Source organism: Pararhodospirillum oryzae, from assembly GCF_007992075.1.
GTDB lineage: Bacteria > Pseudomonadota > Alphaproteobacteria > Rhodospirillales > Rhodospirillaceae > Pararhodospirillum > Pararhodospirillum oryzae.
Window position 1 is genome coordinate 1 of sequence record NZ_BJZO01000022.1, and the last position, 51,459, is coordinate 51,459.

Genomic DNA, 51,459 nt, shown 5'->3' on the forward strand with positions numbered 1-51,459 from the left:
AACCCCCTGGGGGAAAACAGGGAAAAGCACGGCTCGCCATGTCCGGGAAGCCCGGTTGTGGTTGGGTCTCCAATCCCATGGCGGGAAAGTCGCGTTTGGGTGGGGCAGGGCAGGGGAGGCGCCCGCTGGTTCTTGCCGGAGTCGCGCCATCGTCCCGGGTCCGGGGAACGCCGCACGGAAAGAAAGCCGCCCCGGTGCGGGAGCGGCTTTCCTTTGACAACCGTTCAGATCAAGGGCCGCCACGTCTTGTGGCGCCCCACGGGAGCCATGCCGCCCGGGCGTTCCGCGTCCGGCATCCCCGTCCGTGATTTCGTCGGTCGTGTCTTACTTGTCGCTGGTCAGGCGGGCGCAGCACGAAAGGGTGCGTTCGGTGTACTTCAGCGCCTGGGGGGTGCCGACGTGGAACCATTCGCCATCGTGGGCGATGGCGCCCAGCCGGCCCTCGGACAGGGCGCGGTCGTAGAGCAGGTTCAAGGAGAACGGCCCCTCGGGGGTGCCTTCGAACAGGCGCGGGTGCAAGATCTGCACGCCCGTGAAGATGAAAGGCGCCATCAGGCCGGGCTGGCGGCGCTCCAGCCGGCCCACGGGGTCCATCAGGAAATCCCCCTTGCCGTCGTAGCCATAGGCCGACGCCAGGGGATGGAGCAACAGCAGGGCGTCCATGGTTTCCGGATCCCAGGCCTCGGCCATGCGGGCCAGGGCGAGCCGGGCGCCGTTCAGCCAGATGACATCCGTGTTGACCACGAAAAAGGGATCGTCGCCCAGCAAGGGGAGCGCGTGGCGCACGCCGCCCCCGGTTTCCAGGCGCGCGTGCGTTTCGTCGGAGAACACCAGGCGGGGCGGGGTGGTCCGCTGGGCCAGGTGGCAGCGCAGCATCTGCGGCAGGTGGTGCAGGTTGACCACGGCCTCGCTCACGCCGGCTTCTTCCAGCCGGTCCAGGGCCCAGTCGATCAGGGGCTTGCCCTGCACGCGCACCAGGGGCTTGGGCACGCTGTCGGTCAGCGGACGCATGCGGGTGCCCAGCCCGGCGGCCAGCACCATGGCCCGCGATGGCACGGGAACGGTGGAGAGCATCGAGATCGGGGCGGGGGTCGGAGAAACCAGGACGGTGGCCATGCGGGGTTCCTTGAAGGGCAAGAACGGCAAGACTCTCAGGCCACGCGGGGGGAGGCGGCGGCTGGGACGAGGGGGGCGGGCAGGCGGGCGGCCGGATCGGGCGCGTGGCGTTCCAGCCAGCGGGCGAGGGGGGCCAGAACGGGATGGGTCAGGCTGGCGTCGAGCAGGCGCAGCAGGCGGGGCAGGTGGGCAAGATAGGCGGGCTTGCCGTCGCGCCGGTCGAGGCGGGTGAAAATGCCAATGACCTTGAGATGGCGCTGGGCCGCCAGCACCGCCCAACTGGCCGAGAAAGCCTCCGGGTCCAGGTCGGGGCGCGTGGCCAGGGCCCGGGCGCGCAGTCGTGCGATCCGGTCGGGGTCGATGTCGCGCCGCGCGTCCTCCAGCAGGCTCAGCAGGTCGTAGGTGGGCGGGCCGGCCAGGGCGTCCTGGAAATCCAGAAGGCCGCACGCTTTTATCCCCGGACGCTCGGGCAGGTAGAGCAGGTTGTCCACGTGGAAGTCACGCAAAACCAAGGTGGGAGGCAGGGCGTTGGCGACGACGGCCAGCGGTTCCCAAAGCGCATCGAAGGCCTTCAGGGCCTCGGGCGAAACCTTCACCCCGCACGCGGGCAGGTACCAGTCGGGGAACAGCCGGGCCTCGGCGCGCAGGCGGGGTTCGTCATAGGGGGCAAGGCCGGCCGGAATGGCGCGGGCCGCCGGCAGGGCCTGCAAGGCGCAAAGGGTATCCACGGCCAGGGTGTAAAGGACTTCCTCGTCGGCGCCCCGGGCCAGCAGGCGGGTATAGGTATCGTTGCCCAGGTCTTCGAGCAGCAGGAAACCGGCCTCGGGCTCGGCCGCCCACACGGCGGGCGCGGAAAAACCGAGCGCGTTCAGGTGATCGGCCAGCGCGTGAAAGGGACGGGTGTCCTCGTGGGGGGGCGGCGCGTCCATCAAGATGGCGCTGGCGCCGTCGGGACGGCGCAGGCGCTCGTAATGGCGAAAGCTGGCATCGCCGGCGAGGGGGTGGGCCGAGGCCTCGCCCCAGCCGGCCCGTTCCAGAAGGCTTCGGCGCCGCGCGGCCCGTTCGGCCGGATCCAGGGCGCTCAAGGGGGGAAGGCACGCCCCGGTCATCGCAGCAAATCCAAGGGGTCAAGGGGAAGGCGCTGGTCCCAGTCGCCGCCCTGGGGCACCAGGCGGGCCTCGCGCCCCGTCTCCCCGGAAGGGCGCGGGCGCAAGGCAACGTCAAGGCGGCTGTCGGGCAAATAAACCCCCAGGCGCTCGGGCCATTCGATCAGGCTCAGCGCCTCGGCGAAGGCGTCGTCGAGATCCAGGGCCAGGGCTTCCTCGGGGTCGTCCAGCCGGTACAAGTCGAAGTGCCACACGGGCGGACGCCCGGGCTCGGTGGGGTCGTAGGTTTGAACCAGGGTGAAGGTGGGGCTGGGCACGTCCTCGCCGGGGGTGGTCAGGGCCCGCACCGCGCCCCGGGCCAAGGTGGACTTGCCCGCTCCCAGGTCGCCCCACAGGGCGATCACGTCGCCCGCGCGCGCCAGACGCGCGAGCCCCGCGCCCAGGCGGGTCGTGGCGTCGTCGTCGGGCAAAATCAGGTCGCGGGGCCGGGGTGCATCGTTCATGGCTGGGGTTTTAGCCCTGCCCGCCGCCGGCCGCAAGCGGGGGAAAATGCCCCCCAGGGGGAAGCCGCCTGGGGCGCTCTCCCCCGAACAAGGAAACGGGGGAAGCCCGCCGTGGGCTTCCCCCGTTCAAGATCAGGCCCCGATCACGTCCTTGACCTTGGCGGCCACGGCCTCGGGAGTGAAGCCAAAGTGCTTGAACAGCACCGGAGCCGGCGCCGATTCGCCAAAGGTGGTCATGCCGATCACGGCACCGTCCAGCCCGACCAGCTTCCACCAGGGGTCGGGATGCCCGGCCTCGACCGCGACCCGGGGCAGGCCCGCAGGCAGGACGGCGTCGCGCGTCGCCTTGTCCTGGGCCATGAACAAGCCGAGGTTGGGCACCGAGACCACCGACACCGCCACGCCGTCCTTTTCCAAAAGCGCCTGGGCCGACAGGGCCAGCCCCACTTCCGAGCCACTGGCCAGGATCACGGCCCTGGCATTGGCGCGGCCCGACAGGACATAGCCGCCCTGGGCCACGGCCGCCTTCTGCTCCGGGGTGCGGGGCTGGGCGGGCAGGTTCTGGCGCGACAGCAGCAAGGCGGCCGGACCGTCGGCGTTCCTGAGGGCCGAGATCCAGGCCACGGCGGTTTCATAGCCATCGCACGGGCGCCACACGGCCAGATTGTGGATCAGGCGCAAGGCAGCGGCGTGCTCGACCGGCTGGTGCGTGGGCCCGTCCTCGCCCAGGCCGATGGAATCGTGGGTCAAAACGTGGATGACCCGGCGTTTCATCAAGGCCGCCATGCGGATGGCGTTGCGCTCATAGTCCGAGAACACCAGGAAGGTCCCGGCGAACGGAATGAAGCCGCCATGCAAGGCCATGCCGTTGAAAATCGCGGCCAGCCCGAACTCGCGCACGCCCGCCGACAGGTAACGCCCGGCCGGGGCATCGTTGATGCGGGTCACGCCCTTCCAGTCGGTGAGGTTGGACCCGGTGAGGTCGGCCGAGCCGCCGACCATTTCCGGCACGGCCGGCGCCAGGTGGCCGATGACCATCTGGCTGGCCTTGCGGGTGGCGACATCGCCGGCCTTGTCGAGGGCATCCAGGGTTTCGGCGGCCAGGGCGTCGAAGGTGTCGGGCAGGCGCCCCGCCAGGCGGCGCTCCAGCTCGGCGGCCAGATCGGGGAAGGCGGCGCGGTAGGCGGCCAGGCGGTTGGTCCAGTCGGCTTCGGCCTCGGCGCCCCTGGCGCGGGCGTCGAACACGGCGCGGACCTCGTCGGGGACCACGAACGGCGCGTGCGGCCAGTCCAGGGACGCGCGCATGGCGGCGATCTCGGCGTCGCCCAGGGGGGCGCCGTGCACGTCGTGGGTGCCGGCCTTGCCCGGGCTGCCCTTGCCGATCACCGTCTTGCAGCAGATCAAGGTGGGGTGGGTAGTGTCGGCCCGGGCCTCGGCCACGGCGCTGGCCACGGCGGCGACGTCGTGACCATCCACGTCTTCGATCACCTGCCAGCCGTAGGCGCGGAAGCGGGCCGGGGTGTCGTCGCTGAACCAGCCCTCGACATGGCCATCGATCGAAATGCCGTTGTCGTCATAAAGGCAGATCAGCTTGCCCAGGCCCAGGCGTCCGGCCAGCGAGCAGGCTTCATGGCTGATGCCTTCCATCAGGCAGCCGTCGCCCAGCAAGACCCATGTGTGATGGTCGATGATCGCGTGCCCGGGGCGGTTGAACGTTTCGGCCAGCAGGCGCTCGGCCAGGGCCATGCCCACGGCGTTGGCCAGCCCCTGGCCCAGCGGGCCGGTGGTGGTCTCGACGCCCGGGGTCACGTCCACCTCGGGGTGGCCCGGGGTGCGGCTGTGCAACTGGCGAAACGAGGCCAGATCCTCGGCGGTGAGCGCGTAGCCGGTCAGGTGCAAGACGGCGTACAGCAGCATCGAGCCGTGCCCGTTCGACACCACCACGCGGTCGCGGTCGGGCCAGGCCGGGTTGGCGGGGTTGTGGCGCACGGCGCCACCCTCGGCCCGCCACAGGGCGAGCGCGATTTCCGCCATGCCCATGGGCATCCCGGGGTGCCCCGACTTGGCCTTTTGCACCGCGTCGGCGGCGAGCATGCGGATGGCGGTCGCGGCCTGGGAAAGGGCGGCGGGCGAAACCAGGGTCATGGAGTCATCTCCTGCGCGGATCAAGGGAGAAGAAACAGGCCGGACCCGCTAGCGGGTGCGCCGGTCCATCAGGCGCCAGATGAAAGGCGTGAAGATCAGCTGCATGGCCAGCTCCATCTTGCCGCCGGGGACGACAATGGTGTTGGGCCGGGACATGAAGCTGTCGTGGAGCATGTTCAGCAGATACGGGAAGTCGATTCCCTTGGGGTTGCGAAAGCGGATGACCACGAAGCTCTCGTCGGGCGAGGGCACGTGTCGGGAAATGAAGGGATTGGAGGTGTCCACCGTCGGCACCCGCTGGAAATTAACGTCCGTCCGGGTATATTGAGGGCAGATATAATGCACATAATCGTGCATGCGCCGCAAGATGGTGTCGGTGACCGCTTCCGTTGAATAGCCCCTCGACGCCTTGTCGCGATGTAATTTCTGGATCCATTCCAGGTTTATCACGGGCACCACCCCGATTTTCAAGTCGGCGTGCTGGGCGACATCGACGGTTTCGGTGACCACGGCGCCGTGCAGGCCTTCGTAGAACAGCACGTCGCTTTCGGGCAGGTCTTCCCAGGGCGTGAAGGTGCCGGGCTCCTGGCCGTAAGGCGCGGCTTCCTCTTCGTTGTGAAGGTACAAGCGCCGCCGGCCGGTGCCCGTTTCCCCATAGGTGCGAAACAGGGCTTCCAGGTCCTCGAACAGGTTGGCGTCGGGGCCGAAGTGGCTGAAGTTGGGGTTGCCGGCGTCCAGGGCTTCCTTCATCGCCGCCTTCATGGGCTTGCGTTCGTAGCGGTGGAAGCTGTCGCCTTCAACAATAACGGCGTTGACACCTTCGCGCCGGAAAATCTGGTCGAAGGTCCGGGTCACCGAGCTGGTGCCGGAGCCCGACGACCCGGTGATGGCAATGATCGGATGCTTGGCGGACATGGCGTTTCCCCTGGACGGTCGGATGGAGCGATCGGGTAAGCTGGCAAAACGGGGCGCGGGAACAAAGCCCGGGGCGGGAGCCCCGGCTTTCAACGCGACTGGCCTGAAGACAGGGCGTGCAGGGCGCCATGGTCGAAGGGCACGGCGCCCCGGAAGCGAGGAAGCCGGTCAGTCGCGAAACAGGCCGCGCTGGCCGAACAAGGGCGTGATGCTTTCAACGGTATCGGGGTGGCGGTGGAGCGCCTCGACCCGGTCAACCTCGTCGGACGAGCCAAAGATCAGGGGCACGCGCTGGTGCAAGGCGGTGGGCTGGATATCCAGCACCTCGTCCAGGCCGGTGATGCACCGTCCGCCCGCCTGTTGCATGAGCATGGCGATCGGCGCGCCTTCGTAGAGCAGGCGCAGACGGCCGGCCTTGACCGGGGGCTTGGTGTCGCGCGGGTACAGGTAGATGCCGCCACGCAGCAAGATGCGGTGGCAGTCGGCGACCAGGGCCGCGATCCAGCGCATGTTGTAATCCTTGCCGCGCACGCCCGTGGCCCCGGCCAGCAGCTCGTTCACGTAGAGGTGAATGGGCGGCTCCCAGAAGCGGCGGTTGGACGCGTTGATGGCAAACTCGGCGGTGGCGGGCGCCACGGTCATGCCGGGGTGGGTGAGCACGAAATCGCCCAGCAGGGGGTCGAGCGTGAACCCGTGCACGCCGGCCCCGATGGTCAGCACGAACATGGTCGAGGGCCCGTACAAGGCATAGCCGGCCGCCACCTGATCGCGCCCCGGGCGCAGGAAGTCTTGGGTTTCGGGCTCGCGCTCGCCGCCTTCGAAGGGCAGTATGGAAAAGATGCTGCCCACCGTGCCGTTGGTGTCGATGTTCGACGACCCGTCGAGGGGATCGAAGGTCAGCAGCAGGTTTCCCCGGCCGTGCGGACGGGTCAGGTTGTAGATCTCCTCCATTTCCTCGCTGGCGAGGCCGGCCACGTGGCCGGTGCGCTCGGTCGCGCGGATGAAGGCCTGGTTCGACAGCAAATCCAGCCGGGCCTGGGTCTCCCCTTGCACGTTTGTTTCGCCGTTGTAGCCGTGCACGCCGGCCAGCTGGCCCATGGCGATCAGCTTGGCGATGATCTTGCAAGCCTGGGCCACGTCCAGGAGCAGTCCGACCAGGGTCGAGGGATCACCGGGACGGGACTGGGTTTCCTCGACCAGGAACTGGGCCAGGGTCGTGCGGTCGGTCGCGAGCATGAAAGGGGTTCCTTCCGGTTGAAGCGGGCGGTCCCGCGGCCGCGACGCCGCCACGGACCTTCAGGGGGGGGGCTGGAAAGGAAACGGCGGCGTTCAGGCCAGGTGCTGGGCGCGTCCTTGCTGGGCGCGCTCGCGGATGGCGGCAATGGCCTGGGCCCGGTCGCGGGCGCCGAACACCGCCGATCCCGCCACCAGGATGTCGGCCCCGGCCGCGCCCAGCTCGAACGCGTTGTCGGCCTTGACCCCGCCATCGACCTCGATGGCCACGTTCAGCCCGGCCTCGTCGATCATCCGGCGCAGGGCCCGGATCTTGGGCAGCGCCGAGGGAATGAACGCCTGGCCGCCAAAGCCCGGGTTCACCGACATGACCAAGACCAGATCCAGATCCCCCAGCACGTGATCAAGCACGGTGAGCGGCGTCGCCGGATTGAGGACCAGGCCGGCCTTGCATCCCTTGCCCTTGATCAGTTGAAGGGAGCGGTGCACGTGGTCGCTGGCCTCGGGGTGGAAGGTGATCAGGTCGGCCCCGACGGCGGCGAAGGAGTCGATCAGGGCATCGACCGGGCGGGTCATCAGGTGGACATCGATGGGCACGCTGGAATGCGGCTTGAGTGCCGCGCACACCAGGGGCCCGACGGTGAGATTGGGCACATAATGGTTGTCCATGACGTCGAAGTGCAGCAGGTCGGCCCCCCCTTCGATCACCACGCGGGCTTCCTGGGCCAGGAAGGCGAAATCCGCCGACAGCAGGCTGGGGGCGATGCGCACGCTCGGGCTCATGATCAACACTCCAAACGGATCGGGATCCAACGGATCGGGACGATAACACTCGGGGTGCTCGCAGCGCGGGAGTGCCCCGAGGAATGACAAGGGCATGGTCGCCGCCACCGGCCATAAACGCAACAAAGTTATGGTTGCGACGGTCATAAGTTCGGCTTATGTTTTTTGCGGGCTTTGGAGGGAGACGCGCCGATGCGCCACGCCACCTTGCGCCAGATGCAGATCTTCGAGGCGGTGGCCCGTCATCTCAGCTTTTCCGACGCGGCGCGCACCATGGGCCTGACCCAGCCGGCGGTGTCGCTTCAGATCAAGCAGCTGGAAGGCATGGCCGGCCTCAAGCTGTTCGAGCAGATCGGGCGCACCTTGTCGCTGACCCCCGCCGGCCAGACCCTTCTGGGGCACGTGCGGATCATCCTGGGCGCGGTGCAGGACACCGAGGAGGCCATGGAGGCCCTGCGCGGCAGTCGCGCCGGCGTCTTGCGCATCGGGGTGGTGAGCACGGCCAAGTATTTCGCGCCCGGCCTGCTGTCGGCGTTCACGGCCCGTCACCCGGGGGTGGAACTCAGCCTGACGGTGGCCAACCGCGAGCGCATCCTGGCCCTGATCGCCGACAACGCGCTGGATGTTTTCGTGATGGGGCGTCCGCCCACCGACCCGCCGGTGCTGGCCCAGCCCTTCGCCGCCAACCCCATGGTCATGGTGGCGCCTCCGGATCACCCGCTGATCGGGCGCAAGGTGCGCCTGATTGATCTGGAGGGCGAGACCTTCTTGTTGCGCGAGCCGGGGTCGGGCACCCGGATCTTGATGGAAACCCTGCTGGCCGAGGGCGGCGTCACCCCCCGGCGGGTGATCGAGATGTCGAGCAACGAGACCATCAAGCAAGCGGTGATGGCCGGCATGGGCGTGAGCCTGCTCTCGCGCCTGACCATGACCCTGGAGCTTACCGTGGGCCGGCTGCATGAACTGGACGTGGAGGGGTTGCCGGTGCGCCGGCAGTGGTACGTGGTCATCCGCCAGGGCAAGCACCTGCTGCCGGTGGCCGAGGCCCTGGTGGCCTTCCTCAAGGACGAGGGCGCGGGCCTGATTGGCCAGGCCGTCCGGCAACTGGAACACGCCTCCTGTCCGGAGTGTGTCGACGTCTGAACAAGCGTTCAAGGGTCTGATCCTTGCGCCCGTTTGGCGTCTTGGAAGGCACAAGGGGGCGTGATGGCATGGAATCGGAGCGAGCTGCTTCCGTGGATACCTCTTTTCGTCGCACTGCGGTAACAATATTTCGTTTTTTGCCTCTTCCCGGTATTTTCAAGACACTTAGGGTTATTCCGTACTGGAACCCGGGAACGAAGGCGGCTAAGGTCGCGCCCTTGATCGAGACCAGGAAACAGCGAGGGCACCCCTCGAACGGCAAGGGTGCCCCGTCGGGCGCGCGGCCAGGCGGCGGGTGAACGGACGTGCACCGGCCCCTTGGGTTCGGATGCTGCTCCTTCGCCCTGATCTGGACACAAGCAAAGCCGAAGCTGTTCAAGAAAGCGTAACAAGACCGCGTTCCTTCATCATCGGCGGGTCGTCCCTTCGGGGGGGCGGCCTGGTTCCCTTCCCCAACCCGACGATAGTTAAGACGAGCAGGCAAGGAGGCTCCCCCCCATGACCGACGGCACAACGATCACGGTTGACGGCAACGAGGCGTGTGCCTCGGTCGCCTACCGCTTGAGCGAAGTCGCGGTGATTTATCCGATCACACCTTCGTCCACCATGGGCGAACTGGCCGATGAATGGTCGGCCAAGGGCCTGCCGAACCTGTGGGGCGACGTACCCCAGGTCGTGGAAATGCAGTCGGAAGGGGGGGCCGCCGGCGCCTGTCACGGCGCCATCCAGGCCGGTTCGCTGGGCACGACCTTCACGGCGTCCCAGGGCCTTTTGCTGATGATCCCCAACATGTACAAGATCGCGGGCGAGCTGACGCCGTTCGTGATCCACGTGTCGGCGCGCACCCTGGCCACCCACGCGCTTTCGATCTTCGGCGATCATTCCGACGTGATGTCGTGCCGGCAGACCGGCTTTGCCATGCTGGCCTCGAACTCGGTGCAAGAAGCGCAGGACATGGCGTGCATCGCGCACGCGGCCACGCTGAAAAGCCGGGTGCCCTTCTTGCACTTCTTCGACGGCTTCCGCACCTCGCACGAAGTTTCCAAGATCACCGCGCTGCCCGACGACGCCTTGCGCGAGATGGTCGACGACGCGCTGGTGGCCGCGCACCGCGCCCGCGCCCTGACCCCCGATGCCCCGGTCGTGCGCGGCACCGCCCAGAACCCGGACACCTTCTTCCAGGCCCAGGAGGCCCGCAACCCCTGGTACACGGCGTGCCCGTCCATCGTTGAAGAGACCATGGACCGTTTCGCGGCCCTGACCGGGCGGCGCTATGGCCTGTTCGACTACGTGGGCCACCCCGAGGCCGAGCGCGTGATCGTGATCATGGGCTCGGGCGCCGAAACCGCCGAGGAAACCGCCACCTGGCTGGCGGCCCGGGGCGAGAAGGTTGGCGTGCTCAAGGTGCGCTTGTTCCGTCCGTTCTCGGTCGATGCCTTCGTCGCCGCCTTGCCGGTGAGTGCGCGCGCCATCGCGGTCATGGACCGCACCAAGGAATGCGGCGCCCTGGGCGAGCCCTTGTTCATGGACGTGGTCGGCGCCTTGCACCGCGCCCGTGCCATGGGCCGGCCGACCGCCAGCCAGCCGGTGGTGATCGGCGGCCGCTATGGCCTGTCGTCCAAGGAATTCACGCCCGCGATGGTCAAGGCCGTCTTCGACGAGCTGACCCGCGAAACCCCGGCGGCCGAGTTCACCGTGGGCATCAAGGACGATGTCACCCACCTGTCGCTGGCCTACGATGCGTCGTTCTCGATCGAACCGGACGACGTGGAAGGCTCGCTGTTCTTTGGTCTGGGCTCGGATGGCACCGTCGGCGCCAACAAGAACTCGATCAAGATCATCTGCGACGCCGGCAATATGTACGGCCAGGGGTATTTCGTTTACGACTCCAAGAAGTCGGGCGGCACCACGGTCTCGCACCTGCGCTTTGGCCCGCGCCCGATCAAGGCGCCCTACCTGGTCGATCGCGCCGGCTTCATCGCCTGCCACCACTTCGATTTCCTGGACAAGCTCGACGTCCTGGAGGCGGCCCGCGAGGGCGCCACGCTGCTGCTGAACGCGCCCTACAGCAAGGATGAGGTCTGGGATCATCTGCCGGCGCGCGTCCAGCGCACCTTGATCGATCGCAAGATGCAGCTGTTCGTGATCGACGCCAACCAGGTCGCGGCCGAGGTCGGCATGGGCCGGCGTATCAACACCATCATGCAGGCTTGCTTCTTTGCCCTGGCCAAGGTGTTGCCGCGCGACAAGGCGATCGCCGCGATCAAGGACGCCATCGCCAAGACCTACGCCCGCAAGAGCCAGAAGGTCATCGACGCGAACTTCGCCGCCGTGGATCAGGCGGTGTCGTACCTGACCGAGGTCACCATCCCCGCCGAGATCACCGGGCACGAAGTGCCGCCCCTGGTCGCCGACGAGGCTCCCGACTTCGTGAAGCGTGTCACCGCCGTGATGCTGGCGGGCAAGGGCGACCTGCTGCCGGTCAGCGCCTTCCCCGTGGATGGCACCTGGCCCACCGGCACGGCGCGCTGGGAAAAGCGCAACATCGCCCAGGAAATTTGCGCCTGGGACGCCAGCCTGTGCGCCCAGTGCAACAAGTGCGTCATGGTGTGTCCGCACGGAGCCCTGCGCGTGAAGGCCGTGCCCTCGGACGTGGCCGCGTCGTTGCCCGAGGGGATGCAGCATGCTCCGTACCGGGGCGGTGGCGACCTGAAGGGCTCGGAATACGTGTTCCAGATTTCGCCCGAGGACTGCACCGGCTGTACCTTGTGCGTCGAGGTTTGCCCCTCGTTCGACAAGGAAGACCCGAGCCGGCGCGCCCTTTCCATGCAGCCCAAGGAACCGGTGCTGGAGGAAAACAAGGCCAACTGGGCGGCCTTCCAGGATCTGCCCGAGGTCGAGCGCGAAACCTTGAAGGCCAACGTGCGCAGCACCCAGTTCATGACGCCCCTGTTCGAATTCTCGGGGGCCTGCCTGGGCTGCGGCGAGACGCCCTACCTGAAGTTGCTGACCCAGATGTGGGGCGATCGCATGATGATCGCCAACGCCACCGGCTGTTCGTCGATCTACGGCGGCAACCTGCCGACCACGCCCTACACCACCGATGCCTTCGGGCGCGGCCCGTCGTGGTCCAACTCGCTGTTCGAGGATAACGCCGAGTTCGGCCTGGGCTTCCGCATCGCGCTGGATCAGCACCGCGCCGAGGCCCGGCGCCTGCTGGAGCTGCTGGCGCCCCGCCTGGACGGTCAGCTGGTCGAGGGCCTGCTGGGCGGCCTCCACCACAACGACGAAGCCAAGGTCGCGCTTCAGCGCGAGCGGGTGCGGGTGCTGAAGGAAGCCCTGGCGGCGATCGACGGCGCCGAGGCCCGCGCGCTGATCTCGCTGGCCGACTACCTGGTTGAAAAGGTGGTGTGGATCGTCGGCGGCGACGGCTGGGCCTACGACATCGGCTACGGCGGCCTGGACCACGTGCTCAGCTCGGGGCGCAACGTCAATATCCTGGTGATGGATACCGAAGTGTACTCCAACACCGGCGGCCAGCAGTCCAAGGCCACGCCCCTTGCCGCCTCGGCGAAGTTCGCGGTTGCCGGCAAGTCTTTGCCCAAGAAGGACCTGGGCCTGATCGCCATGGCCAACGGGCACGTCTACGTGGCCTCGGTCGCGTTTGGCGCCAACGACAACCAGACCATCCGCGCCATTACCGAAGCGGTGTCGTATGATGGTCCGTCGCTGATCATCGCCTACAGCCACTGCATCGCCCATGGCTACGATCTGTCGTGTGGCCTGGGCCAGCAGCAGCTGGCGATCGACAGCGGGTACTGGCCGCTGTACCGCTTCGACCCGCGCCGTCAGGCGGCCGGGCAGCCGGGCCTGGCCCTCGACGCCCAGGAGCGCAAGCGCGCCCTGGCCGACTACCTGGCGGGCGAGGGCCGCTTCCGCGTGACCCGCGAGGCGCACCCCGAGGCCTACACGGGCATGATCAGCGCCGCCGAACGCGAGATCGAAAACCGCTGGGCCCTGCTGCGCCACCTGGCCGGCCTGGGCGCGGCGCCCGACGCGGCCGCCGACAGCAAGGCCGCCGAGTAAGAGGCCCGTCAACGACTCTCACAAGGCGGGAGGGGGGCAACCCCCTCCCGCTTTTTTTATGGGGGAACGGGAGGGGCTCAGACCGGCCCGGAAAACGCCTCCCGCACGGCGGCGTGGACCAGCCGGGCCGGGCGCGCCAGGGCCTGCGATCGGCGGGTGACCAGCAGCAGGTGCCGGCCGGCCCAGGCATCACGCAGCCCGACCAGAACCACCGGCAGGGACGCCGGGCGGGCGGCGGCCGGAACCACGGCGACGCCGGCCCCCAGGGCAACCATGCGCAAGACACCGTCCAGGGCGGGCAGGCGGGCCCGAAAGCGCAACACAGCCCCGTGACGCAGGGCGTGGCCGGCCAGCAACTGGTGCAAGGCGCTGTCGTGACGCAGGCCAATGAAGCCTTCATTCAGCACGTCGGCGAACCACACGCCGGGCGCGCTTGCCAGGGGATGGGACAGGGGCACCGCCAGCGCCAGGGGGTCGGGCCCCAAAACGGTGGCTTCCAGGCCGGTGGGGTCGGCGCTGTCGGCGATCACGCCGAGGTCGGCCCGTTCCTCCAGCACCGCGTGCACGATCGCCGGGCTCGGGCGTTCCTCCAGCTCCAGGCACAGATCGGGGTGGGCGGCCAGCAAACGCCCCAGGGCCTCGGGCAGGAAGGTGGCCAGGGCCGCCGTGTTGGCCAGCAGGCGCACCGCGCCCCCGAGGCCCTGGGCGTGCTCGGTCATTTCCCCTTGCAGCACCACCGCCTGACGCACGATGCCCCGCGCGTGGGTGGCCAGGGTTCGCCCGGCGGCGGTGGGCTCGATCCCCCGCCGGCCGCGTTCAAGCAGGGGAACCCCCAGGCGCGCTTCCAGTCCTCGCACCCGGGCGCTGGCCGCCGCTAGCGACAGGCCCGCCCGTGCCGCTCCCTGGGTGATGCTGCCGGCCTCGATCACCGCCAGGAACAGCCGCAGATCCGTGAGATCAAAACGCACGTGCTTTCCTCCGGCCAGGGCGCCCGCATGGATCAGCCTCAAGGCTTAACGAAGGCTGGGTCAAGGAATGCCGCATTGTGGCTGGGCGTGGGGCCTGCCACCCTTCGGCCCATGATGGATCACACTCTTCTTCTCGGGCTTTGCCTCGTTGTGTTCCTGGCCGCCGGCGTGGTCAAGGGTCTGCTGGGCATGGGCCTGCCCACCGTGGCCATGGGCCTGCTGGGCCTGGTGTTGAGCCCGGCCGAGGCGGCGGCCCTGATGCTGGTACCGTCACTGCTCACCAACCTGTGGCAGGCCCTGGCCGGGCCGTCGCCCTGGCCCTTGCTCCGCCGCCTTGCGCCCCTGCTGGCGGGCATCACCTTTGGCACCGCCCTGGGTGCCCCTTGGATGCACGCCGAAACGACGTTGGTGCGGGCCGGCCTGGGGGGAATCCTGGTGGTGTACGCGCTGGTGGGCCTGGGGGGCGTCCGGTTGCCCCGGGTGCGCGCGACCCGTGGCCCGGTTCCGATCGCGGTGGGCCTGGTCATGGGCCTTCTGACCGGCCTTGCCAGCGGGGCGACCGGCGTTTTCGTGCTGCCGTCGGTTCCCTACCTGGCCAGCCTGTCCTTGGATCGGCCCCGGCTGGTTCAGGCGCTGGGCCTTGCCTTCACCACCGCGAGCGCCGCCCTCGCGCTGGCCCTGGCCGCGCACGACCGCCTTCCTTTTGCGTCCCTGGGCTGGTCAACGCTCGCGGTGGTGCCGGCGGTGGCGGGCATGGCGGCGGGGGCGTGGCTGGGGGCCCGGGTTCCCCAGGCCCTGTTCCGGCGCCTGTTCTATGGGGGGCTGCTGGTCTTGGGGGGCGAAATCATGCTGAAAAGCCTGGGGGGGTGAAAAAGGGCGCGCGCGGCGGGGCCATGGGCCTATGATAGGGGCCTGGCCCGTGGTGGTCGCATCCCTTTATCTCGTGGAGAGCCGTCATTTCTTCCCTGGAAAACCCATTGCCCGTGACCGTGGTCGGAGGCGGCCTGGCCGGGTGCGAAGCCGCCTGGCAACTGGCCCGCGCCGGCGTTCCCGTGACCTTGATCGAAATGCGCCCGCACCGCGCCACCCCGGCCCATCGCACCGGGGATTTGGCCGAGCTGGTGTGCTCCAATTCCCTGCGCGGCGACGATCCCCTGTTCAACGCCGTGGGCCTGCTGCACGAGGAAATGCGCCGCGCCGGCTCGCTGATCCTGACGGCGGCCGAGGCCACCAAGGTGCCGGCGGGCGGGGCGCTGGCGGTTGATCGCGCCGGCTTTTCCCAGGTCATCGCCCAGGCCCTGGAAGCCCATCCGGCCGTGCGTATCGAACGCGCCGAAGTCACCGAACTGCCCCCGGGCCCGGCGATCATCGCCACCGGTCCGCTCACCGCCGACCCCCTGGCCCAGGCCATCCAGGCGGTGACGGGGGCCGAAAGCCTGGCCTTTTTCGATGCCATCGCCCCCATTGTCCACCGCGACAGCATCGACTTCGAAAAGGCCTGGTTCCAGTCGCGCTACGACAAGGGGGACGGCCGCGACTACATCAATTGCGGTCTCAGCCGCGAGCAATACGACGCCTTCGTGGACGCCCTGCTGGAAGCGGCGGTGACGCCGACCCGCGAGTGGGAGGGCACGCCCTATTTCGACGGCTGCCTGCCGATCGAGGTCATGGCGGCGCGCGGGCGCGAAACCCTGGCCTTCGGGCCCATGAAACCGGTGGGCCTGCGCGATCCCCGCGCGCCGGAACAGCGCCTGCATGCCGTGGTGCAGTTGCGCCAGGACAACACCCTGGGCACGCTTTACAACATCGTGGGCTTCCAGACCCGCCTGCGCCATGCCGAGCAGGTGGCGGTGCTGCGCCTGATCCCCGGCCTGGAGCATGCCGAGTTCGCCCGCCTGGGCGGCATGCATCGCAACACGTTCCTGAACGGGCCCTTGGTGCTCGATGGGCGGCTGCGCTTGAAAACCCGGCCCGACCTGCGCTTCGCGGGCCAGATCACGGGCTGCGAGGGCTACGTGGAAAGCGCCGCCATCGGGCTGCTGGCCGGGCGCTTCGCCGCCGCCGAGGCCCTGGGGCTGGATCTGGCCCTGCCGCCCGCCACCACCGCGCTGGGCGCGCTTTTGGGTCACGTGACCGGGGGCGCCGACGCCGAAACCTTCCAGCCCATGAACATCAACTTCGGTCTGTTTCCGCCGCTTGATCCGGTCATCGCCCGGCCCGGCGCCAAACCCCGGGTGCCCAAGGGGCGCGAGCGCAAGCTGGGTGTCTCGCGCCGCGCCCTGACCGATCTGGCCGGCTGGCTGGAAGCCCCCGGCCCGTGGGCCGAGGACGACACCCCGCGCGCGCGTCAGCCGGTGCCCGACCCCCCGCCCCGGGGCGACGACAAAACCGCTTCGGAGGCGTGAAACAAGCGCGAAGAGGCGCACCCACCCCCTGGGCTACCCCTTGGCTGGAGGCGGCGGAGAGGACCTTGCCGTCTCCGCCCGCCCGGCCTGATCGCGAAGGGAGGGAGCGGGAAGGGGGCTCCGTCAGGGAGTCCCGGCGCCCTCGGGCGGTGGCTCGTCATCGTCTGCCTCAAGATGGGCGATTCCGATGTCTTGATAAAGCTGGAACAAAGCCTGATGCGCCTTGTAGGCCAGCTCGAACCACGCGGGGTTTTGCACGACGGCAGGGTGCCCGAGAAGGCTTCGATCCACCGATTCCATCAGGAAATCAGCCATGTGCAGGGCTTCGTGGCACCCGAAGCTGCCGGGGCTGACCTCGTCGGGGACAAAGTCATCCCCCATTTCATCAAGGAAGCGCTGTCTCAGCTCCTCGATTTCATCATCGGACATGATGGTTTTCCTTCGTTTCAAGCCGACCCAGGGCAACCGGTCGGGCGTATTGGCTCGCAAAACGCTCTCTCGCCGGAGGCCCCCTTGAAAACGCCCGGGGTGATCATGTGGGAGCAAAGGCGAAGCGGTCCTGGGGTGTGTTAACCCTCTTGAAAGTTCGGGTCGATATCAAATGTATTGACCATGAAAACCACACTGACCCGACTGGCCGCGATCTGGGCCCTTTTTGCACTGCTCTCTCCCGCGCGCGCGGCGCAGGGCGAGCAGCAGGTGGCCTATCTGCCGCCCCCTGGCGCCATTCCCGCCGTTGTCGTCGAGGTTTACGACGGGGACACGGTAACCGTCGATGCCTATCCCTGGCCCGGCCTGACCGTTCGCACCAGCGTGCGGCTGGATGGAATCGACACACCGGAAATCCGGGGGAAATGCGAGGCGGAAAAAGAAGCCGCCCAGGCGGCCCGCGATCGCCTGCAAGAGCTGCTGGGCACTTCCGTCACCCTGACGGATGTGCGCGAGGGCAAATATGCCGGGCGTGTTGTGGCGCGCATCATGCTTTCCGACGGACGCGACGCCACAACCGTGCTGCTCAACGAAGGCCTGGGCCGCCCCTACGACGGAAAGGCCCGGCAGGGGTGGTGCGCCGGGCCGTCGTAAGCCTTTCCCCGCCAGCAAAGTCCCCCGCCGTTTTGACTCTCACCCGGTTCAGGGCTGTCAGGGAAAGGGGAACACCGTCTTTCCCGAAAAAACAAACTTAAACAAAGAGATGCGCACCAAACGGCGGGGCGCGGTCTCGGTTGTGATGTCGTCGCGCGGCGCGCGCCTGACCCTCCCGCCACCCTTGTTTTTCTTCAAAAAAGAGAAAACAGCGCCTAAAATGCGTTGAAGAAGAAAAAACACGGAGAGGGAGAAATGATACTGTCTCGTGGACAACGCCTTCCGCTGGAGACCCTGGTGGGAGCGTCCCCCTTTTCCCTGGCCTGGAAGGTCCAGGGCCTTGGGGTGGACGCCTCGGTCTTCGGTCTCGACGACCAGGAGCGGCTGAGCGACGACCGGTACATGATTTTTTTCAATCAGCCTGTCTCTCCGTGCGGCGGCCTCCGGCTGGAAAACGATCGCGTGGAGGTGAGTCTGGCCCGCTTGCCCTCCTCGTTGAAACGCCTTGTCCTGGTGTTGTCCGTGGACGGTCCCGGCGTGTTTCACGACGTGACGGCGGGATCCCTTGTGATCCAGGCTCCGGGCCACGAGTCCCGCTTCGACTTTTCAGGCGCGACGTTCGCCCAGGAACGGGCGCTGATGCTGGCCGAGATTTATCGCAAGGATGGGAACTGGCGGATAGGCCTTTCCGCTCAGGGCTTCAACGGCGGCCTGGATGCCGTGGTCCGGCATTTCGGGGGAGTCGTGGCGGAGGAAAGCAGGCCAGACACGTCGAGGGTTTCCCTGGAAAAACGCGTGGCGGCCGAGGCCCCTCATCTTGTGAACCTGACCAAGAAAGTGAGCGTGAGCCTGGAAAAGACCGGGCTTGCCTCCTTGCGCGCCCGGGTCGGGCTTGTCCTGGACGCCACGGGCTCCATGCGAAAGCAGTACAAGGAAGGAAAAATCCAGGCCTTGCTTGATCGCCTTTTACCCCTGGCGCTGCGCTTCGACGACGATGGGGCCTTGGATGTGTGGGCGTTCGATGATCGCCAGACGCGTCTTCCCCCCATGTCCCTGGCCAATTGCCGCGATTACGTGGCTCACGCGAACGGAGGGTGGCGGGCCTGGGTGGGCGGGGCTAACGATGAGCCGCCCATCATGCGCGATGTCCTCGATCATTATGAAAAGGATCCCAGCCGGCTCCCGATTTATATTCTCTTTGTGAGCGATGGCGGAGTTCGTAAAAACAGGGAAATCAAAGAATTAATCACCAACTCCTCGTCTCGGCCGTTGTTCTGGCAGTTCATGGGGCTCGGCGGAAAAAACTATGGAGTTCTGGAGCAGCTCGATACCCTTGGTCAGGGAGGGATTGATAATTGCGGATTTTTTGCCATTGACGATCTTCACGATCTTTCGGACGAGGCCTTTTACGACCGCCTCTTGCAGGAATTTCCGCTTTGGTTGAAGGTCGCCCGCAAGGCTGGGATCGTCCAGGACAACCCCTGATCCCGGATTTTCAAGGATTGTTCCCGATGCGTGGGGGGCTTGAAAATTTATCTGGGAAAAGCGGGGACCGCTTTTCCCAGAAAGGCACGGCCAAGCAAATGCCTCGCCCTGTCCGTCCGCTCCCGTCCGAAGCCGACGGATTTCTGAAGCACCGTGCGTTGAACCGGATCCGGGGACGGTGCTCTGGAGTTTGTCAGGGAAAAGTGGGCACCGCTTTTCCCGAAAAACACGCTCGATCAAACGGGCGTCGGGTCTGTCCGCTTCACCGTGAAACGGACCGACTTCAGTGCAGGCCGGACAGGCGCAAAACCGTGTTGCCCCACTCGGGGGACGAAGGGGCCTGGATGCCGCCCAGGGTTCCGGCCAAAGGCGTTTGCAAGCCGCCTCCCAGGCGGGCCTCCCCCATCTGAAGCGCGCCGGCCATCAGGGCGCTGAGCATGATCACGGCAACAAACGCCGTCATGTGCTGGGAGAAAGAATAATGGATCCGAGGCATGATCGCCTCCTTGCGTCTTGTCGGGGAAACCGCACGAAAGCCCCTGCCTGATGCGATTTCACCCGGGCCACACCTGAGTCCAGCGGGACTCTGGTCCCTGCCCTTCTACTAAACATATTATTCCCTAAAGAAGGATTAAACAACATGGAAGAATTATTCTTTAATTTTTATGGATAAAACTGAAAAATTTTCGTTTTCCCGCCGCATGGGGGAGGGCGATCCGATACAAGACGAAAACGAAACGCAATGCCCCGGTTTCAAGGGAAAACAAGAAGGGGGTCCCCGGGGATGGGGGCGTTTTCGCGCCGCTTTCCCCGGGGGCCGGGCCAAAAAGCGCTAGAGTCCGTCCGTTTCACGGTGAAGCGGACAGACTCCGGATCCCTTTGTTTGAGTTTGTTGTTTCGGGAAAAGCGCTGCCCCCTTTTCCCTGACGAACTCTAGGGGGAGACCCGAAGAGGGGAAACCGCTTCTCGGATAGGTCGAACACAAAAACAAAGAGTGAAAGCATCGTGCCTGGCTCCGGGCCAACGCACGATGCTCCAAGGGAAGATCAGGAGGCCATCGTGTCCGGAGCGCGGTACGCGGCCAGAACGTGGATGCGAATCGCACTCGACAGGTTGCCGGAGCGCTGCGCGTCGATGTCGGTGACCAAGTCGTTGACCGAAATCCCGCGCCGGCGGGCCAGCTCCTTGAGGGCCTCCCAAAAAGGTTCCTCCAAAGACACGCTGGTGCGGTGACCGGCGATTGTTACCGATCGCTTGCGCACCATCGGGTCCGCGACGACATTGTCCATGGGTCTGCCAGGCTCCTAGGGATTGGCGAAAAAAGCTCAAAGGGGGAGGAAAGAGGGAAGAATCAGGGGGAGAGCCCCCTATCCGGCGGCCTTGCGGGCGCGCTTGGCCGCCTCGAACGCCTTGCGGCCCCACTCGGCCATCCGGTCCTCGTCGTCCAGCACGAACGGGGGGACCGCCCGGAACTTGAGGCCAGCCGACATGAGAGGGGCGCCAAACAGGCCCGCCTCGGGGGTGGCCTCCCGTTCCCAGGCGTCGTATTCGGTGCGATTGCCGGAATCGACCCGGAAATGGAGGCGTCCGCCCGAAACCAGGCCGAACAGCACTCCATCCAGGTAAAACCCCGTGGCGTCGGTCATGTCACAGACCTCTACCGTCCCCAGGGTGGCGCGCAACAGGGGCAGGAGGGCCTGCACCAAGCGCGCCCGACGGAGATCCTCCCGCCCGCACGCGGGCAGGATCGGCTCCTTAGAGTTGCTTGAAGAAATCATTGCCCTTGTCATCGACGATGATGAATGCGGGGAAGTCTTTTACTTCAATGCGCCAGATCGCTTCCATTCCAAGTTCCGGATATTCCAGCACCTCAACCTTGCGGATGCTGTTCAGGGCCAGCTGGGCCGCGGCGCCGCCGATCGACCCCAGATAGAACCCGCCGTGACGCTTGCAGGCCTCGGTGACCGCCGTCGAGCGGTTGCCCTTGGCGATCATCACCATGGAACCGCCCCGGCTTTGGAACAGATCCACATAGGCATCCATCCGTCCGGCCGTGGTCGGCCCGAACGAGCCCGAGGCGTAGTTCTGGGGCGTTTTGGCGGGTCCGGCGTAATACACCGCCATGTTCTTGAAGTAGTCCGGCAGATCCTCGCCCCGGTCCAGGCGTTCCTTCAGCTTGGCGTGGGCGATGTCGCGCGCGACAATCATGGGGCCACTCAGCGAAACCCGGGTGCGCACCGGATACTGCGACAAGGTGCGCCGGATTTCGTCCATGGGCCGCGACAGATCGATGTGCACGACCTCGTCCGACAGGCGGTCGGTGCGCACGTCGGGCAGGTAATGGGCGGGATCGGTTTCCAGGTGCTCCAGGAACACGCCGTCGCGGGTGATCTTGCCCACCACCTGACGGTCGGCCGAGCACGAAACCCCGATGCCCACCGGACAGCTGGCGCCATGACGGGGCAGGCGCACCACCCGCACGTCGTGGCAGAAGTACTTGCCGCCGAACTGGGCCCCCAACCCCAAGGAGCGGGTCAGGTCCAAGATGCGCTCTTCCAGATCCAGGTCACGGAAGGCATGGCCGGTGGACGACCCCGCCGTGGGCAGGCCGTCGAGGTAGTGGGCGCTGGCCAGCTTGACCGTCTTCAGGCAGGTTTCGGCGCTGGTGCCGCCGATGACCACGGCAAGGTGATAGGGCGGGCAGGCGGCGGTGCCCAGGGTGCGGATCTGTTCGTCGGCGAAGCGCAGCAAGGATTCCGGGTTCAGCAGGGCCTTGGTCTGCTGGTACAGGTAGACCTTGTTGGCCGAGCCGCCGCCCTTGGCCATGAACAGGAACTTGTAGGCATTACCTGGGGTTGCGTACAAATCGATCTGGGCCGGCAGATTGTTGCCGGTATTGACCTCGTCGTACATGGTGAGTGGCGCCATCTGCGAATAGCGCAGATTGAACTCGCCATAGGCCTGGGCCACGCCCTCGCTGAGCGCCAGGGCGTCGTCGTCGCCCGAGAACACCCGCTGCCCCTTCTTGCCCATGATGATCGCGGTGCCGGTGTCCTGGCACATGGGCAGCACCATGCCGGCCGCGATGTTGGCGTTCTTCAGCAGTTCCAGGGCCACGAAGCGGTCGTTGGCCGATGCCTCGGGGTCGTCGAAAATCGCGCGCACCTGGGCCAGATGCGCCGGGCGCAGCAGGTGGGCGATATCGCGGAAGGCCGTTTTGGCGAGAACGCTCAGGGCTTCGGGCTTGACCACCAGCATGGGGGAACCGCGAAACGTTTCTTCGCCAACCAGACCTTCGGTGCCTTCGACCCGACGGTACTCGGTGGTGTCGGCGGCCAGGGGGAACATTTCCGCGAAGGCGGGATCAATCATGCCGGTCTCTCCCGAAGGATATGAGGGTAGGCCCTCCCTTGCCGTCGCCCCGGAAAAACCGGGGGCGCGATCAACAACCAGGGGGCCGTGGACGCGAACGCTCAAGGTTTCTTGCGGAAGCGGTCCAGCGTAATAATATTGCCGGGGCTACCCTCGGCCGGGGTGGATGCCAAGGGCGGCGTGGCGTCGCCCGGAGCCTCGTCGGTGAACACCAGGCCGGGCGTGAGCAAGGCCCCTTCGGGCAGGGTATCGTCGTCCCCGACCCCGTTTTCGGGCACTTCGGAGGCAGCCGGGCCGCCCGGAACCGAAAACTGAAGGCTGAACGTCGCGTGCGGATCGGCAAAGGTGGAAACCGCCCGGAACGGAATGACCAGGCGTTCGCGCCGGCCGCCGAACGACAGGCTGACTTCGAAATGGTCGGGCTCGACCACCAGGTCCCAGAACTGGTTTTGCAAAACGATGGTCATCGCCTCGGGGTGCTGGCTTTTGAGGCGGGGGGCCAGCTGAACGCCCGGGTAATTGGTGCGGAAGGTGATGTAGAAATGATGGGCACCGGGCAGCCCCTGACGCGCGGTCACGTCAAGCGCCTCGCGCACCACGCCCTTCAGGGCACTCTCAACCATCTGGTCATAGGCAAAGTGGGTGATCCGGTCTTCCACGGGCGCTCCTTGGGGTCCCTATGAACGAATAAGCAGGGCGGGGCATGCCACGGTTTCCCAAACGGGAGCGTTTCTCCCCTGGGATCCCCCGGGCCTGTCCGGGCCTGTCCCCAGCATAGCGTCTGGCTCTCCAAGCGCAACCGGGCTCATGGCCCGCGCTTTGCATTTTGCGCATGGCACGATCTCCCGGACGCATGGCCGTAAGGCTGGGCTTGCAGCAGGTGGGAGAAAGGAAGCGATCAGAGAAGAGTCGAAAGGTCGAGCCGCCTGGGCCTAAAGAATGGGGCGGCGCGCTGCTTTTTCGGGGCGCCCATGCGCGAGGGGCAGGGCTCCGAGGGAGCAGGGTTCTTGTTTGGAGAGCAGGGGGAGAAGTGGGGGGGCTTCTGTTGCCCGGTGCCCCCCCGAACCGCGCTTACGGATTTTTAGGCCGCAGCGGCAAGTTCAACGTTATCGTTGGCACTTGTCAGAGTTGGTCCGATAACGGTGGTACCATGCCGAACACAACCCAGGCCTTTACCACGCACGTCGATCCTATTTCGCCCCCGAGGCCGATTCCAAGGGATGGGGCCCAAGGGATCGGGACTGGTGGAGGCGCCGGGTACCGCCCCCGGGTCCGCAACGCTTATTCCGCGTGGGGTTTAGTGTCATAGCCGGCTTGCACCGGCCCTCTTACTATAGGGAGGGATCGCGGCCAGGGAAAGAGGCAAGCGCATTTTATCACGCCGAAGGGGCCGGGGGCGCGGTTGACGACAAAGGGCCAGACGCATGTGACGCCTGGCCCCATTTGTCCCCACGGCCCCGAAGGGCCGGGATTACTGTAGCCGCTCTCCGAAGCAGCATCTTCCAGTTAAAGGCGTTTTAAAGGTACCGTCAACCCTTTGATGAAAATATCGAAGGGAACGGCCATGGGTCTTGGATGGGGTATCGACGTTGGCGTGGCCAGCCTGGGCTTCGCCGTTTTGGACCTGGACGAGGCGGGCCAGCCGCAAGAAATCGTGGACGGGGTGGCGCATGTGTACGACGCCCCCACCGGCGCGGTGGAGCGGCGGCTGTTCCGCTCGATGCGCAGGCAAAACCAGCGCCGGCGCCGGCGACTGGCGACGTTGAAGGCGGCGCTGGTGCAAAACCTGGGCCTGGATCCTGGCTTCGATCAGGTGGTGCCCGACGACGAGACGGTGCGCAAGGGCCACGCCAACGGCGGCCTGTCGCGGGTGCGTCCGCGTGCCCTGGGGCTTGAGGTCGCGTTGTCGCCCGAGGACCTGGGGCGGGCGTTGATGCACCTGGCCCGCAATCGCGGCCGGCGCCTGAGTCGGGGTTTGCGGGATGCCCGTCCCGACGACGCCCCGGAACCCGACCCCAAGGCGGGCACGCCCCAGGACGTGAAAAAGGGCAGGGGGGCGAAAAAGGCCAAGGCGGATCCGGAGTCGCCGGAAGGCATGGCCGCCGCCGCGCGCCGGACCCAGGATCTGCTGGCGGCCCTGGGGCGCGAGTTGGGGCAGGGCGAGCCGGCCACCCCGGGGCAATGGTTGCGCCGCGAGGAGGAGCGCGGGAACCCCACCCGCCAATCCAGGCACACGCCCGATACGCCCGTGTTCACCCGGCGGATGATGCAAGACGAGGCCCGGCGGCTGCTGGAGGCCCAGGCTTCTTTTCATCCGGGCCTGACGGCGGAAACGCGCGCCAGCCTTTTCGGCCTGATTTTCCACGAGGAAACCACGGACGGGCCCAGGGTCGGGAAATGTCGCTATCGGGTGCGCGGCCCGGATGGCGCGATCGAGGACCGGCTTCCCCTGGCCTCGGACCTGTTCCAGACCAAGCGGATTTTGGAGGAAATCGCGCATCTCGTCACCCTGACCGATCCGATCACCGGCACGAAGGAACCGCTGACCCTGGCCCAGCGCGACGGGCTGCGCGACAAGGCCCTGGCCGGCGAAGACCTGACGGCGGCCAAGGTGCGCGCCTGGTTGAAGCTGGGCCGGAGCGCCGAGGCGCCGGTTCTGGGGCTGGAGGTTGCCGCGGGAGCGGCGGCCAAAAAGGCCGGCAAGGGCCGCAAGACCGAGGCCCGGATCGCGGGCCACGCCCTGGCCAAGGCGTTCCGTGAGGCCGGCGCCCATGACCTGTGGCACGGGGCCAGCCTGGCCGAGCGCGACCGTCTGGCCTGTCTTCTGCGCACCGTCGATGACCGGGAAGAGCTGACGGAGGTTCTGGAAGGCGAATTCGGGCTGGAGGCTCCGGTGGCCGCCGCGCTGGCCCAGGCCCGGGTTCCGCAGGGATATTCGGCGGCCGGGGCAACGGCCACGCGCCACATCATCGAGCAGATGCAAGCCGAGGTGATCCCGGTGTCGGAAGCGGTGCGCCGCGCCGGCCTGCGCGATGCCCTGGGCACGCCCGAGGAAGACAGGCCGCCGCGCACGGCTCCCTTGCCCTACTACGGCGAAGTCCTGCCCGAGGCGTGCATGGGCGGGACCGGGGAACCCGGCGATCCCCCGGAAAAGCGCTTTGGCCGCGTGCCCAACCCGGTGGTGCACGTGGCCTTGAACCGGCTGCGGGTGGTGGCGAACGAGTTCCTGAAGCGCTACGGCCCCCCCGACCGGATCGGCCTGGAATTGGCCCGCGACATGCACAAAAGCATCGAGGAACGCGAAGCCCAGGAAAAGGAAAACCAGGCCCGGCAAAAGGAAAACGACCGCCGGGCCGAGATGCTGATCAGCCAGGGCCTGCCGGCGACCCGTGACGCCTTGAAGATGATGCGCTTGTGGGAGTGGCAAAAGCACAAGTGCCTGTATACCGGGCAGGAAATCAGCCTGGAAGACCTGGGGCGGGGCGTGGTCGAGGTCGATCACATCCTGCCCTGGGCCGAGACCATGGACGACCGCATGGGCAATCTGGCCTTGTGCTTGCGCGAGGTGAACGCCTTCAAGGGTAAACGGGCCCCGCACGCGGCGTTCTACCCCCGTTTTCCCCGGGGGGATGGCCGGGATCGGGATTACGCCCACCTTCTGAAGCAGGTGCAGGAAGACCGGCCGGGGTCGTTGTGGCGCTTCGAGCCCGATGCCCTGGAGCGGGTGCGCGGGCAAGAGCGCTTCCAGGAGCGTTTCTTGAACGACACCCGGTACGTGGGCAAGCTCGCGCGCGCGTATCTGGCCCGTCTGGTGCCCCGGGAAAGCGATGTGCTGTGTTTGAACGGGGCCATCACCGCCCAGCTGCGCCGGCAGTGGGGATGCTCGACCCTGATCCGCGAGATCATGATTGACGAAGGGCGTCTGGATCCCGACCTGTTCGCGCCCCAGGGCGATCCCCCGGCCGACGAAGCCGCGCGCGCCGAGCACGCCAAGGCCCTGGCGGAACGGGTGCGGGCGCGGGGCAAGATCCGCTGGGATGACCGCCATCATCTGCTGGATGCCATCGTGGCCGGGTGCGTGACCCGCTCCGACGTGCAGCGCCTGCAAACCCTGAGCGCGCGCGGCGTGGCGGGCGAGGACGCGGCCACCGTGCTGGCCGGGATTCGTCGGGGTGTTGGGGACGCGGCGCCGGCCGGGTTTTGCTGGCGCCCGGATTTCTCCCCCCGGGTCAAGGCCTTCCTGACCACGCTCACGCCCGAGCAGCCCACCCGTGTGACCCGCAAGCCCGATCATGATCCCAAGGGGGCCCTGCACAAGCAAACGCAACTGGGCGTGATCTGCGAAAACCCGGACCGGCCCGGCCTGTTCGTGACCCTGGCCCGCCAGGAGGTGGCCGCCCTGGGGGCGCCATGCAAGGACCGGGCGGCTTTTCAGGAACGTTTGGAGGAGCGCCTGGGGATCGGGGGCCCGGCGCGCGCGGCCCTGGCGGCGGCGGTGAAGGCGGGGCGGCCGGTGTGGTGGGGCCGCCAGAAGGCCACCGACCCCAGCGACGCCCCGCTGGCCGCCCTGGGCAACCTGGAGCGGGCCAACACCCAGCTGCAAGAAGCGCTGCTGGCCGCCTGGGACAGGGCCGCCGAAACCCTGGACGACAAAGGCAAGCCCAAATCCGGCCCCCTTCTGGCCCGCGAGGCGGTGGCCGAGGTGCTGAAGCAAGCCAAACAATACCGCTTCACCCGGGTTGAGCACCAAAAGGTGCGGGTGCTGCGGAGGAACAAGGATGGGCGCCCGTGTGTTTCGTATGTAACGGGTAGCAATCATGCCCTGGTTTGCTTCAAGCGCCTTGATGGGAGCCCCGATCTTGAGGTCATCACGACCTTGGATGCGAACGATACCCGATTCGTTCCGACATGGAGGCGTTTGGGAGGTCATCTTTTGTTCACGCTTCAACAGGGGGATCTTGTCGAAATGACCCCTCCTTCCTTGCGGAGCGACGACGAGGAAGAGAATTTTTGGGGCGGGAACGCGCAATTTACCGGTTGGCCTCGTTTTCTGGAGACATGAAAACCATTGATATCGAATGCTTGCCCGTCCAGGAACCGCGCGGTCCCAAGGAAGTGCCGAAGCAAACGCGCGTTCGTTTTAAAAGCCGGGATAAATTTTTCGCGGCCCGCCCGGTTCCTGTCTTTCTGACGCCGGGCGGGGTTTTGAAATGGAAGCCACCGGTGGGCAATTGAACGAGGGGAGGGGGCCGTGTGGCGAGTCGTGGATATTGCCGGCGACGGCCGGATCCTGACCTTGTCCCACCAGCGGCTGGCGGTGGCGGGACCGGAGGGGCCGCTGGGTCTGGTGCCCTTGTCCGATATCCAGTCGATCGTGGTGCACGGGCACGGGGCCATGGTGTCGGCGGCGCTGGTGGCCCGCCTAGCCGAGGAGGGGATTCCCCTGGTGGTGTGCGGGAGCAACCACCTGCCGGTGGCCTGCTGCGTGCCGGTGGTGGGGCACTTCGAGCAGGCCGACCGGCTGGCGGCGCAAACCACGGCGGCGCTGCCCGTGACCAAGCGTCTTTGGAAGCAGGTCGTGGGCGCCAAGATCCGCGCCTAGAGTGAGACCCGAAAAGTGGGAACCGCTTTTCGGATAAGTCGAACGTAAAAACAAATGCTTAGAGCATCGTGCCTGGATCAGGTTTAACGCACGATGCTCTAGGCGGCGGTGCTGGAGCGTGCGGGCAAGCCCGACGTGGCCCGGCTGCGCACCCTGGCCGGCCGGGTGCGTTCCGGCGATCCCGAGAACGTCGAGGCCTGGAGTTTGTCAGGGAAAAGTGGGCACCGCTTTTCCCGAAAAGACAAACTCAAACAAAGGGATCCAGAGTTTGTCCGTTTCAACGTGAAACGGATAAACTCCAGGCGGCGCGGGTGTATTGGCCGGCCCTGATGGGGGCGGCATTCCGGCGCGATCCCGAAGGTGGCGGGCCCAACGGCGCGTTGAACTATGGCTACACGGTGCTGCGGGCGGCGGCGGCGCGGGCGATCGTGGGCGTGGGCCTGCACCCCAGCCTGGGGATCTTTCATGCCGGCAAGCGTGATCCCTTCCAGTTGGCCGACGACCTCATGGAACCCTTCCGCCCCCTGGTGGACGAGGAGGTCCACCGTCATGGCGACACCTGGGCCGGTCCCCTTGATCCCACCCGCAAGGCGGCCCTGGTGGCCCTGACCACGGCGGGCCTTCCCACCGACCAGGGGGTGGTGCCCGTGGTCCGGGTGCTGATTGGCATCGCCCAGTCGCTGGTCGAGGTGTTCCAGGGGCGCCGTTCCCGTCTCTGGTTGCCCGATGCCTGGGAAATCGTGCGGCAGGAAAGGCTGGATCTCGATGATTGAACCGGAAGTCCGTCGGTTGGTCAGTTTGCGCACCCGCGAGCGGCGCGGGCTGCGTCAGGGAGGCGTTTCGGCGTATCGCAGCATGTGGCTGGTTGTTCTCTTCGATCTGCCGGTGGGGTCCCAGGCGGAACGCCGGGCCGCCAACCGGTATCGGCACCTTCTGCAAGACGAGGGTTTTGTCATGAAGCAGTGGTCGGTGTATGTGCGCTATTTCGACAGCCGGGCCAAGGCCGAGGCCGCCGCCGACCGCCTGGGCGCCCAGGCCCCGCCCATGGGGTTGGTCAGCATGCTGTTCCTGACCGACAAGCAATACGGTCTGACCCGCAACTTCGAAGGCGCGGCACCGCGTCCGACCGAGAAAAAACCGGAGCAACTGGCCCTGTTTTGAGCCGTTTTGCTCCGGTTTTTCGTCACCCTACCCCCGGAAAACAAAGCGAAATCAAGGAGGTGGGAGGGGGTGGACTGTAGCACGGCTTGTTTCGGAGAGCAGCTACAGCTTGGTCGGGGCAAGAGGGTTCGAACCTCCGACTGTAGCACGGCTTGTTTCGGAGAGCAGCTACAGCGCATACGCATGTCCAGGCCGAAAGGCTAAAACTGTAGCACGGCTTGTTTCGGAGAGCAGCTACAGCTGATCAAGGTCCACCAAAAAAAGACCGGCGACTGTAGCACGGCTTGTTTCGGAGAGCAGCTACAGCCGTGCAGAGAGCATCGAAATCCCGGGGCGCCATCGCTCTGACGACGGCCTTGATTCTGGCGAAGAGCATTTCGATGGGATTGAGGTCGGGGGAATAGGCGGGCAAGAAGGACAGCGTGGCGCCGCACGCTTCGATGGCCCGTCGAGCAGCGGCGTTCTTATGGACGTTGAGATTGTCGCAAATCACGATGTCGTCGGCGGCCAAAGTCGGGGCCAGGGCTTGCTCGACCCACGTTGCGAACGCGTCGCCATCCATGGCACCAGGTAAAAGGATGGGAGCGTCCACACGCTCAGAGCGCAGGCCCGCGATAAAGGTATTGTTATGCCAATGTCCGCGGGGAACCGAATCAATGCAGGGTTGGCCCCGCTTGGAACGCCCGCGTAAACGGGTCATCTTCGTATCAAAACCACTTTCGCCGATGAAGACCAACGCCCCGATATTAAGATCCGTCATTCCATTACGCCATCGCATCCGCGCTTCGACAATGTCTTCGCGCTTTTGTTCAGAGGCGACCAGTGTCTTTTTTTTGCGCGTGATGCCATGACGGGCCAACAGGTGCGCGCCCGCAGCACTGGCTGAAAGGCCGTCTTCCAGAAGCGCCACAAAGCGCCCGCGCAAATCACTCGAATACGGCTTTCCCATCCCGGCCGACCTCCTGACGGTCAGCCCGTTGAATCATAAAACGTGATCCTTGGGAATCCCACGCGACTCAACCCGAGATCAGAGCACTCTAGGAGATGCCCAGTGCCTTCAGGCGGCGAGAGACCGTCGATTGGTCTATCCCAAGGATATCGGCAATTTCCTGCTGCGTTTTCTTCTGTCGCACCCGAAGATCCCGAATCGCTTGATCCTGGTCGGTCGATGAAGAATCGGCCCCATTATAAACAACTGCGGTCTGGAGCAGTCCCCCAACTGTGGTCTCGCGCGAAAGGACATTGCCCTCAGGAGTTTTTATATGCTCCCGCTCCACGCCTCCCTTCCTCACAAATTTGACATCGTTTTGCGGATCATCCCGAAGAACATCTAGCTGATTCGAGCCTGCCCCGCTTGTCGGAGTAAGGTCTTTAGCCATGTCATCCTCCATCTAGCACAGGTGCTTTATCGGCGCATTGGTGTCCCAGCGGTGTCCCGATCAAAGAAAAGGCTGATGCTTTGGGACACCAGCCTTTCTTCAAGCCCTTGAAATTCAAGGGAAACTATGGTGAGCCCGGCGCGACTCGAACGCGCGACCCGCTGATTAAAAGTCTATTCCAAGGCACGCCACGAACCCTAGGAAATCCGCGTGTCAGAGGCCCGTCGCGTATTTTTCCATCATATAAACAAGGACATAATTTGACAACCGACTGACAGCGAGAGACACTTAACGCCATCGGATAGCCGCTTTTGGCACTGACACAGTGCTGACACGAGATCGGGGTAAAGCGATGGCCGAGAGCATCACGGATAAAGCTGTCAAGGCGTTGGTGCCCCCGGAGACGGGGAACAGGATCGTGTGGGACGCCACCGTGCGAGGCTTCGGTGTGAGGATCACCGCCAAGGGCGTCCGGGCATTCGTGCTGGACTACAGAGCTTCGGGACGACAACGCCGCCTGACCATAGGGCAATATCCGGATTGGACCGTGACCGCCGCCCGGGACGAAGCCAAGCGGCTGAAGCGGGAAATCGACCTGGGGAACGATCCCCTGGCCGCAGTGGAAGCGGAGCGTGAGGCGCCGACCGTGGGCGTGCTGATCGACCGCTTCAAGGCTGAGGTGCTACCCCGCAACCGGCCTGCTACCGCAACCGAATATGCCCGGATGCTGGATGACCTGGCCCGGCCCGCCCTCGGCAGGATGAAGGCTGAGGATGTGGCATACCGGGATATCGCTGCCCTGCATCGAAAGGTGTCCGCGCGCGCGCCCTACCGGGCGAACAGGCTGGTGGCCGTGCTGTCCAAGATGATGAATTGGGCCGGGAAGGAGGGATTGCGCACTGGCCCCAACCCCTGCAAGGGTATCGAGCGGAACCACGAAGACCGCCGCGAGCGGTTTCTTTCCCCGCTTGAACTGGCGCACCTGTCGGACGCCTTGCACGGACTGCAAGACCGCCGGAGCGCGGATGCCATCCGCCTTCTTTTGCTGACCGGCGCCCGCCGTGGTGAAGTCCTGTCCGCAACCTGGGATCAATTCGACCTGTCGGCCGGTGTCTGGACCAAGCCATCTGCTCACACAAAACAGAAGAAGACGCACCGGATCCCGCTGTCGGCGCCTGCGCGCGCCCTGCTGGCCGACATCCGGGCGCGACAGGATGGAGGCGCCGCCTACCTGTTCCCCGGCGAGGGTGCCGACGCGCACCTGATGGACGTGAAGAAGGCATGGGCGAGCGCAACCCAACGCGCCACCATCGCCATGTGGGACGCGCGCGTGGACACCGAAGCCGGCCGGCTGGTGGCCGACCTGACGACGGACGGGAAGCTGCCGACCTGGACCGCCGTCCAGGCGGAGGCCAAGGCCCGGGGGATTACCTTGTCCGCCGGCCTGACGAACGTGCGCGTGCATGATCTTCGCCACACTTTCGCGTCTGTTCTGGCATCGGCCGGCCTGTCGCTGCCCGTGATCGGCGCCCTACTGGGGCACACACAGACGGCGACCACCGCGCGATATGCCCACCTGATTGACGATGCCCTACGGGCCGCGACCGAGCGGGCCGGAAGCCTGATCGACGCTGCTACCGGGCCGGAAGCTGAGGTGGTGCCGCTGAGTCGAGACAGTCAAAATGGTTCCGATTAGGTACTAATATGCGTAAACGCATAAATTGATAGAGTGAAACTGAAATAGATTGCTGGTTGCGTCAAAAGGAACCACAATGGCCCCCATTGGCACGGGATGACGTGTCTTGCTAACAATGAGGGACTACCATGCACGCGGAGATGTCCACTGGGGCACCCCTGGAGAATGCTGCCCCCGCGCTTGATGAAAACCGTCTTACCATCGAGGGGCGAACGTACCTGACCCGCGCCGGGCTGGCCCGCACGCTGGGGGTGTCTGTGCGCACCTTGACCCGCTGGGAGACCGCCCGGATCCATCCGCCGCGCGTTAAAATCGCCAATCTGGTGCTTTACCCCGAGGCGGAGATCCCGGGGTGGCTGGACACACACACGGTGCGGACGCCGGCCCGGCGCGGGCGGGCTTAAGCCATGGCCCAAAACGGAGAAACCCCGGCCGCGCTGGCGGGCGCTGGCCGGGGTCTGGATACATCGGCGGCGGGCTGTGATGCGGCTGATAGTACCCCTCGCGCTGACCGTAAGCAAGGGTCGCTGGCGAAGCTGACTGTCATCACGGCCGCAAAGCCGGCCCGGCTGGCCAAGTCCTACCGGCTCGACGCCGACGGCAAGTTGGTCAAGGCCGGGGCCGGTCAAATGGTGCGGGGGCGAGCCGAAGTTGTCACTGTGAGCGGTCTGGACGACCTGGCCGCCTACCTGGAGCTATGCCTTGGGCCGGCGCAAGCCCTGACCTACGGACTGCCGGCCCGGCACCCGGTGGATCTGGTGCCGCATCGTGATTGGGTCGCTGCTGGCCAGCCGCACGGGCAGCTACCTCGCACCCTGAATCATTTTTCCTGGCCGTCTGGTCCTGGGGTGATGATGCTAGATCATGACCCGGCGCCCGGCGCCACCGCGCTGTCGCGCGACGATCTGGTGGCCGCAATCCGCACCGCCGCGCCCGGCTTGGCCGATGCCGCGATGCTCTGGTGGTGTAGCGCATCGTCGCACATCATCCACGGCGACACCGGCGAGGATCTGACCGGCCTGCGAGGCCAGCGGCTCTATATACTGGTGGCCGACGCCAGCGACATTCCGCGCGGTGGTGCCGCGCTGGTCGAACGGTTATGGGCCGCCGGATACGGACATATCAGGGTGTCGCAATCGGGCCAGCGGCTGGAACGCACCGTGATTGATGCCAGCGTGTGGCAGACCAACCGTTTTGACTTTGCAGCCGGCGCCGCCTGCGAACCGCCGCTCCGTCAGGAGCGGGGCGCGCCGGTGGTGATCCCTGGCGCCGTCGAAGTGGTAGATACGCGGGCAGCGATCCCGGATCCCGATGCCGAGGTGCGCAAGGCCGCCGACACGGCGAAGGCCAACGCACGGGCCGCTGCGAAGCCCGAGGCCGACCGTGCGGCGGCTCTGTGGGCCGACGCCAGAGCGCGGGACATGGTGGCCGAGGGCGCGACGGAGGGCGAGCGCGAGGCCGCCCGGCGCACTGCCGTCCAGGCGCTGGAAAAGCGCACCTTGGCCGGCGATTGGCCGCTGATCGCGATGATTGACGGCACGGAAAACCCCCTCACCGTGGGGCAAGCCCTGGACGATCCCGACCGCTGGCACGGGGTCCGCACGCTGGATCCGCTCGAACCGGATTACGACGGCCGGCGCGCCGTGGGAAAGCTGTATCTGATCGATAGTCGGCCGCATCTGTACAGCCTCGCCCACGGTGGCATGTCATACCGACTCGTGCGCCAGCCGGCGCGAATCGAGATCGTCAAGGGGCAGGTGTCCGCCACGGTGGACGAGGCCCTGCGCATCATGCGCGCATCGCCTGACCTGTACGATTTCGGCGGCACCCTGGCCCACGTCGAGGGCGGGCAGGTCCGGCCGCTGGACGAGCACACGGCGACATATCACCTGGGCCGCATCACGCAATTCTGGCGATGGCACCGGATCCCCAAAGGCGAGCCGGTGGAAGTGCTGGAGGATCCGCCGGCACGGCTGGTCAAGATGATCGTGGGCATGGGTGCGGCGCGCGGTCTGAAGCGGCTTGATGCCGTCATCACGGCCCCGACCATCCGGCCGGACAAGACCGTACTGGATCGGCCCGGTTTCGACGCCGAAACCGGCCTGCTACTGGAGCCGAGCGACGACCTGGTGGAGGTGCCCGACGCGCCGACGCACGATCAGGTCCGCGAGGCCGTCAACTGTCTGTTGACGCCGTTTGCGGGCTTCCCGCTCGTTGGCCCGGGCGACTGGGGTGTGCTGTTGGCCGCGATCCTGACCGCCGTTGCGCGGCCGGCTCTGCCCACGGCGCCCGGCTTCGCATTTGACGCTCCGGTGCAGGGCAGCGGAAAAACGCTCCTGGCGAAGACAATCGGCACCCTGGCAGCGGGGCGCGAGCCGCAGGCATGGCCGCACACCGCCGGGCGCGATGACGAGGAGACGCGCAAGCGGCTGTTCGCCATGTTGCGGACCGGCGACCGCGTTTTGCTCTGGGATAACGTAATTGGCCGTTTTGAGAGCGCGGCTCTCGCAACCGCCCTGACGGCGCCAATGTACACCGACCGCGTGCTGGGCAAATCGGAATCGCCCGCCGTGCCAAACCGCGCCCTGCTGCTGGTCACGGGCAACAACCTTTCGCTGGGCCGAGACCTGTCACGGCGCATCCTGGTCTGTCGCATCGACCCCAGGATGGAAAAGCCGTGGTTGCGTAAGTTCGACCTGGAGCCGGTGGCGTGGGTACAGGGGCGCCGACAGGCCATGGTCGCCGCCGCGCTGACCGTGATCCGGGGGTATTGGACCGGCGGGTGCGGCCGGGCGCCTGGGGCGTTTGCGTCGTTCGAGCCGTGGGACGATCTGGTGCGCCAACCGGTGGCCTGGATCGGGCGCGACATTCTGCCCGGCGAGTTTGGGGATCCCGTGGGCGCCGTCGAGGCCAGCACGACCGCCGACCCCGATGAAGAGGCAACCGGCGCGCTGTTCGGCGCGCTGCGGGATCGGTTCGGCGACGAGACGTTTTTGGCGAAAGACGTGGCGGGGTGCATGGCCGAGTTGACGCCCGACGATAAGGCCGTGTCGGAAGCAATCCGCGAGATTTTGCCAAGCACCCAAAGTGCAAAATCAATCGGAAAGATTTTGCGAAACAGACGAGACCGCATCGTTTGTGGGCTGGCGATCCGGTGCGCCCCCGACGCGACGGGTACAATGTTGTGGAGGATTGCACATTCGGCCCGTGCTGAGTGTGCATAATTTTACCCATCCGGGTTTACCGGCTTTATCGGGTTTACATACCCTCTAACACGAGGACTCATGAAAGGGTTTGGTATGAGTACGCATATGGAAGGGGAGACAAACCCGGCGAAGCCTGTAAACCCGGGCACGCAAAAAACACACGTTCAGACCGACCCCGACCTGGACCGCCTACGCCAAATCCTGGACGGCTTGGGCCACGGCGGCACCCTGCCGCCCGAGGCTGGACGGATCCGCCGCACCCTGGCCGAACGGTTCGGCCGGCGCTGGGGGCTGACCCTGACCCCGCCGCTCCGCGAGTTTGGCCCCCGGTCCCTGGCCGAGATGGCCGGGCCGAGGAGGTGGCGCCGCGATATCCCCGACTGGCCTTATACGGTGGCGGATCATCACCAGTGCTTCGCCGACGCGACCGGCCGCGCGGCGATGGTCGCATGCCACAACTACAGTTGGCATCCCCATGCCATCCGCGAGTTTGCCCGTCGGCATGGGCTGGTGGCGCTGATCGACCCGGCCGATCCGGAGGGCTGGTGGTGGCCGGGTGGGCCGACGTACCTGGTCATCTACAGGCCCACGACGGCGCGCCCGCTGGACGGGCTGGGGCTGGTGGCATAGCCGCTTGCCCCCTTTGGCCGCTTTCCGCATTTTTTGCACAAACTCCGAACGTGCAAAAACTGCGGGTTCGGCCCCCCAGAATACCCGGGTCCTTCCAGGGGTCTTTAACCGAGGGTGAGCGCCCGTCGCGATGCCGCCCTAGCGTCTGCCTATTTTTTAGGCTAAACTGGCCTAATCGCATATAAAGTAGGCAATTCCGATGCCCGACACCGAAACCAAATCCGCTTTTGCCGCGCGCGTTGGCGTCACCCCTGGCCGCGTCTCGCAACTGATCGGCCAGGGCTTGCCCCTGACCGAGGACGGCAAGCGGGTTCGGGTGGCCGAGGCTTTGGCCTGGCTGGATCGGACCCTATCGCCGCATCAGGTGCTGGCCCAGAGGCGACCGAGGCCCGACCCGCCCAAAGGGGGCCCTGAATCGCAGACCCCTTTGCCCGACCCGCCCAAAGGGGGCGGGGAATCGCACCCCCCTTTGCCCGACGTGCCGGAAGGCGACTATCCGGAGGCCCGGCGCGTACACGAATGGCACAAGGCCCGCCGCGCCGCGCTTGAATACGACCGTGCCCGGGGCCGCGTCATCGATGCCGACGCTGCACGGCAAGAGGCGTTCGCCCGTGCCCGGGCCGAGCGGGATAGCTGGATGGCCTGGATTCACCGGGTGGCGCCGATCCTGGCCGCCGAGCTTCGGGCCGATGAACACGCCGTTTTCGTCGCGTTGCAGCGGGAGGTTGACGATCATCTTTCCTGGTTGGCCGACACGCCGCTTGCCGCCATGGGGGCCAGCGATGGGGATCATTGACGATGCCCGACGCGACGGACTGCGACCGGCGCCACGGCTGACCGTCTCGGAATGGGCGGACCAGCACCGGCGCCTGCCGCCAACCGCCGCCGAACCGGGCCGCTGGCGCACCGACCGCACGCCATACCTGCGGGCGATCATGGATTGCCTGTCGCCATCGGACCCGACCGAGCGCGTGGTATTCATCAAGGGCGCACAAGTCGGAGGCACCGAGGCCGGGCTTAATTGGATCGCCTACGCCATCCATCACGCGCCGGGCCTGATGATGCTGGTTCAGCCCAGTCTGGACATGGCCAAACGCAACACGGTAACGCGCATTGATCCGATGATCGCCGCGACACCGGCCTTGCGTGATCTTGTCGTTGCCCCGCGAAGCCGCGAAGCCGGGAACAGCATGTTCCGCAAGGCGTTCCCCGCCGGGGAACTGATCCTCACCGGGGCCAATTCCGCCGCCGCCTTGCGATCGACCCCGGCCCGCTACCTCTTCCTGGACGAGGTGGACGGCTTCCCCGGTGACGTTGACGGCGAAGGCGACCCGGTAGACCTGGCCGTTCAACGGACGGCGACCTTTCGCGGGCGGCGCAAGATCCTGATGGTGTCCACCCCGACCCTAAGGGGGCTGTCGCGCATCGAGGCCGCTTATCTAGAGAGCGATCAACGCCTGTATGAGGTGCCGTGCCCCGGCTGCGGGCATTTCGCGCCGATCACCTGGGATCGGATCCGGTGGCCCGAGGGCCGAAGAGGCGAGGCGTTCCTGTTCTGTGCAAAATGCGGATCCATCATTGAAGAACACCGCAAGCCCGCCCTGCTGGCTGCCGGCCGGTGGACGGCGACGGCCGACGGCGACGGCAAGACGGCGGGCTTTCACCTGTCGGGCCTTTATTCGCCTTGGACCACCTGGGCGGAAATTGCGTTGGAGCATGGGCGCGTCAAGAAAGACCCGACACGACTTCAAGTCTGGGTGAACACCCGCTTAGGAGAAACGTGGGAAGACCAAGCCGGCGAGCCGATGGCCGAAGCCGACCTAATGATCCGGCGCGAGACCTGGGACCCCGACACCGTGCCCGAGGGGGTGGTGGTGATCACCGTTGGCGTTGACGTGCAAGACGACCGCGTGGAAGTCACCTTCATGGGGTGGGGCGTCGGAGAAGAGGTGTGGATCCTGGACCACGTGGTCATCTGGGGGGACCCCTCGGCTCCGGCCTTGTGGGGCGACTTGGACGCCTTGTTGCAAAAAGTCTGGCGCCACCCTCGGGCCGTGCCTGACTTGACCGTGCGCGCGGCCTGCATCGACACCGGCGGGCATCATACCGTGCGCGTGTACGATTTCGTGCGCGACAAGGCGGCGCGCCGGATCTGGGCGGTCAAGGGGCGGTCAACCCCTGGCTCGCCGCTCTGGCCCCGGAAGCCCAGCAAAAACAACAAGGGACGGATCCCGCTTTTTCTTGTCGGGGTGGACCAGGGCAAGGACGCTGTGGCCGCCCGCCTGCGCATGACCGACCCCGGGCCGGGCTATTTTCACTTCGCGGGCACCCTCGGGCCGGACTACTTCTCGGGCCTGACGGGCGAAAAGTGTGTCACGCGCTTCAAAAAGGGCCGCCCGACCCGGGAATGGATAAAGATATCCGATCGCCGCAACGAGCCTCTGGACTGCGCGGTTTACGCCCTGGCCGCCCTGCACGGGCTGAAGTCTGCCGGCCTTGATCTGGACAGGGAGGCCGCCCTGGCCCGCTCAATGCCCCTCCGAGGTACGCCCGAAGCTGCCCGGGCTGCCGTCCAGCCCGAAGCCCCGGCTGTCATCCGGTCGGCATGGATTGGGTGATTGACTAAATTATAGGCATTGCCTAAAATATAGGCATTCTTCGGAGGAATGCCCGTGCTTGCTCGCCTGCGACGCCTGTTTGCCCCGCCCCGAACCCGCGCCCTTGAAGCGGGAGCGCGGGGACGCCGCTGGGACGGCGCGCCCGTGGTGTCACGGAGCCTGACCAACGACGTGGCCGCCCAGGGGCGCACGGTGTCGGCTCGGGCGTCGCACGCCGCGCGCAACGACCCCCATGCCGCCGCCGCCGTCTCGGCGCTGGTTGCGTCGATCGTCGGGCCGGGCATTGTCCCTTCGAGTCAACATCCCGACCCCGAGGCCCGCGAGCGCGTCAATGCCCTGTGGGCCGATTGGGTGTCCCTGGCCGACTTCGACCGCCTGGGCGATTTCTACGCGCTGCAAGCCCTGGCCGTGCGCCAGATGATCGAGGTGGGAGAGAGCTTCGCGCACCTGTTCGACGTGGGCGACGGGTTGCGCCTGCGGCTGATCCATCCCGACCAAGTGCCTTTCGAGTTTCCGTTGATCGGCCCCGCCTCGAACGTGCGGGCGGGTGTCGAGTTGGACGATCTGGGCCGGGTGGTGGCCTATCACGTCCTGCCCCGGCGCCCGGACGATCCCACGGCGCCTTTCGTTGCCGCCTATACCCCGGTGCGCGTTCCCGCCGACGACGTGGCCCACCTGTTCCAGCCCCTCGAACCGGGCCAGCTTCGGGGCCTGTCCTGGCTGGCGCCCGTCCTTTTGAAATTGCACGACCTGGACCAGCACGCCGACGCCGCCTTGATGAGGGCCAAGGTCGCGGCCTTGCTCTGTGGGGTGATCACCGACCCGGATGGGAGCGGCGCGGGCCTGGGCGGCACTCAAACCGGCGGCACCCTGACCACGGGCCTTGAGCCGGGCACCCTCTTGTCGCTGCCGCCCGGGAAGGGTGTCGAGTTTCTGGACCCGAAGGAAAGCCAACATTTCGACGCCTTCACGAAATCGCACTTGCGCGCCGTGGCCGCTGGTCTGGGCATCCCCTACGAATTGCTGACCGGGGACCTGTCGGGCGTGAACTATTCGAGCATCCGTGCCGGCATGGTCGAGTTTCGACGGAAACTTGAACACTGGCAACACAACGTCGTCGTGTTCCGCTTCTGCCGACCGATCTGGGATCGGTGGATTGAGTATTGCGGTCTGTCTGGCCTGTTGCCCGGATACCTGGACGATCCCGCGCCCTATCACCGCGTGGATTGGCTCCCGCCGCGTCAAGAATGGGTCGATCCGAAAAAGGACACCGAGGCCGAGGTCTTGGCAATCCGCGCCGGGTTGAAGAGCCGGACGCAAGCCATCACGGAACGCGGCTATTCGCCCGAAAAGGTGGACGCGGAAATTGCCCTGGACCGTGCCCGCGAACAACGGCTTGGCCTGGCGTTCGACACCACCTTGCCGACGACTGCGGAGGCCCCTGCCGATGCCTGACACCTTGACCCGCGCCCTGGGGAGCCCGTCCACCCTGTCCAGGGAGGCCCGCACCGTCGAAGCCGTGGCCCTGTCCGGCCCCGCGCCTGCCGTGCGCCCGGCTCCGGCGCCAGACGGAAGCCGGACGGCTTGGGTCGAGGAACTGGACGCCCAGGGCGCCGACCTGTCGCGGTTCATCGGCGGGCCGGCGCTGGTCGATCACACCAACCGCGTTGACGCCGCCGTGGGGCGCGTCGAGACCGCGCGCATCGAGGGCGACAAGATCCTGGCCCAGGTGCGCTTCGACACAAGCCCGGGGGCGGATTCCCTCATGGGCAAGCTGGAAGCCGGATCCGTGCGCGGCGTGTCGCTCGGCTACATCGTCCAGACCTGGGAGCGCGCCGGAACGCGCGATGGCCTGCCGGTGTTCTGCGCGGTGGCTTGGACCCCGCATGAAATCTCATTCACCCCGCTGCCGGTCGATTCCGGCGCCCTTGTCCGATCGAAGGATCACCCCATGCCGAACACTACCCCTGCCGCCGACGCGGTGCCCGTTGACGACACGGCGCCCGAGGATCGCCTGGGCAAGCTGGAAGCCCTGGTTGCCAAGCTGGCCGAAACCGTCGAAGCCCTGGCCAAGCCCAAGGACGACAAGCCCGCCGCCCCTGCCACGGGCGCCCGGTCGATCGTGCTCAACAACCGGCCTTCTGTCGTCCAGGGCGCCAGTTATGACGACCCCGCCGTCATGCGCCGGGGCATGGCCGATGCCCTGGCCGCGAGCTTTTCGCCCTTGGTGCAGGCCGAGGGTCACGCGACGATGTACCGGTCTTGGCGCCCGTCGGACATGGCCGCCGCGCTGCTGTCGGCTCGCGGGGAAACCGTGAACCGCTTCGACCGGGAGGCACTCCTGGTGCGCGCCCTGGGCGCCCATGGCACGTCCGACTTCCCCGGCCTGCTGGCCGACGCCGCCAACAAGGCGTTGCTCGCCCAGTACCAAGCCGCCGCGCCGACCTACCGCCAGATTGCGGCGCGCAAGGCGTTTCAGGACTTCAAGGCGCATCGCTTCTTGCGGGTGGGTGATTTCCCGACGTTCCATGAAGTGATCGAAGGCGGAGAAACCCGCTACGGCACCCTGTCGGAGAACAACGAAGCTGTCACCGCGCGGGAGTTTGCTTCGGGGATCGTCATTGGCCGCAAGGCGCTGATTAATGACGACTTGAGCGCGCTGTCTGACTTCTCGGGCCTGATCGCCACGCGCGCCGCTGCCTTCGAGGACGCGACCGTTTACGCCCTGCTGGCCGACAACGGCCCCACCCTTGCCGATGGCAAGGCGCTGTTCGATGCCGCCCACGGCAACAAGGCCGGCACCGGTGCCGCTTTGAGCGTCACCACCCTGTCGGCTGCCGTGGCCGCCCTGCGCGGCATGACTGGCCTGGACGGGTTGCCGCTGAACGTCCAGCCCCGCTTCCTGGTGGTGGGTGTCGCCGCCGAGGTCGCGGCGCGGCAGGTGGTGGCGACGATCACCCCGGCCAAGTCCACGGACGTGAACCCCTGGGGCGGTGCCTTCGAGGTCATCGTCTCCCCGCACATTGCGGGCAATCGCTGGTTCTTGGCCGCTGACCCTGCCCAGGTGCCGAGCGTGGTCTACGGCTGGGTTGGCGGCGCCGAGGGGCCGCAAATCAGCGTCGAAACCGACTTCGATACGCGCGCCGTGAAGGTCCGGGCCGGGATCGACTTCGGGGCTGGGGCCATCGACTTCCGGGGCCTGTACCTGAACGCGGGCGCTTAATCATGACAACGGAAGACCTGGTTGCGCGCCGGGACGCCCTGCAAGAGGCCATCGATACGGGCGTGCGGGAATGCCAATACGCCGACGGGACGCGGATGGTCTACCGCTCGACCGCTGAAATGCGGGACGCGCTGGCCCGGCTCAATGAGCGGATCGGGTCTTCCGTCCCGCGTGTCTCGCGCATTGTGTTTTCAGCAACGAAGGGACTTTGACCATGGCGACTAATTTTGTCCAAGACGGGCATATCGTGACGATTACGGCCCCGGCGGGGGGCGTGTCGTCCGGGGATGGGATCTTGGTGGGGGCGCTGTTTGGCGTGGCCCTGACCGATGCCGCCGAGGGCGAAGCGGTCAACGTCCAGCTGTCCGGGGCGTGGTCCCTGCCGAAGGCGAGCGCGGCTGTCTTTGCCCAGGGCGGCGCGGTGTCGTGGGACAGCACCGCCGGCCAGTGTGTGGCGCCTGCGACTGGTAAGGTCCCCGTGGGCACCGCCTTGGTGGCCGCCGGATCGGGCACCACGTCGGTGGTGGTGCGCCTGGACGGCACTGCGACGGCTGCCGCGTAGGCACGCTGATGGCCCGCGCGCGCACCAAGGCACCCCGATCCATCGGCCCCACGCCGGAACGGCTGGCAAAGCCCGATGGGCAGTTTGTCACCGTCCCGACCGAAAGCGCGGGCCTGTATGCCGCGCGCTCGGTGCCCACCTGGGAGCGGCTGCTGTCGCGTGGAGTGATCGATGACCGGCAGGCGACGGCCGCCGCCTTCTATGTCCAGGCATGGGAGCGGCTTGAAGGCGCTGGACATGCGCCTTCCATCCTTTTGAAGGCCGGTGCCGCTGTTGACGTGTCGTGGTCGGGCGGCGCATTGCCCGAAAAGGTGATCCGCATTGCCGGGCAATTCCGCAAATGTTGCTCGTTGCTGGGGGCTGACCTTTTTCTCGTTGATGCCGTGGTCCGGCTCGACCTGCACCCGGCGAAATCCTGGCAGAAAAACCGGCTTCGCGCTGCCCTGGGGCGGCTGGCCGATGCCATTGGAGCATGACCTGATGACGCCCGAAGACCGCCATGCCGACGCCCTGCGCCGGATCGAGCAAGCCCTGGATGACCTGAAACAGGCCGCCCGTGACATGGCGGCGGACGACCAGCAACCGCCGCCGCCTCGGGCGCGCCCTGTCCGGCGCCGTCGCGTCACGCGGTCAAAGTGGATGGACCGATGACCGACACCCGGCCCGTCGAAGTGACGCTGATCCAGGTGGACCGCACGCCGGGCCGGGGTTCGCTGGTTGCCCTGGCCGTCGCTGAAATCGACGTAGGCGGGATCGTGTTCCGATTGCAGGCCGTCCCGATCCGGTGCGAGCGCGGGGGGCGGCTGACCATCGGCGAGCCATGCACCCGTGACCCGAGCGGTGCATGGGTGCCCGCCGTCTGCCTGCCGCCTGAGGTGTTCGGGGCGCTGACGGATTTGGTGCGCGCGGAGTTGCGGGAGGCGGCGTAGGTTCACCCTAATTGGGGGCAGAAACCCGTCAAGTCTTATCTGCGAACTGAAATCGCGCCAATTCCTGGCTTAAAATGCTCAAGAACGACAGGTGAGAATCTCTCTCTTTTGTTATTGCTTTTATTTCCGACCTTCTCGAACCAAACGCAAGTCACACCAGTCTCGCCCGTCATGTAGTGATCCCCAACGCTTTCAACGGTCATCGCGGGACCGCCAGACTTCAGTCTCACGACATCTCCCGGCTTGAACTCCATGCTCTTCCTCCATCACAAAAAAGGGCGGACAACACAGAAACGATATTGTGGACCGCAACCAAGCGCAATGGGTGTCATTGTCAACTGGAAACTTCGCCGCTCTTTCCAGTATCCGCGCCCGGCTCTGGCAGGTATCCCCGATCCTGAAGCCACGCTTTCAGAATCCGCTCGACCAGCGACGAGACCGAGCGGTCATCGTCCGCTGCCGCGCGGGTGAGGGCGTCCTTCACTTCGGGTTCGACCCGGAAGCCGAGCGGAGCCGTTCGGACCATATTCTAACATCCTCTAACATTGTTGTTGACGTTATGCATATTGGCGTTACTATACTAACATTGTTAGAGGATGCAAGCGCCCCAAACGGAGACACCACGATGACCAAAACAACCAATACCACGGCGCCCGCCGCCCTGGATCACAAGACCCTCAACGCCTGCATTTTGCGCATGGACGCGCTGGCCGGGCTGCTGGATTGGCTGTCTGCCGCTGAGACAGCCCTTATCGACTGCGCCGAGGATCAGCCGGCGGATCGAAGCCGGTCCTTGGCCTTGTGGGCCCTCAAAGAGTATGTGGACGACACCGCCGCCATGCTGGACCCCGAGCGGCGCACCACCGCCTGACCCTCTCCGCAGATTTTGCGGATTGACGCCCGCCCTGGGGAGACCTGGGGCGGGCTTTTCTATGTCAGTGCTGACACGCCGTCTGACACGGGTTCTGACACGCCAACGGACACGGCGGAAATTGCTGACACAGTGCTGACACGAACGACAAAGCCCCGGAACTGTGTCCGGGGCTTTGCTGCAAGATACTGTTTTTCTTGCCTAATTTGGTGAGCCCGGCGCGACTCGAACGCGCGACCCGCTGATTAAAAGTCAGCTGCTCTACCGGCTGAGCTACGGGCTCGTCAAAACAGCGGCGGGCCGGGAAAACCGGGGCCGTCTGGCGCCATGCAAAGTCTTCGCCCCCTCGCCGGAGGGCCGTCCGCAAGGCGTCGTGCATGTAAGGCAGATCGCTCCCGCTTGTCAACGCATCTCGCGCCCTTCCGTCACGGAAATTCGTCCTTGCCCGTTCCCGAGGGGGGCGGACAAAAGGCGTGCGGGGTTACCGGTCGGTCAGGGCCTCCAGCATGGCGGGGTAGCGATCGCCCGCCACCGGAATCCGGCCGGCGGCCTCGTCCAGGGCCGCCAGGTCCCCGGCGCTCAGCACCACGTTGGCCGCCTTGATGTTTTCTTCCAGCCGGCTCAGGCGGCGGGTGCCGGGAATGGGCACGATCCACGGCTTGCGGGCCAGCAGCCAGGCCAGCGCCATCTGGGCCGGAGTCGCGCCCCGCGCCTCGCCTTGCGTGCGCAAGAGCTGGGTCAACGCCTGATTGGCCGCCAGGGCCTCGGGCGTGAAGCGCGGCAGCATCGAGCGGAAATCATTGGCCGGGAACGTCGCCTGGGCCCCGATCGCCCCGGTCAGGAACCCGCACCCCAACGGGCTGAAGGGCACGAAGCCAATCCCCAGTTCCTCCAGGGTTGGCAACAGTTCCGCCTCGGGACCCCGCGTCCACAACGAATATTCGCTTTGCACCGCCGTGAGCGGCTGCACCGCGTGCGCGCGGCGGATGGTGCGGGGCGAGGCCTCCGACAGGCCGAAATGGCGCACCTTTCCCTCGGCGATCAGGTCGCGCACCGTTCCCGCCACGTCCTCGATCGGCACGTCGGGGTCAACCCGGTGCTGGTAAAACAAATCAATCACTTCAAGGCGCAGGCGCTTCAAGGACGCCTCCGCCACCGCGCGGATGCGTTCGGGGCGACTGTCGAGCCCGTTCCAGCTCCCCGCGCCATCGGGGGCGATCTTGAAGCCGAACTTGGTGGCGATCACCACCTGATCACGCACCGGCGCCAGGGCCTCGCCCAGCAGTTCCTCGTTCTTGAACGGCCCGTAGGCCTCGGCGGTGTCGAAAAAGGTCACGCCCCGATCCACGGCGCCCCGCAACAGGGCTTCCGTCTCGGCCTTGTCGCCGGCCGGGCCATAGGCGAACGTCAGCCCCATGCATCCCAGCCCCAGGGCCGAGACCTCCAGCCCCCTTCCCAGCATGCGCCGCTTCAGCATGAGCGTCCTCCCTTGTTTCCTGGGGCCTTGTTTCTTGGGGCCTTGTTTCTTGTGGCCTTGTTTCTTGGGGCCCGCGCGCCTTCCCTGGTCATGCCCCGCCTTTCCCGGAAGCCTCGCCGTCGGGCGGCTGGCCCAGGCGGCGGCGGAGTCGATCCAGGCCCTGATTGAGCAAACGGGCCAGTCGCCACTTCAAAGCGGTAGCCTCGGTGTAAGGGGGCGTCGTCGGCTCGGGCGGGGCCGCTGGTTCGGGCGCGGGCTCCAGCACCGGCGGGGTGAGCGCGAACACCGGCACGGCGGTGGCCCACGGCCGCGCCAGGGCCTGATCGAAGGGCCGCACCAGGCGCGGCGTGTTGGTCAGGAACCGCACGGCGGCCCGGCGGGTGATTGCGTATCCGGATACCACGGGCAGATCCCCGCCGACCAGGGGGTTCAGGCGGGCCAGGGCGAACGGCGCCACGGCCAGGGGGCGCGGAGCCTGGGCCGGCACGGTGCCGGCCTCGCCCAGCAGCACGATCCGGTCGTGCCCGTCGTCGCCGGCTTGCGCAAGTGCCCGCGCCGCCTGCGCGAGGGTGGGGGCGGGCACGATGGTGTCTTCCAGGATCAAGGCGGCGCCGGGGCCGTTCAAAACCAGCTCGATCAGGGCGCGGCGATGGCCCAGCCAGCGGGCCACGGCCCGGTCGCTCAAGGGGCGCTCGGCCAGCCAGCGACGGGTCGCGTCGTCCACCGGGGCGCGATCCCCCGGGGCCAGGGCGTTGGCGTCGTTGGCATCGACCACCGTTGTTTCCAGGCCCTGGGCCTTCAACGTGGCGGCAAGGGCAGGGGCCCGCCCGGGGTGGCCGGGATCACGGATCAAGATCACACGCATGACGTTTTTCCTTGGCGGGCCGGTCGGGCCGGTGTGCTCGCTGGAGATCGTCCCCAACAGGGCATATCACGGGTTGAGCAGGCGATACACCCGCTTGTTCAAGCCGTCCCGCCAGCGGTTGAACCGGCGCCGCCACAAGGTCCACCGGCTGCCCGCGTAGCGCCGTTCCGGGTCGCGCGCGCCAATCGCCGAGGGCAGCTCGTCGCGGTGCGTCACCACGAACGGATGCACCAGGAACGGCACCAGGCCGTTTTCCCAATAGCGATCCACGGTGTGATCAATGGGCATGAACAGGCGCTGGGTGTAGGCCAGCACCCGCCGCGCGCCTTCGCGCGTGATCACGTATCCTTGCAGGCCCAGGATATGGGTGCGCGGGCGCACCAGCACGTGATCCGGGCCCAGGGGCCCCTCGGCCGGATGGCGGGCCACGGCGCGGGCCATCGCGGCGGCGCGCAGGCTGCCCAGGCGCACCAGCGCCCAGGGGCGGGGCCAGGGGGTGGGGGGATGCAGCAAGGCATCGAGCACCCCGGGCAGGGCATCGTCCAGGCGCACGTCGTCCTCCAGGATCAAGGCCGCGTCCAGATCCTCGTCCACCACCTTGCGGATCGCGCGTTCATGGGCCAGGAAGCAGGCGATTTCCGTGGGCAGCATCTCGACCCCATACACCCCCAGGCAGCGGGCGCGGTCGTAGCGGGCCCAGTCGGCCGGGGTGAGCTGGGCCGGGGTGATGCCATCGACAAAGGTGGCCTCCAGGCCCACCCGCGCCAGTTCCCCGGCCATCAGGGCGCGGCGCTCCAGGGCGTCGGGAAGGGAGACGACAAACACGGGCAACGACATGGCGCAACCTTTCCAGGGACAAGGAGCCGCGGGCGCGAAAGGGCAGGGGAGGGCGCGCCGCCGGGGCGAAACGCCTGGGGATATGTACCATGGCGGGCAGGGGCCGGCAAAGATCAGCGCGGCAGGCGGATGCGCGCGCGCAAGCCTCCGATCGGGCTGCTTTCCAAGGTGATGTCGCCCCCCATGGCGCGGATCAGGTCGCGGGCAATGGTCAGCCCCAGGCCGGTGCCGCCGGTGCGGGGATTGCGCGACCCCTCGATGCGGAAAAAGGCGCGAAAGACATCCTCGCGCCGTTCGGGAGGAATGCCGGGGCCGTCGTCGTCCACCAGGATTTCCACGTTGTGGTCGCGCATGCCAACGCGCACCGCCACGTGATCGGCGAAGCGTTGCGCGTTGCCCAGGATGTTGGCGAGGCAGCGCTCGGTGGCGTGGGGCTTGACGGGCACGGTCAGCGGCTGTTCCACGTGCACGTCAATGCGCGCCCCGTTGCGGCGCATGCGCGCGACCACGTCCTGGACCAGGGCGTTGATCTCCACGGGACGGGTTTCCTCCGACCCTTCGCCCCGGGCAAAGGCCAGATAGCCTTCGATCAGGCGTTCCATCTCGGCCACGTCCTCGGTCAGGTCGTCCACGCCCTCCATCCCTTCCATGAGCGCGAGTTGCAGGCGCATGCGGGTCAGGGGGGTGCGCAGGTCGTGGCTGACACCGGCCAGCATCTCGGTGCGCTGGGCGATCTGGCGGCGGATGCGTTCGCGCATGCGGATGAAGGCAAGCCCCGCCTGGCGGACCTCGACCGCGCCCCGGTTCTGGAACTCGGTCACGTCGCGGTCCTTGCCCAGGGCATCGGCGGCGGCCGCCAGCGAGCGGATCGGGCGCACCTGGTTGCGCATGAACAAGGTGGCCACGGCGAACAAGATCAGCGAGGAAATGGTCATCCACCCGATGAAGATATAGGTGGTCACGCTAAACAGGCGCTTGCGGGGCACCACCACGTCCAGCACCCCGTCCACCACCTGGATGTGCAAGATCAAGGTGCGCTCGTCGAGAACATCGACATGACACGAAAGCCCGGTGTGGGCGGTGACCGTGCGGTACAACTGGCGGGCCACGAAATCCTGGGCCTGGGCCTCGGGCGGCTCGGGCGGCAGGAACGCCCCGGGCTGGAAACGCATTTTCAGCTGCTGGCGCACATGCACCAGGGCAAACATCCATTGCCGGTTGCTGGGGTCGGGGTGGCGGGCCATGAAATCCAGCACGACCCCGATTTCCGAGGCCACGGCGTCATTCATGCGCCGGCTCATGGTGTCCCAATGGCGATCGAAAAAGATGGTGGCCGTGATCACCTGCAGCACGATCAGCGGCGTGACGATGATCAGCAGCGAGCGGCCCATCAGGCTCTTGGGCAAGATCGCGTGCAGCATCCGCGCGATGGGGCGCACGGCCGAGCGCTCCAGGTGCACGAGGCGCGCGAACAGGCCGATCGGAGGATGATGGCGCGCGCGCGGGCGTGGAGGGACCTGGGCCAGGGCCGCCCACGGATCCGTCCCTTCGTCGGGGCTCCCTTCCGCGCCCGGACTCCCGGCCTTCGTGGGAGGCACGGTCTTGGCGGGAGATAAACGCGATCGGGAGAAAAACGGGAGGCGCATGCGCGTTATCCCGGGAACAGCTGGTAGCCCTTGCCGCGCACGGTGCGCAGGTGGCGGGGCGCGCGGGGGTCGTCCTCGATCTTCTTGCGCAGCCGGGTGACCTGGACATCGATGGCGCGGGGATTGCCCTCGACTCCGGTCAAGGTGGCGAGATCCTCGCGGCTGATGGCCTCGCCCGCGCGCTCGGCCAGCACGCCCAGCAAGGCCAGCTCGGCCGTGGTCAGGTGCACGGGCTGGTCCTCGCGGCGCAGCTCCTGGCGGTCGGGGTCGAAGACGCAAGCGCCCAGGGCGATGGGCCCCGGCCCCGGAGCGACGGGAAGGGCCGGTGGCGGTTCCTGGACCCGGCGCAAAATGCCCCGCACGCGCAACACCAGCTCGCGCGGGTCGAAGGGCTTGGCCAGATAGTCGTCCGCCCCGCTTTCAAGCCCGCGCACCCGGTCGTCCACCTCGCCCCGCGCGGTCAGCAGCAAAATGGGAACGGTGGAGCTTTCCCGCAGCCAGCGGGTCAACGAAAGACCGTCCTCGCCGGGCATCATGACGTCGACCACCAGCAGGTCGAATTGCAAGGCGCCCAGGTGACGGCGCGCCTCGGCGGCATCGGCGGCGGTGGTCACCACGAAGCCGCGCTCCCCCAGGAACCGACGTAGCAGGTTCAAAATGCGGGCGTCATCGTCCACCAGCAAAAGGTGCGGGGGCGGTCCCTCGGTCAGGACGGGTTCGCTCACCGCCCATCCCCGGACGACCGGCCAGGCGGGCGGTGTCCGCCGGCGGGCAGGAAGCGTTCGCGCGCCGCGCCGTCGATCATGCCCAGCATGACCTTGCGAAAGCCCTCCACCGCCTCGGCGCCCGCCTCGCGGTAGGCGCGCGCGAAGCGCCGGCGCTGGGCCTCGGTCAGCTGGCGTTCCATTTCAACGCCCTTTTCCGTGAGTTCCAGCAAACGCTGGCGACCGTCGCGCAAGCCCCTGTGCTGCATGATGAACCCGTCGTTGACCAGCTGCGAGAGCACCCGCGAAAGACTCTGCTTGGTGATCCCCAGGATCCCGAGAAGGTCGCTCACGCTGATGCGCGGGTGGCGCCCGACAAAATAGATCACCCGGTGGTGGGCGCGCCCGAATTTATGGCGGGCCAGCATGGCGTCCGCTTCGCTGGTAAAATCGCGATAGGCGAAGTATAGCATCTCTATGCCCTGACGCAGCTCCTCCTCACGCAGGAACAAAGGGTTGGGTCCGCTCTTGACCTCTTTCATCGCCGGATCCCCCGCGAGACCGGCATGGAGGACATGTCTGCCATATGGGTCAGCCTTGTTGACATAGTTCGGGGAAGGATGTTACGTTTCCTGTCGTCGTCAAGAAACAAAACCACACTCCCCGGCGACGGTTCCCCTGCAAGGGCCGCCTGCAATACTCTTCCATCGTAGGAAAGGTCGGTTCCCATGTCTCTTATTCCGTTCGACGACCGCGACGGTTTCATCTGGTTCAATGGCACCTTGGTTCCGTGGCGCGAAGCGAAAGTGCATGTCCTGACCCATGGGCTGCATTACGGAAGCGGTGTGTTCGAAGGCGAACGGGTTTACAACGGCAAGGTGTTCAAGCTGACCGAGCACAGCGAGCGGCTGCGCTATTCCGGTCAGGTCCTGGGCTTCGAGGTTCCCTATTCGACCGAGGAATTGAACGACGCCACGAAGAAGGTGCTGGAAGCCAACGGCATTGTCGATGGCTATGTGCGTCCGGTCGCGTGGCGCGGTAGCGAGGTGATGGGCGTCGCGGCGCAGCAGAGCAAGATCAACGTCGCAATCGCCTGTTGGGTGTGGCCCAGCTACTTCTCGCCGGAAGCGAAGATGAAGGGGATTCGGCTGTGCATGGCCCCGTGGCGGCGTCCAGCGCCCGATACCGCGCCCTGCCACGCCAAGGCGAGCGGCCTTTACATGATCTGTACCCTATCGAAGCACAAGGCCGAGCAGGACGGGTATCACGATGCCGTGATGCTGGACTATCGGGGCCGTCTCGCCGAGGCCACCGGGGCCAACATGTTCCTGGTGATGAACGGCAAGATCCACACGCCGACGCCTGATTGCTTCCTGGATGGCATCACCCGGCAAACGGTCATCGGTCTGGCCCGCCGGCGCGGCCTTGAAGTCATCGAGCGGCCGATCATGCCGGCCGAGCTGGCCAATGCCCAGGAAGTGTTCCTGACCGGCACGGCGGCCGAGATCACCCCGGTGGGCTCGATTGCCGACTACACCTTTACCCCGGGCGAGGTGACCCGCGCCTTGATCCAGGATTATGACGCCGAGACGAAGAACGCCTGATCCGCTTCTTCTCCCTCGTTTTTTCTGACCAAAGGGGGTGGACCCGGCACGCCGGGCCTGCCCCTTTTTTTGTCCGTTCGGGAAAATTGGCGTGTGATACCAACGG

50 protein-coding genes, 1 tRNA gene and 1 other RNA gene are annotated in these 51,459 nt (G+C 66.5%); 26 read left to right on the forward strand and 26 right to left on the reverse strand.

Annotated elements, in window-relative coordinates:
* Positions 1-324: 324 nt before the first annotated feature.
* The 7 genes from ROR02_RS05300 to rpe form a co-directional block, all read right to left on the reverse strand.
* Positions 325-1,074: a nucleotidyltransferase family protein gene (locus ROR02_RS05300; protein WP_147163017.1), complete on the reverse strand. Its 750-nt coding sequence runs from the start codon at positions 1,072-1,074 to the stop codon at positions 325-327.
* A gap of 77 nt (positions 1,075-1,151) precedes the next feature.
* Entirely contained in the window at positions 1,152-2,225 is a 1,074-nt protein-coding gene (locus ROR02_RS05305; protein ID WP_147162976.1) for an aminoglycoside phosphotransferase family protein, read from the reverse strand.
* Positions 2,222-2,725: a tRNA (adenosine(37)-N6)-threonylcarbamoyltransferase complex ATPase subunit type 1 TsaE gene (tsaE, locus tag ROR02_RS05310; RefSeq protein ID WP_147162977.1), complete on the reverse strand. Its 504-nt coding sequence runs from the start codon at positions 2,723-2,725 to the stop codon at positions 2,222-2,224. The genes ROR02_RS05305 and tsaE overlap by 4 nt, the downstream gene beginning before the upstream one ends.
* A gap of 132 nt (positions 2,726-2,857) precedes the next feature.
* Positions 2,858-4,870, reverse strand: a complete 2,013-nt coding sequence (tkt, locus tag ROR02_RS05315; RefSeq protein ID WP_147162978.1) for a transketolase — start codon at positions 4,868-4,870, stop codon at positions 2,858-2,860.
* A 48-nt stretch (positions 4,871-4,918) separates the two neighbouring features.
* Positions 4,919-5,785 carry a phosphoribulokinase gene (locus tag ROR02_RS05320; RefSeq protein ID WP_147162979.1) on the reverse strand — a complete coding sequence of 289 codons (867 nt, stop codon included), beginning with the start codon at positions 5,783-5,785 and terminating at the stop codon, positions 4,919-4,921.
* Positions 5,786-5,953: 168 nt separating this feature from the next.
* Complete coding sequence (locus ROR02_RS05325) at positions 5,954-7,021, reverse strand: class 1 fructose-bisphosphatase (RefSeq protein WP_147162980.1); 1,068 nt, start codon at positions 7,019-7,021, stop codon at positions 5,954-5,956.
* A 93-nt stretch (positions 7,022-7,114) separates the two neighbouring features.
* Positions 7,115-7,801 carry a ribulose-phosphate 3-epimerase gene (gene rpe / locus ROR02_RS05330; protein ID WP_147163018.1) on the reverse strand — a complete coding sequence of 229 codons (687 nt, stop codon included), beginning with the start codon at positions 7,799-7,801 and terminating at the stop codon, positions 7,115-7,117.
* A gap of 192 nt (positions 7,802-7,993) precedes the next feature.
* On the opposite strand from rpe, the gene ROR02_RS05335 reads away from it, so the two are divergent.
* The gene (locus tag ROR02_RS05335; RefSeq protein WP_147162981.1) at positions 7,994-8,944 is read left to right on the forward strand and encodes a LysR family transcriptional regulator; all 951 of its coding nucleotides are present in this window, start codon (positions 7,994-7,996) and stop codon (positions 8,942-8,944) included.
* Positions 8,945-9,442: 498 nt separating this feature from the next.
* Positions 9,443-13,030 carry a pyruvate:ferredoxin (flavodoxin) oxidoreductase gene (gene nifJ / locus ROR02_RS05340; RefSeq protein WP_147162982.1) on the forward strand — a complete coding sequence of 1,196 codons (3,588 nt, stop codon included), beginning with the start codon at positions 9,443-9,445 and terminating at the stop codon, positions 13,028-13,030.
* Between the two features lie 77 nt (positions 13,031-13,107).
* On the opposite strand, the gene ROR02_RS05345 is transcribed toward nifJ, so the two are convergent.
* Positions 13,108-13,998: a LysR substrate-binding domain-containing protein gene (locus tag ROR02_RS05345; protein ID WP_147162983.1), complete on the reverse strand. Its 891-nt coding sequence runs from the start codon at positions 13,996-13,998 to the stop codon at positions 13,108-13,110.
* Between the two features lie 75 nt (positions 13,999-14,073).
* Here ROR02_RS05345 and ROR02_RS05350 point away from each other — a divergent pair, with 75 nt between their 5' ends.
* Positions 14,074-14,868 carry a sulfite exporter TauE/SafE family protein gene (locus ROR02_RS05350; RefSeq protein WP_246135413.1) on the forward strand — a complete coding sequence of 265 codons (795 nt, stop codon included), beginning with the start codon at positions 14,074-14,076 and terminating at the stop codon, positions 14,866-14,868.
* 95 nt (positions 14,869-14,963) lie between these two features.
* Complete coding sequence (gene trmFO / locus ROR02_RS05355) at positions 14,964-16,403, forward strand: methylenetetrahydrofolate--tRNA-(uracil(54)-C(5))-methyltransferase (FADH(2)-oxidizing) TrmFO (RefSeq protein ID WP_170244982.1); 1,440 nt, start codon at positions 14,964-14,966, stop codon at positions 16,401-16,403.
* Positions 16,404-16,526: 123 nt separating this feature from the next.
* Here trmFO and ROR02_RS05360 read toward each other — a convergent pair whose 3' ends face one another.
* Positions 16,527-16,832, reverse strand: coding sequence for a hypothetical protein (locus ROR02_RS05360; RefSeq protein ID WP_147162985.1), 306 nt, complete (start codon positions 16,830-16,832; stop codon positions 16,527-16,529).
* Between the two features lie 183 nt (positions 16,833-17,015).
* On the opposite strand from ROR02_RS05360, the gene ROR02_RS05365 reads away from it, so the two are divergent.
* Together ROR02_RS05365 and ROR02_RS05370 are read left to right on the forward strand one after the other, a co-directional pair.
* Positions 17,016-17,486, forward strand: coding sequence for a thermonuclease family protein (locus ROR02_RS05365; RefSeq protein WP_147162986.1), 471 nt, complete (start codon positions 17,016-17,018; stop codon positions 17,484-17,486).
* 255 nt (positions 17,487-17,741) lie between these two features.
* A complete protein-coding gene (locus ROR02_RS05370) occupies positions 17,742-18,971 on the forward strand; it encodes a VWA domain-containing protein (RefSeq protein WP_147162987.1) in 1,230 nt (409 codons plus the stop codon).
* Positions 18,972-19,254: 283 nt separating this feature from the next.
* On the opposite strand, the gene ROR02_RS05375 is transcribed toward ROR02_RS05370, so the two are convergent.
* From ROR02_RS05375 to ssrA, 6 genes are all read right to left on the reverse strand, one after another.
* The gene (locus tag ROR02_RS05375; protein ID WP_147162988.1) at positions 19,255-19,467 is read right to left on the reverse strand and encodes a hypothetical protein; all 213 of its coding nucleotides are present in this window, start codon (positions 19,465-19,467) and stop codon (positions 19,255-19,257) included.
* A gap of 550 nt (positions 19,468-20,017) precedes the next feature.
* Positions 20,018-20,260, reverse strand: coding sequence for a ribbon-helix-helix domain-containing protein (locus ROR02_RS05380; RefSeq protein ID WP_147162989.1), 243 nt, complete (start codon positions 20,258-20,260; stop codon positions 20,018-20,020).
* 78 nt (positions 20,261-20,338) lie between these two features.
* The gene (locus tag ROR02_RS05385) at positions 20,339-20,674 is read right to left on the reverse strand and encodes a TfoX/Sxy family protein (protein ID WP_246135414.1); all 336 of its coding nucleotides are present in this window, start codon (positions 20,672-20,674) and stop codon (positions 20,339-20,341) included.
* A gap of 52 nt (positions 20,675-20,726) precedes the next feature.
* Complete coding sequence (locus tag ROR02_RS05390; protein WP_147162991.1) at positions 20,727-22,343, reverse strand: fumarate hydratase; 1,617 nt, start codon at positions 22,341-22,343, stop codon at positions 20,727-20,729.
* Between the two features lie 101 nt (positions 22,344-22,444).
* Positions 22,445-23,002 (reverse strand): SspB family protein, encoded by a 558-nt coding sequence (locus ROR02_RS05395; RefSeq protein ID WP_246135415.1) that lies wholly within the window; start codon positions 23,000-23,002, stop codon positions 22,445-22,447.
* Positions 23,003-23,372: 370 nt separating this feature from the next.
* Positions 23,373-23,706: a transfer-messenger RNA gene (gene ssrA, locus ROR02_RS05400) on the reverse strand.
* 201 nt (positions 23,707-23,907) lie between these two features.
* Between ssrA and cas9 the strand changes: the two genes are divergently transcribed.
* The 5 genes from cas9 (at position 23,908) to cas2 (ending at position 29,106) form a co-directional block, all read left to right on the forward strand.
* Positions 23,908-27,405, forward strand: a complete 3,498-nt coding sequence (gene cas9, locus ROR02_RS05405) for a type II CRISPR RNA-guided endonuclease Cas9 (protein WP_147162992.1) — start codon at positions 23,908-23,910, stop codon at positions 27,403-27,405.
* Positions 27,402-27,578, forward strand: a complete 177-nt coding sequence (locus ROR02_RS16555; protein ID WP_170244976.1) for a hypothetical protein — start codon at positions 27,402-27,404, stop codon at positions 27,576-27,578. The genes cas9 and ROR02_RS16555 overlap by 4 nt, the downstream gene beginning before the upstream one ends.
* A 16-nt stretch (positions 27,579-27,594) precedes the next feature.
* A complete protein-coding gene (locus ROR02_RS05410) occupies positions 27,595-27,945 on the forward strand; it encodes a CRISPR-associated endonuclease Cas1 (protein WP_170244977.1) in 351 nt (116 codons plus the stop codon).
* 311 nt (positions 27,946-28,256) lie between these two features.
* Positions 28,257-28,718: a CRISPR-associated endonuclease Cas1 gene (locus tag ROR02_RS16800; protein ID WP_246135416.1), complete on the forward strand. Its 462-nt coding sequence runs from the start codon at positions 28,257-28,259 to the stop codon at positions 28,716-28,718.
* Positions 28,711-29,106, forward strand: a complete 396-nt coding sequence (cas2, locus tag ROR02_RS05420) for a CRISPR-associated endonuclease Cas2 (RefSeq protein WP_170244978.1) — start codon at positions 28,711-28,713, stop codon at positions 29,104-29,106. Before ROR02_RS16800 ends, cas2 begins: the two co-directional genes overlap by 8 nt.
* Positions 29,107-29,350: 244 nt before the next feature.
* On the opposite strand, the gene ROR02_RS17545 is transcribed toward cas2, so the two are convergent.
* Positions 29,351-30,055, reverse strand: coding sequence for an IS630 family transposase (locus ROR02_RS17545; RefSeq protein ID WP_407672589.1), 705 nt, complete (start codon positions 30,053-30,055; stop codon positions 29,351-29,353).
* An 88-nt stretch (positions 30,056-30,143) separates the two neighbouring features.
* On the reverse strand, positions 30,144-30,485 hold the full coding sequence (locus tag ROR02_RS05430) for a helix-turn-helix domain-containing protein (protein WP_170244979.1): 342 nt from the start codon (positions 30,483-30,485) through the stop codon (positions 30,144-30,146).
* A 352-nt stretch (positions 30,486-30,837) separates the two neighbouring features.
* Here ROR02_RS05430 and ROR02_RS05440 point away from each other — a divergent pair, with 352 nt between their 5' ends.
* From ROR02_RS05440 to ROR02_RS05495, 13 genes are all read left to right on the forward strand, one after another.
* Positions 30,838-32,181 (forward strand): tyrosine-type recombinase/integrase, encoded by a 1,344-nt coding sequence (locus ROR02_RS05440; protein ID WP_147162996.1) that lies wholly within the window; start codon positions 30,838-30,840, stop codon positions 32,179-32,181.
* Between the two features lie 128 nt (positions 32,182-32,309).
* Entirely contained in the window at positions 32,310-32,585 is a 276-nt protein-coding gene (locus ROR02_RS05445) for a helix-turn-helix domain-containing protein (RefSeq protein WP_147162997.1), read from the forward strand.
* A 3-nt stretch (positions 32,586-32,588) separates the two neighbouring features.
* Entirely contained in the window at positions 32,589-35,405 is a 2,817-nt protein-coding gene (locus tag ROR02_RS05450) for a hypothetical protein (protein WP_147162998.1), read from the forward strand.
* Between the two features lie 75 nt (positions 35,406-35,480).
* The gene (locus ROR02_RS05455) at positions 35,481-36,017 is read left to right on the forward strand and encodes a hypothetical protein (protein WP_147162999.1); all 537 of its coding nucleotides are present in this window, start codon (positions 35,481-35,483) and stop codon (positions 36,015-36,017) included.
* A gap of 199 nt (positions 36,018-36,216) precedes the next feature.
* Entirely contained in the window at positions 36,217-36,813 is a 597-nt protein-coding gene (locus tag ROR02_RS05460) for a hypothetical protein (protein ID WP_170244980.1), read from the forward strand.
* Positions 36,800-38,635, forward strand: coding sequence for a phage terminase large subunit family protein (locus ROR02_RS05465; protein ID WP_147163001.1), 1,836 nt, complete (start codon positions 36,800-36,802; stop codon positions 38,633-38,635). Before ROR02_RS05460 ends, ROR02_RS05465 begins: the two co-directional genes overlap by 14 nt.
* A gap of 54 nt (positions 38,636-38,689) precedes the next feature.
* Positions 38,690-40,090 (forward strand): phage portal protein, encoded by a 1,401-nt coding sequence (locus tag ROR02_RS05470; RefSeq protein WP_246135417.1) that lies wholly within the window; start codon positions 38,690-38,692, stop codon positions 40,088-40,090.
* A complete protein-coding gene (locus ROR02_RS05475; RefSeq protein ID WP_147163003.1) occupies positions 40,083-41,858 on the forward strand; it encodes a phage major capsid protein in 1,776 nt (591 codons plus the stop codon). The genes ROR02_RS05470 and ROR02_RS05475 overlap by 8 nt, the downstream gene beginning before the upstream one ends.
* 2 nt (positions 41,859-41,860) lie before the next feature.
* The gene (locus tag ROR02_RS05480; RefSeq protein ID WP_147163004.1) at positions 41,861-42,070 is read left to right on the forward strand and encodes a phage head-tail joining protein; all 210 of its coding nucleotides are present in this window, start codon (positions 41,861-41,863) and stop codon (positions 42,068-42,070) included.
* A gap of 2 nt (positions 42,071-42,072) precedes the next feature.
* On the forward strand, positions 42,073-42,420 hold the full coding sequence (locus ROR02_RS05485) for a DUF2190 family protein (RefSeq protein ID WP_147163005.1): 348 nt from the start codon (positions 42,073-42,075) through the stop codon (positions 42,418-42,420).
* Between the two features lie 8 nt (positions 42,421-42,428).
* Positions 42,429-42,896, forward strand: coding sequence for a hypothetical protein (locus ROR02_RS05490; RefSeq protein ID WP_147163006.1), 468 nt, complete (start codon positions 42,429-42,431; stop codon positions 42,894-42,896).
* Between the two features lie 4 nt (positions 42,897-42,900).
* Positions 42,901-43,071 carry a hypothetical protein gene (locus tag ROR02_RS16560; protein ID WP_170244981.1) on the forward strand — a complete coding sequence of 57 codons (171 nt, stop codon included), beginning with the start codon at positions 42,901-42,903 and terminating at the stop codon, positions 43,069-43,071.
* A complete protein-coding gene (locus ROR02_RS05495) occupies positions 43,068-43,349 on the forward strand; it encodes a hypothetical protein (protein WP_147163007.1) in 282 nt (93 codons plus the stop codon). Before ROR02_RS16560 ends, ROR02_RS05495 begins: the two co-directional genes overlap by 4 nt.
* Before the next feature lie 35 nt (positions 43,350-43,384).
* On the opposite strand, the gene ROR02_RS05500 is transcribed toward ROR02_RS05495, so the two are convergent.
* Together ROR02_RS05500 and ROR02_RS05505 are read right to left on the reverse strand one after the other, a co-directional pair.
* Positions 43,385-43,603, reverse strand: coding sequence for a YodC family protein (locus tag ROR02_RS05500; protein ID WP_147163008.1), 219 nt, complete (start codon positions 43,601-43,603; stop codon positions 43,385-43,387).
* A gap of 80 nt (positions 43,604-43,683) precedes the next feature.
* Positions 43,684-43,875 (reverse strand): hypothetical protein, encoded by a 192-nt coding sequence (locus tag ROR02_RS05505; protein WP_147163009.1) that lies wholly within the window; start codon positions 43,873-43,875, stop codon positions 43,684-43,686.
* Positions 43,876-43,974: 99 nt separating this feature from the next.
* On the opposite strand from ROR02_RS05505, the gene ROR02_RS05510 reads away from it, so the two are divergent.
* A complete protein-coding gene (locus ROR02_RS05510; protein ID WP_147163010.1) occupies positions 43,975-44,220 on the forward strand; it encodes a hypothetical protein in 246 nt (81 codons plus the stop codon).
* Positions 44,221-44,427: 207 nt separating this feature from the next.
* Here ROR02_RS05510 and ROR02_RS05515 read toward each other — a convergent pair.
* The 7 genes from ROR02_RS05515 to ROR02_RS05545 form a co-directional block, all read right to left on the reverse strand.
* A tRNA-Lys gene (locus ROR02_RS05515) sits at positions 44,428-44,503 on the reverse strand.
* Between the two features lie 198 nt (positions 44,504-44,701).
* A complete protein-coding gene (locus tag ROR02_RS05520) occupies positions 44,702-45,697 on the reverse strand; it encodes an aldo/keto reductase (RefSeq protein ID WP_147163011.1) in 996 nt (331 codons plus the stop codon).
* Positions 45,698-45,785: 88 nt separating this feature from the next.
* Positions 45,786-46,562 (reverse strand): glycosyltransferase family 25 protein, encoded by a 777-nt coding sequence (locus ROR02_RS05525; protein WP_147163012.1) that lies wholly within the window; start codon positions 46,560-46,562, stop codon positions 45,786-45,788.
* A 66-nt stretch (positions 46,563-46,628) separates the two neighbouring features.
* Positions 46,629-47,399: a glycosyltransferase family 25 protein gene (locus ROR02_RS05530; RefSeq protein WP_147163013.1), complete on the reverse strand. Its 771-nt coding sequence runs from the start codon at positions 47,397-47,399 to the stop codon at positions 46,629-46,631.
* 113 nt (positions 47,400-47,512) lie between these two features.
* Positions 47,513-49,045, reverse strand: coding sequence for a sensor histidine kinase (locus ROR02_RS05535; RefSeq protein ID WP_147163014.1), 1,533 nt, complete (start codon positions 49,043-49,045; stop codon positions 47,513-47,515).
* Between the two features lie 5 nt (positions 49,046-49,050).
* Positions 49,051-49,770, reverse strand: coding sequence for a response regulator (locus ROR02_RS05540; protein ID WP_246135418.1), 720 nt, complete (start codon positions 49,768-49,770; stop codon positions 49,051-49,053).
* A complete protein-coding gene (locus ROR02_RS05545; RefSeq protein WP_147163015.1) occupies positions 49,767-50,291 on the reverse strand; it encodes a MarR family winged helix-turn-helix transcriptional regulator in 525 nt (174 codons plus the stop codon). The genes ROR02_RS05540 and ROR02_RS05545 overlap by 4 nt, the downstream gene beginning before the upstream one ends.
* Before the next feature lie 186 nt (positions 50,292-50,477).
* On the opposite strand from ROR02_RS05545, the gene ROR02_RS05550 reads away from it, so the two are divergent.
* A complete protein-coding gene (locus ROR02_RS05550) occupies positions 50,478-51,353 on the forward strand; it encodes a branched-chain amino acid aminotransferase (protein WP_147163016.1) in 876 nt (291 codons plus the stop codon).
* Positions 51,354-51,459: the final 106 nt, after the last annotated feature.

Excerpts from the sequence above, each read along its gene's own strand:
- ROR02_RS05300 (WP_147163017.1), bottom strand. The coding sequence starts at position 1,074 with ATGCTCTCCACCGTTCCCGTGCCATCGCGGGCCATGGTGCTGGCCGCC.
- ROR02_RS05305 (WP_147162976.1), bottom strand. The coding sequence starts at position 2,225 with ATGACCGGGGCGTGCCTTCCCCCCTTGAGCGCCCTGGATCCGGCCGAA.
- tsaE (WP_147162977.1), bottom strand. The coding sequence starts at position 2,725 with ATGAACGATGCACCCCGGCCCCGCGACCTGATTTTGCCCGACGACGAC.
- tkt (WP_147162978.1), bottom strand. The coding sequence starts at position 4,870 with ATGACCCTGGTTTCGCCCGCCGCCCTTTCCCAGGCCGCGACCGCCATC.
- ROR02_RS05320 (WP_147162979.1), bottom strand. The coding sequence starts at position 5,785 with ATGTCCGCCAAGCATCCGATCATTGCCATCACCGGGTCGTCGGGCTCC.
- ROR02_RS05325 (WP_147162980.1), bottom strand. The coding sequence starts at position 7,021 with ATGCTCGCGACCGACCGCACGACCCTGGCCCAGTTCCTGGTCGAGGAA.
- rpe (WP_147163018.1), bottom strand. The coding sequence starts at position 7,801 with ATGAGCCCGAGCGTGCGCATCGCCCCCAGCCTGCTGTCGGCGGATTTC.
- ROR02_RS05335 (WP_147162981.1), top strand. The coding sequence starts at position 7,994 with ATGCGCCACGCCACCTTGCGCCAGATGCAGATCTTCGAGGCGGTGGCC.
- nifJ (WP_147162982.1), top strand. The coding sequence starts at position 9,443 with ATGACCGACGGCACAACGATCACGGTTGACGGCAACGAGGCGTGTGCC.
- ROR02_RS05360 (WP_147162985.1), bottom strand. The coding sequence starts at position 16,832 with ATGTCCGATGATGAAATCGAGGAGCTGAGACAGCGCTTCCTTGATGAA.
- ROR02_RS05365 (WP_147162986.1), top strand. The coding sequence starts at position 17,016 with ATGAAAACCACACTGACCCGACTGGCCGCGATCTGGGCCCTTTTTGCA.
- ROR02_RS05370 (WP_147162987.1), top strand. The coding sequence starts at position 17,742 with ATGATACTGTCTCGTGGACAACGCCTTCCGCTGGAGACCCTGGTGGGA.
- ROR02_RS05375 (WP_147162988.1), bottom strand. The coding sequence starts at position 19,467 with ATGCCTCGGATCCATTATTCTTTCTCCCAGCACATGACGGCGTTTGTT.
- ROR02_RS05380 (WP_147162989.1), bottom strand. The coding sequence starts at position 20,260 with ATGGACAATGTCGTCGCGGACCCGATGGTGCGCAAGCGATCGGTAACA.
- ROR02_RS05390 (WP_147162991.1), bottom strand. The coding sequence starts at position 22,343 with ATGATTGATCCCGCCTTCGCGGAAATGTTCCCCCTGGCCGCCGACACC.
- cas9 (WP_147162992.1), top strand. The coding sequence starts at position 23,908 with ATGGGTCTTGGATGGGGTATCGACGTTGGCGTGGCCAGCCTGGGCTTC.
- ROR02_RS16555 (WP_170244976.1), top strand. The coding sequence starts at position 27,402 with ATGAAAACCATTGATATCGAATGCTTGCCCGTCCAGGAACCGCGCGGT.
- cas2 (WP_170244978.1), top strand. The coding sequence starts at position 28,711 with ATGATTGAACCGGAAGTCCGTCGGTTGGTCAGTTTGCGCACCCGCGAG.
- ROR02_RS17545 (WP_407672589.1), bottom strand. The coding sequence starts at position 30,055 with ATGGGAAAGCCGTATTCGAGTGATTTGCGCGGGCGCTTTGTGGCGCTT.
- ROR02_RS05430 (WP_170244979.1), bottom strand. The coding sequence starts at position 30,485 with ATGGCTAAAGACCTTACTCCGACAAGCGGGGCAGGCTCGAATCAGCTA.
- ROR02_RS05440 (WP_147162996.1), top strand. The coding sequence starts at position 30,838 with ATGGCCGAGAGCATCACGGATAAAGCTGTCAAGGCGTTGGTGCCCCCG.
- ROR02_RS05445 (WP_147162997.1), top strand. The coding sequence starts at position 32,310 with ATGCACGCGGAGATGTCCACTGGGGCACCCCTGGAGAATGCTGCCCCC.
- ROR02_RS05450 (WP_147162998.1), top strand. The coding sequence starts at position 32,589 with ATGGCCCAAAACGGAGAAACCCCGGCCGCGCTGGCGGGCGCTGGCCGG.
- ROR02_RS05455 (WP_147162999.1), top strand. The coding sequence starts at position 35,481 with ATGAGTACGCATATGGAAGGGGAGACAAACCCGGCGAAGCCTGTAAAC.
- ROR02_RS05460 (WP_170244980.1), top strand. The coding sequence starts at position 36,217 with ATGCCCGACACCGAAACCAAATCCGCTTTTGCCGCGCGCGTTGGCGTC.
- ROR02_RS05465 (WP_147163001.1), top strand. The coding sequence starts at position 36,800 with ATGGGGATCATTGACGATGCCCGACGCGACGGACTGCGACCGGCGCCA.
- ROR02_RS05475 (WP_147163003.1), top strand. The coding sequence starts at position 40,083 with ATGCCTGACACCTTGACCCGCGCCCTGGGGAGCCCGTCCACCCTGTCC.
- ROR02_RS05480 (WP_147163004.1), top strand. The coding sequence starts at position 41,861 with ATGACAACGGAAGACCTGGTTGCGCGCCGGGACGCCCTGCAAGAGGCC.
- ROR02_RS05485 (WP_147163005.1), top strand. The coding sequence starts at position 42,073 with ATGGCGACTAATTTTGTCCAAGACGGGCATATCGTGACGATTACGGCC.
- ROR02_RS05490 (WP_147163006.1), top strand. The coding sequence starts at position 42,429 with ATGGCCCGCGCGCGCACCAAGGCACCCCGATCCATCGGCCCCACGCCG.
- ROR02_RS16560 (WP_170244981.1), top strand. The coding sequence starts at position 42,901 with ATGACGCCCGAAGACCGCCATGCCGACGCCCTGCGCCGGATCGAGCAA.
- ROR02_RS05495 (WP_147163007.1), top strand. The coding sequence starts at position 43,068 with ATGACCGACACCCGGCCCGTCGAAGTGACGCTGATCCAGGTGGACCGC.
- ROR02_RS05500 (WP_147163008.1), bottom strand. The coding sequence starts at position 43,603 with ATGGAGTTCAAGCCGGGAGATGTCGTGAGACTGAAGTCTGGCGGTCCC.
- ROR02_RS05505 (WP_147163009.1), bottom strand. The coding sequence starts at position 43,875 with ATGGTCCGAACGGCTCCGCTCGGCTTCCGGGTCGAACCCGAAGTGAAG.
- ROR02_RS05510 (WP_147163010.1), top strand. The coding sequence starts at position 43,975 with ATGACCAAAACAACCAATACCACGGCGCCCGCCGCCCTGGATCACAAG.
- ROR02_RS05520 (WP_147163011.1), bottom strand. The coding sequence starts at position 45,697 with ATGCTGAAGCGGCGCATGCTGGGAAGGGGGCTGGAGGTCTCGGCCCTG.
- ROR02_RS05525 (WP_147163012.1), bottom strand. The coding sequence starts at position 46,562 with ATGCGTGTGATCTTGATCCGTGATCCCGGCCACCCCGGGCGGGCCCCT.
- ROR02_RS05530 (WP_147163013.1), bottom strand. The coding sequence starts at position 47,399 with ATGTCGTTGCCCGTGTTTGTCGTCTCCCTTCCCGACGCCCTGGAGCGC.
- ROR02_RS05535 (WP_147163014.1), bottom strand. The coding sequence starts at position 49,045 with ATGCGCCTCCCGTTTTTCTCCCGATCGCGTTTATCTCCCGCCAAGACC.
- ROR02_RS05545 (WP_147163015.1), bottom strand. The coding sequence starts at position 50,291 with ATGAAAGAGGTCAAGAGCGGACCCAACCCTTTGTTCCTGCGTGAGGAG.
- ROR02_RS05550 (WP_147163016.1), top strand. The coding sequence starts at position 50,478 with ATGTCTCTTATTCCGTTCGACGACCGCGACGGTTTCATCTGGTTCAAT.